At 70.1% G+C, this 43,762-nt stretch carries 44 protein-coding genes, 1 tRNA gene and 4 pseudogenes (1 of these 49 cut by a window edge); 23 read left to right on the top strand and 26 right to left on the bottom strand.

Translation table 11 applies throughout. The features are described 5' to 3' along the window. On the bottom strand, positions 1 to 413 hold a 413-nt coding region (locus AB0K37_RS00535; protein ID WP_363972552.1), incomplete at its 3' end, for an SDR family NAD(P)-dependent oxidoreductase. 198 nt (positions 414 to 611) lie between these two features. Then, entirely contained in the window at positions 612 to 1,457 is an 846-nt protein-coding gene (locus AB0K37_RS00530; RefSeq protein WP_363972549.1) for a helix-turn-helix transcriptional regulator, read from the bottom strand. A 121-nt stretch (positions 1,458 to 1,578) separates the two neighbouring features. On the opposite strand from AB0K37_RS00530, the gene AB0K37_RS00525 reads away from it, so the two are divergent. From AB0K37_RS00525 to AB0K37_RS00495, 7 genes are all read left to right on the top strand, one after another. Then, positions 1,579 to 2,424, top strand: a complete 846-nt coding sequence (locus AB0K37_RS00525; protein ID WP_363972546.1) for a helix-turn-helix transcriptional regulator — start codon at positions 1,579 to 1,581, stop codon at positions 2,422 to 2,424. A 111-nt stretch (positions 2,425 to 2,535) separates the two neighbouring features. Beyond that, entirely contained in the window at positions 2,536 to 3,942 is a 1,407-nt protein-coding gene (locus AB0K37_RS00520) for an amidohydrolase family protein (protein ID WP_363972543.1), read from the top strand. Positions 3,943 to 3,970: 28 nt separating this feature from the next. Beyond that, positions 3,971 to 4,351 (top strand): Atu4866 domain-containing protein, encoded by a 381-nt coding sequence (locus AB0K37_RS00515; RefSeq protein WP_363972540.1) that lies wholly within the window; start codon positions 3,971 to 3,973, stop codon positions 4,349 to 4,351. A 206-nt stretch (positions 4,352 to 4,557) separates the two neighbouring features. Further along, positions 4,558 to 4,947 (top strand): ATP-binding cassette domain-containing protein, encoded by a 390-nt coding sequence (locus tag AB0K37_RS00510; protein ID WP_363972537.1) that lies wholly within the window; start codon positions 4,558 to 4,560, stop codon positions 4,945 to 4,947. A 407-nt stretch (positions 4,948 to 5,354) separates the two neighbouring features. Then, positions 5,355 to 5,837, top strand: coding sequence for a hypothetical protein (locus AB0K37_RS00505; protein ID WP_363972534.1), 483 nt, complete (start codon positions 5,355 to 5,357; stop codon positions 5,835 to 5,837). A 210-nt stretch (positions 5,838 to 6,047) separates the two neighbouring features. After that, positions 6,048 to 7,505, top strand: a complete 1,458-nt coding sequence (locus AB0K37_RS00500) for an FAD-binding oxidoreductase (protein WP_363972531.1) — start codon at positions 6,048 to 6,050, stop codon at positions 7,503 to 7,505. 370 nt (positions 7,506 to 7,875) lie between these two features. Next, a complete protein-coding gene (locus tag AB0K37_RS00495; protein ID WP_363972529.1) occupies positions 7,876 to 8,298 on the top strand; it encodes a hypothetical protein in 423 nt (140 codons plus the stop codon). A 29-nt stretch (positions 8,299 to 8,327) separates the two neighbouring features. On the opposite strand, the pseudogene AB0K37_RS00490 reads toward AB0K37_RS00495, so the two are convergent. The 6 genes and pseudogenes from AB0K37_RS00490 to AB0K37_RS00465 form a co-directional block, all read right to left on the bottom strand. Next, positions 8,328 to 8,715 (bottom strand): annotated as a pseudogene (locus AB0K37_RS00490) (DUF4158 domain-containing protein); the annotation flags it as partial. Positions 8,716 to 8,835: 120 nt separating this feature from the next. Beyond that, positions 8,836 to 9,021, bottom strand: coding sequence for a hypothetical protein (locus AB0K37_RS00485; RefSeq protein ID WP_363972526.1), 186 nt, complete (start codon positions 9,019 to 9,021; stop codon positions 8,836 to 8,838). Between the two features lie 233 nt (positions 9,022 to 9,254). Next, a complete protein-coding gene (locus tag AB0K37_RS00480) occupies positions 9,255 to 9,635 on the bottom strand; it encodes a hypothetical protein (protein WP_363972523.1) in 381 nt (126 codons plus the stop codon). 1,001 nt (positions 9,636 to 10,636) lie between these two features. Continuing rightward, the gene (locus AB0K37_RS00475; protein ID WP_363972520.1) at positions 10,637 to 11,203 is read right to left on the bottom strand and encodes a hypothetical protein; all 567 of its coding nucleotides are present in this window, start codon (positions 11,201 to 11,203) and stop codon (positions 10,637 to 10,639) included. Positions 11,204 to 11,546: 343 nt separating this feature from the next. Beyond that, a pseudogene (locus AB0K37_RS00470) lies at positions 11,547 to 12,424 on the bottom strand (IS481 family transposase); the annotation flags it as partial. 580 nt (positions 12,425 to 13,004) lie between these two features. Then, a complete protein-coding gene (locus tag AB0K37_RS00465) occupies positions 13,005 to 13,340 on the bottom strand; it encodes a calmodulin (protein ID WP_363972518.1) in 336 nt (111 codons plus the stop codon). A 105-nt stretch (positions 13,341 to 13,445) separates the two neighbouring features. Here AB0K37_RS00465 and AB0K37_RS00460 point away from each other — a divergent pair. Then, positions 13,446 to 13,903 (top strand): annotated as a pseudogene (locus tag AB0K37_RS00460) (hypothetical protein); the annotation flags it as partial. Positions 13,904 to 13,972: 69 nt separating this feature from the next. Next, the gene (locus tag AB0K37_RS00455; protein ID WP_363972648.1) at positions 13,973 to 14,272 is read left to right on the top strand and encodes a hypothetical protein; all 300 of its coding nucleotides are present in this window, start codon (positions 13,973 to 13,975) and stop codon (positions 14,270 to 14,272) included. Positions 14,273 to 14,855: 583 nt separating this feature from the next. Here AB0K37_RS00455 and AB0K37_RS00450 read toward each other — a convergent pair. Next, positions 14,856 to 15,293 carry a hypothetical protein gene (locus AB0K37_RS00450; RefSeq protein ID WP_363972515.1) on the bottom strand — a complete coding sequence of 146 codons (438 nt, stop codon included), beginning with the start codon at positions 15,291 to 15,293 and terminating at the stop codon, positions 14,856 to 14,858. Between the two features lie 297 nt (positions 15,294 to 15,590). Between AB0K37_RS00450 and AB0K37_RS00445 the strand changes: the two genes are divergently transcribed. Continuing rightward, a complete protein-coding gene (locus tag AB0K37_RS00445) occupies positions 15,591 to 16,244 on the top strand; it encodes a DUF308 domain-containing protein (protein ID WP_363972512.1) in 654 nt (217 codons plus the stop codon). A 124-nt stretch (positions 16,245 to 16,368) separates the two neighbouring features. Here AB0K37_RS00445 and AB0K37_RS00440 read toward each other — a convergent pair whose 3' ends face one another. Further along, positions 16,369 to 17,202, bottom strand: a complete 834-nt coding sequence (locus tag AB0K37_RS00440) for a class II glutamine amidotransferase (RefSeq protein WP_363972509.1) — start codon at positions 17,200 to 17,202, stop codon at positions 16,369 to 16,371. A gap of 161 nt (positions 17,203 to 17,363) precedes the next feature. Continuing rightward, entirely contained in the window at positions 17,364 to 17,783 is a 420-nt protein-coding gene (locus tag AB0K37_RS00435; RefSeq protein ID WP_363972507.1) for a PLDc N-terminal domain-containing protein, read from the bottom strand. A gap of 307 nt (positions 17,784 to 18,090) precedes the next feature. On the opposite strand from AB0K37_RS00435, the gene AB0K37_RS00430 reads away from it, so the two are divergent. Continuing rightward, positions 18,091 to 19,494: a DUF2252 domain-containing protein gene (locus AB0K37_RS00430; RefSeq protein WP_363972504.1), complete on the top strand. Its 1,404-nt coding sequence runs from the start codon at positions 18,091 to 18,093 to the stop codon at positions 19,492 to 19,494. Between the two features lie 60 nt (positions 19,495 to 19,554). Beyond that, entirely contained in the window at positions 19,555 to 21,201 is a 1,647-nt protein-coding gene (locus tag AB0K37_RS00425; RefSeq protein ID WP_363972501.1) for an MFS transporter, read from the top strand. 112 nt (positions 21,202 to 21,313) lie between these two features. On the opposite strand, the gene AB0K37_RS00420 is transcribed toward AB0K37_RS00425, so the two are convergent. Both AB0K37_RS00420 and AB0K37_RS00415 read right to left on the bottom strand, forming a co-directional pair. Continuing rightward, positions 21,314 to 21,838, bottom strand: coding sequence for a hypothetical protein (locus AB0K37_RS00420; RefSeq protein ID WP_363972498.1), 525 nt, complete (start codon positions 21,836 to 21,838; stop codon positions 21,314 to 21,316). Positions 21,839 to 22,140: 302 nt separating this feature from the next. Beyond that, positions 22,141 to 23,082, bottom strand: coding sequence for a hypothetical protein (locus AB0K37_RS00415; protein WP_363972496.1), 942 nt, complete (start codon positions 23,080 to 23,082; stop codon positions 22,141 to 22,143). 148 nt (positions 23,083 to 23,230) lie between these two features. Between AB0K37_RS00415 and AB0K37_RS00410 the strand changes: the two genes are divergently transcribed. After that, positions 23,231 to 23,464, top strand: a complete 234-nt coding sequence (locus AB0K37_RS00410) for a hypothetical protein (RefSeq protein ID WP_363972494.1) — start codon at positions 23,231 to 23,233, stop codon at positions 23,462 to 23,464. 42 nt (positions 23,465 to 23,506) lie between these two features. Here AB0K37_RS00410 and AB0K37_RS00405 read toward each other — a convergent pair whose 3' ends face one another. Then, complete coding sequence (locus AB0K37_RS00405; protein ID WP_363972491.1) at positions 23,507 to 26,065, bottom strand: LuxR C-terminal-related transcriptional regulator; 2,559 nt, start codon at positions 26,063 to 26,065, stop codon at positions 23,507 to 23,509. Between the two features lie 779 nt (positions 26,066 to 26,844). Between AB0K37_RS00405 and AB0K37_RS00400 the strand changes: the two genes are divergently transcribed. Further along, positions 26,845 to 27,279: a hypothetical protein gene (locus AB0K37_RS00400; RefSeq protein ID WP_363972488.1), complete on the top strand. Its 435-nt coding sequence runs from the start codon at positions 26,845 to 26,847 to the stop codon at positions 27,277 to 27,279. Between the two features lie 314 nt (positions 27,280 to 27,593). Here the strand turns inward: AB0K37_RS00400 and AB0K37_RS00395 are convergent, their stop codons facing one another. After that, on the bottom strand, positions 27,594 to 28,949 hold the full coding sequence (locus AB0K37_RS00395) for a hypothetical protein (RefSeq protein ID WP_363972485.1): 1,356 nt from the start codon (positions 28,947 to 28,949) through the stop codon (positions 27,594 to 27,596). 479 nt (positions 28,950 to 29,428) lie between these two features. On the opposite strand from AB0K37_RS00395, the gene AB0K37_RS00390 reads away from it, so the two are divergent. The 3 genes from AB0K37_RS00390 (at position 29,429) to AB0K37_RS00380 (ending at position 30,527) form a co-directional block, all read left to right on the top strand. Continuing rightward, positions 29,429 to 29,722 (top strand): transposase, encoded by a 294-nt coding sequence (locus tag AB0K37_RS00390; protein WP_363972482.1) that lies wholly within the window; start codon positions 29,429 to 29,431, stop codon positions 29,720 to 29,722. A 241-nt stretch (positions 29,723 to 29,963) separates the two neighbouring features. Beyond that, a complete protein-coding gene (locus AB0K37_RS00385) occupies positions 29,964 to 30,248 on the top strand; it encodes a hypothetical protein (protein ID WP_363972479.1) in 285 nt (94 codons plus the stop codon). Positions 30,249 to 30,417: 169 nt separating this feature from the next. Further along, positions 30,418 to 30,527, top strand: a tRNA-Ser gene (locus AB0K37_RS00380). Positions 30,528 to 30,997: 470 nt separating this feature from the next. Here AB0K37_RS00380 and AB0K37_RS00375 read toward each other — a convergent pair. After that, entirely contained in the window at positions 30,998 to 31,138 is a 141-nt protein-coding gene (locus AB0K37_RS00375) for a hypothetical protein (protein ID WP_363972477.1), read from the bottom strand. A gap of 129 nt (positions 31,139 to 31,267) precedes the next feature. Then, positions 31,268 to 31,765, bottom strand: coding sequence for a MarR family winged helix-turn-helix transcriptional regulator (locus tag AB0K37_RS00370; RefSeq protein WP_363972474.1), 498 nt, complete (start codon positions 31,763 to 31,765; stop codon positions 31,268 to 31,270). A 108-nt stretch (positions 31,766 to 31,873) separates the two neighbouring features. Between AB0K37_RS00370 and AB0K37_RS00365 the strand changes: the two genes are divergently transcribed. Together AB0K37_RS00365 and AB0K37_RS00360 are read left to right on the top strand one after the other, a co-directional pair. Then, entirely contained in the window at positions 31,874 to 32,314 is a 441-nt protein-coding gene (locus AB0K37_RS00365; protein ID WP_363972471.1) for a hypothetical protein, read from the top strand. 72 nt (positions 32,315 to 32,386) lie between these two features. Next, the gene (locus tag AB0K37_RS00360; RefSeq protein WP_363972468.1) at positions 32,387 to 32,800 is read left to right on the top strand and encodes a nuclear transport factor 2 family protein; all 414 of its coding nucleotides are present in this window, start codon (positions 32,387 to 32,389) and stop codon (positions 32,798 to 32,800) included. Positions 32,801 to 33,309: 509 nt separating this feature from the next. Here AB0K37_RS00360 and AB0K37_RS00355 read toward each other — a convergent pair. Continuing rightward, on the bottom strand, positions 33,310 to 34,122 hold the full coding sequence (locus tag AB0K37_RS00355) for a transporter substrate-binding domain-containing protein (RefSeq protein ID WP_363972466.1): 813 nt from the start codon (positions 34,120 to 34,122) through the stop codon (positions 33,310 to 33,312). Positions 34,123 to 34,581: 459 nt separating this feature from the next. Here AB0K37_RS00355 and AB0K37_RS00350 point away from each other — a divergent pair, with 459 nt between their 5' ends. Then, positions 34,582 to 35,274: a hypothetical protein gene (locus AB0K37_RS00350; protein ID WP_363972654.1), complete on the top strand. Its 693-nt coding sequence runs from the start codon at positions 34,582 to 34,584 to the stop codon at positions 35,272 to 35,274. On the opposite strand, the gene AB0K37_RS00345 is transcribed toward AB0K37_RS00350, so the two are convergent. After that, positions 35,204 to 35,404 (bottom strand): hypothetical protein, encoded by a 201-nt coding sequence (locus AB0K37_RS00345; protein ID WP_363972463.1) that lies wholly within the window; start codon positions 35,402 to 35,404, stop codon positions 35,204 to 35,206. The two genes, AB0K37_RS00350 and AB0K37_RS00345, sit on opposite strands and share 71 nt — an antisense overlap. 70 nt (positions 35,405 to 35,474) lie before the next feature. Here AB0K37_RS00345 and AB0K37_RS00340 point away from each other — a divergent pair, with 70 nt between their 5' ends. Further along, entirely contained in the window at positions 35,475 to 35,756 is a 282-nt protein-coding gene (locus AB0K37_RS00340; RefSeq protein WP_363972460.1) for a dihydrofolate reductase family protein, read from the top strand. Between the two features lie 138 nt (positions 35,757 to 35,894). Here AB0K37_RS00340 and AB0K37_RS00335 read toward each other — a convergent pair. Both AB0K37_RS00335 and AB0K37_RS00330 read right to left on the bottom strand, forming a co-directional pair. Then, a pseudogene (locus AB0K37_RS00335) lies at positions 35,895 to 36,062 on the bottom strand (IS5/IS1182 family transposase); the annotation flags it as partial. A 303-nt stretch (positions 36,063 to 36,365) separates the two neighbouring features. After that, positions 36,366 to 36,758, bottom strand: a complete 393-nt coding sequence (locus tag AB0K37_RS00330) for a tautomerase family protein (protein ID WP_363972458.1) — start codon at positions 36,756 to 36,758, stop codon at positions 36,366 to 36,368. Between the two features lie 111 nt (positions 36,759 to 36,869). Between AB0K37_RS00330 and AB0K37_RS00325 the strand changes: the two genes are divergently transcribed. Beyond that, a complete protein-coding gene (locus AB0K37_RS00325; protein ID WP_363972455.1) occupies positions 36,870 to 37,724 on the top strand; it encodes a LysR substrate-binding domain-containing protein in 855 nt (284 codons plus the stop codon). Positions 37,725 to 38,658: 934 nt separating this feature from the next. Here AB0K37_RS00325 and AB0K37_RS00320 read toward each other — a convergent pair. Continuing rightward, a complete protein-coding gene (locus tag AB0K37_RS00320; RefSeq protein ID WP_363972452.1) occupies positions 38,659 to 38,952 on the bottom strand; it encodes a hypothetical protein in 294 nt (97 codons plus the stop codon). Positions 38,953 to 39,043: 91 nt separating this feature from the next. Continuing rightward, complete coding sequence (locus tag AB0K37_RS00315) at positions 39,044 to 39,166, bottom strand: hypothetical protein (RefSeq protein ID WP_363972449.1); 123 nt, start codon at positions 39,164 to 39,166, stop codon at positions 39,044 to 39,046. Positions 39,167 to 39,869: 703 nt separating this feature from the next. On the opposite strand from AB0K37_RS00315, the gene AB0K37_RS00310 reads away from it, so the two are divergent. Next, positions 39,870 to 40,229 (top strand): hypothetical protein, encoded by a 360-nt coding sequence (locus tag AB0K37_RS00310; RefSeq protein ID WP_363972446.1) that lies wholly within the window; start codon positions 39,870 to 39,872, stop codon positions 40,227 to 40,229. Between the two features lie 265 nt (positions 40,230 to 40,494). Here AB0K37_RS00310 and AB0K37_RS00305 read toward each other — a convergent pair whose 3' ends face one another. From AB0K37_RS00305 to AB0K37_RS00295, 3 genes are all read right to left on the bottom strand, one after another. After that, on the bottom strand, positions 40,495 to 41,145 hold the full coding sequence (locus AB0K37_RS00305) for a response regulator transcription factor (protein WP_363972443.1): 651 nt from the start codon (positions 41,143 to 41,145) through the stop codon (positions 40,495 to 40,497). Further along, positions 41,145 to 42,257, bottom strand: a complete 1,113-nt coding sequence (locus AB0K37_RS00300) for a histidine kinase (protein WP_363972440.1) — start codon at positions 42,255 to 42,257, stop codon at positions 41,145 to 41,147. The genes AB0K37_RS00305 and AB0K37_RS00300 overlap by 1 nt, the downstream gene beginning before the upstream one ends. A gap of 92 nt (positions 42,258 to 42,349) precedes the next feature. After that, positions 42,350 to 43,762: the 3' portion of a carboxylesterase family protein gene (locus AB0K37_RS00295; protein ID WP_363972437.1), read on the bottom strand. 102 nt of this gene lie beyond the right edge of the window; the window shows 1,413 of its 1,515 coding nt (coding positions 103-1,515); the start codon falls outside the window, past its right edge; the stop codon is at positions 42,350 to 42,352.

The following is a 43,762-nucleotide window of genomic DNA, read 5'->3' as shown; positions in this document are numbered from 1 at the left end:
TCGAACAGGGACCGCGCCTCGGCGTCGGTGATCTCTTCCACCGCCCCGAGCAGGCCGCGGCCGGCGTTGTTGACCAGCACGTCGATCAGGCCGAAGACATTGAGGTCGAACAGGGACCGCGCCTCGGCGTCGGTGATCTCTTCCACCGCCCCGAGCAGGCCGCGGCCGGCGTTGTTGACCAGCACGTCGATCCGGCCGAATCGGTCGACGGCGGCTTGGACGGCGACGGGCACGTCCTGGCCACGAGTGACGTCCAGGGCGACGGCGAGCACGTCGTCGGAGGCGGCCAGGTCGTCGGGGATCCGATCGGGGTTGCGGACGGCGACGACGACCTGGTCGCCGTGCCGCAGGGCGGTCCGTGCGATGTCCGCGCCCAGTCCGCGGGAGGCTCCGGTGATGAACCAAACAGCCATGATCAATCCTTCTCTGCGCATTTCACCTGTTCAGGCGGGGTCCCGCCTGCTGACGAGTTCGAGTCTGGGGGAGGTGAAGCGGCCGATGAAGGTCGCGCGTTTCCTGGGAGTGACCTTCCTAGGAAGAGGGGCAGACCGCTGGACGACGACGGGGCCGGCAGAGCGTGCGCTCTGCCGGCCCCGTCGCCTCGGAAGTGGTCACCCGGCGGTGACCTCGTGCGCTTGGGGGGTGGCGGTCCGTTCGGCCAGGCGCTGGAAGGCGGTGGCGGTCGGGCTGGCAGGCTCGGCCTGGTAGACGACGAGCTGCTGGTGCGGCGCGCCGTTGACGGTGAGGGCCGAGAACTGGATGTGCAGGTCGCCTACGCGCGGGTGCCGCAGGTGCTTGCCCTCCTGGGTCTTGGACTTCACGTCGTGGCGGCCCCACAGATCGGCGAACTCGGGGCTCTGGGCGGACAGGGCGGCGACCACCTCGGCGATCCGCGCATTGTCCGGATCATGGCCGTAGGCGGCTCGCAGTTCCGCCACGCAGGAGTGTGCGGCACGCTCCCACTCCTGGTAGAACTCCCGGCCGACCGGATCGCAGAACACCATGCGCGCGAGGTTGTCGGCGGGCGAGAATGCCTCGTGCAGGGCGCCGGCCATCGTGTTGCCCGCCAGGATGTCCAGAGCCGGTCCCAGCGCGAAGGCTGGAGAGTGTGCGAATCCGTCCATAAGCTGCAACAGCTGAGGGCTGACCTGCTCTTGGGCGGGTCGCCTGATGCGCAGCTCCCGCGGCTGGGCCAGGCGGCGCAGGTGATCGGAGGCCTCTTCGTCCAGCAGCAGCGCCCGCGCCACCGCCTCGATCACCTGGGGCGACGGGCTGGACTCGCGCCCCTGCTCCAGGCGGACGTAGTAGTCGCTGCTCATCCCCGCCAGCAGTGCGACCTCCTCCCGTCGCAGCCCTTTCACCCGGCGGCGTCCGTACTCCGGCAGGCCGACGTCCTGCGGCTTCAAACCCTCACGACGCGCTCTGAGGAACTCACCCAACGGCGTACTACTGCTCATACACCCAGTATGGGTTACAGGCGACCGATTGGGGCATTTCGGGTATTTCGGGCAATCCAGGGTGTGATGTACCCCCTCTGAGCCCCTCGGCGACGGCTTTCACCGCTCTAGCCTCGAAGGCGTGGACAGCGATGACTCTTCTCTCGGAGCCTTCCTGCGCCGGCGTCGGGACCTGCTGCGGCCCGACCCGCGGCCGGAAGAGCGGCGGCGGGTGCCCGGCGCGCGCCGCGACGAGATCGCCCGGGCGGCGGGCATCAGCACCGGCTACTACGCCCGGCTGGAGCAGGACCGCGCCACGCGGCCGTCCTGGCAGACCGTCGCGGCGCTGGCCCGGGCCCTGCGCCTGGACGACGAGGCCACCACACAGCTGTACCGGCTGGCCCGCCCGGCCGGCCGCCGCGGCCGTCCCGTCCGCCGGGAGCGGGTCTCGCCGGAGGTCCGGCGGCTCATGGACGGCTGGAGCGGCGTGGCCGCGATCGTCATCGACACCGCCCAGGACGTGCTGGCCCGCAATGCACCGGCCTCCGTCCTGCACGGGCGCTTCACCCGCGACGACAACCTCCTGCGCATGGTCTTCCTCGACCCGGTCGCGACCGAGCACTTCGGCGACTGGAACCAGGTGGCCGCCGACGTGGTGGCCGACCTACGCCGAGCGGTGCGCGAAGCCCCGGACGACCCCCGGCTGACCTCCCTGGTGGGCGAGCTGTCGATCCACAGCGCGCCGTTCCGCCGTCTGTGGGCCGCCCGCGAGGGCGCCGTGGTCGCCCGCCGCCATCTCCACCTGTTCCATCCCGAGGTCGGCGAGCTCCGCCTCACCGCCGAGGTCTTCCCCATCGCTCGGGCGCCCGGCCAGCGGCTCGTCACCTACCAGGCAGAGCCCGGCTCCCCCTCAGCCGAAGCCCTGGTCCTCCTCGGCACACTCGCCTCCCAGAGCGCCACTACGGCCGGGGCCGGGGAGCGTTCCTAGGTACCGCACTCCCAGGAAACCCGCGGCCTTCTTCCCTCGGCCCGCTCGTCGCAGACTCGTCACCACCGGCGAGAACAGCCCGCCGGAACCACCTGCGAAAAGAGCACCTCCATGGACCCCAGCGCCGCCCGCGCCCAGATCCTCGACCGGCTGCGCCGCCAGGCCGCTGACCCCGGCCGCCGCATTCTTCTCACCGGCGCCGCCGTCGTCACGATGGACCCCGAGCTCGGCATCCTGCCCAAGGCGGACCTGCTCATCCAAGGCGAGACCATCGCCGCCATCGCCCCCGACCTGGCCGCGCAGGGAGCAGCCGATGGCGCCGTGGTCATCGACGCGCGCGGCTTCATCCTCGCCCCCGGCTTCGTCGACACCCACCGGCACGCCTGGGAAGCCCAGCTGCGCCGGATCATGCCCGACGTCAACGACCTCGGCGCATACGTCACCTCCACCCTGGCCGGCATCGCCCCCGCCTACACCCCGCACGACGTGTACGTCGGCACCCGCCTGGCGGCGCTCACCGCCCTGGACAGCGGGATCACCACCCTGCTCGACTTCTCCCACAACTCGCGCACCCGCGCGCACTCCAACCGCGCGATCCAGGCCCTCATCGACACCGGCATCCGAGGCGTGCACGCCTCCATGCGCCCGCACTTCGGCGACTGGGACGGCCAGTGGCCCGACGACCTCGCCCGGCTCAAGGACACGTACTTCTCCACCGATGACCGGCTCCTCACTCTGCGCATGGCCGCCCTGGCCACCGACGAGATCGCCGGCCCCGACCTCGCCTACGGGACCGTCCTGGCCCGCACCGCCCGGGAGTTGGGCATCGGCGTCAGCGTCGACGCCGTCTTCGGCCGCGCCTCCTCCGCGGCCGTCCTGGAGTGGGAGAAGGCAGGGCTGCTCGGCCCCGACGTCTCCCTCATCCATTGCACCGGCCTGACTACCGACGCGTGGCGGGCCATGGGCGCCACCGGCGCCAACGTAGCGCTCGCCCCCACCTCCGACGCCCAGATCGGCCTGGAGACGGCGATCCCCGCGATCGACGAGGCCCTGGCCGCGGGCATCCGGCCCGGCCTCAGCATCGACGTCGAAGTCGCGCTCGCCAGCGACATGTTCACCCAGATGCGCGCCCTGCTCGCCATCCAGCGGATGCGCGCCGTCAACGCCGCCTACGGCACCGAAGCCCAGCCCCAGCGCGTCGGCGTCGCCGACGTCCTGGACTTCGCCACCGCCTCGGGTGCCCGCAGCATCGGTCTCGGCGACACCACCGGATCCCTCACCCCCGGCAAGCAGGCCGACCTCCTGCTCGTCGGCGCCGAAGACCTCAACACCATGCCGCTCAACGACCCGATCGGCACCCTCGTCCTGGGGGCCGACCCCCGCAACATCGACGCCGTCTTCGTCGCCGGACACCCCCGCAAATGGGCCGGCATCGTCCTGGACGTCGACGTGGCCGCCCTCGGCGACGACGTCCGTGCCTCACGCGACAAGGTCCTGCACGCCGCCGGCCGCGCCTGACCCGGCCCACCGCGAGAAGAGAGCCGCCATGCTTCGCTCCGCCATGATCGCGCCCGGCCTGCTCACAGTCCTCGCCACCGATGCCTGCCAGCGCCCTGGCCCCACCGCCATGAACACCACCACCACGACCACCGCCCCGGAGGCTTCCGTGACCGCTGAGACCATCACCACCGGACCGCACCCGCACGTCGGCATGTGGGTCACCGCCGACGGCCGCATCCGCCAGGAACTCCTGCCCACCGGCCGCTACGAGGAGAGCCGCGACGGCCGTGAACGCGCCTACACCGGCCGCTACACCGTCACCGGCGACCACATCGACTACTACGACGACCTCGGCTTCACCGCCACCGGCGACGTCCGCGGCGGCGTGCTCTACCACGAACACCTCGTTCTCTACCGTGAGCGCTGACCTCTTGTCCCGGAAACCCCGCCAGCGTGCCGCACCTGGAGGCCGCCGTTCCCGCGACGCCTACCCGAAAGAGAGAACTTTGACCCCGCAGCCGACCCCTGCCCTCACCTGCGATCTCCCTGAAGGACGTCACTCGCACCTACGGGCACGGCGACGCCGCACGTCCACGCCCTGAACGGGGTGAGCATCGACTTCGGCCCTGGCACGTGGACGCCGTCATGGGCCCGTCCGGATCGGGCAAGTCCACCCTGCTGCACTGCGCTGCAGGCCTGGAACGCGTCGACTCCGGCCGCGTCCTGGTGGAGGGGACCGACATCACCCACGCGAGCGACGCGGACCTCACCGGGCTGCGCCGCGGCCGCATCGGCTTCGTGTTCCAGAGCTACAACCTTCTCGGGTCCCTGACCGCCGAGGAGAACGTCGCACTACCGCTGAAGCTGGCCCGCGCGTCCTGGACGCCCGCCGACGTGCGGCGCGCCCTGGACGAGGTGGGCATGTCCGGAAGGACGGGGCATCACCTCCGCCAGCGTTCCGGAGGCCAGCAGCAGCGCGTGGCCATCGCCCGCGCCTTGGAGGCGTCGCCATGTGGAGCCTGAGCCGATCGACTCAGATGTATCGGATCCTTACCGCTGCTGGCTTGTGCCCCCCGAAAGCTCGGGCTGATCTGTGGAAACGTCGATCGGGCAACCGGGCGAATTGGATCGATCCGTACGGTCAGCGCCTGACGTAGTGATCTGCCGATCGATCACGACCACGAGCAAGACCGATGGCCGGCACACGGGTATGGGCCGGTCATGGTGGGCGCCGTAAGGTTCAGGTCTCGTCGAACCGGGGGAGCCAGGCGGCGGCGGTGACCAGGGAGCCAGGGGAGCCAGTTTCGGGAGCCACCGCAGTCAGGCTCCGATCGACTCAACGCAACGTAGTCAGGGCGTTCGTGCAGGTGAGGGGCTCCCCGTTCGACTCGGATCGACCTAGATCGACTTCTCTGCTTTGCTTCACGGAGTTGCCCCAGGACGTGATCGACCACTCCAAGGCGCTGCGCACCCCCGGGCTCGGCGAGCGGCTACTCCTGGAGGAGAACGCCGCCATCGAGTACGCCCTGCCCCACCCGTTCGCCATCAAGACAGGCCTCAGCCCAGAGGACCACGACGTCTACCGCGCGCCCTACACCGACCCCGCGTCGCGCCTTCCGCTGCTCCAGTGGCCTCGCGAGATTCCCTACGACCGCGAGCCGGCCGATGTGGCCGAGCGTATGGACGCCTACGGCGAGTGGCTCGCCGGCAGCCCTGAGGTGCCCAAACTTCTCCTCACGGTCGAGGAGGGTGTCGGTATCGCCTCCCCCGAGATCGGGGACTGGGCCCGCCAGAACATCGCCGCACTCGAGATCGAAGGGATCGGACCCGCCGGCCACCAGGCCCCCGAGGACCAGCCCCATGCCATCGGCCAGGCCATCGCCGGCTGGCTGACCCGCCATCACCTCATCTGAGCTGGCCCGGCGCAGCTGCAACGCCACCAGCGCGACCAGCAGCTCGTTAACATCCGCCGTATCTACGGCCCGGAGAAGGAAGCGCTGGGAGTCCTGGCCATCGAGATCGAACTGGTCACAGACCACCCCTCCTGAGCGCACACCCGGATCGGAACCACCATCCGCGCTATGCCGACGTCACCAGGCCCGCCAACGCGACTTTTCGTTCCGATGCTGGTCGACCCCGTTTCGGGCGGTGCGGATCGCGGGGTCGGTGACTTCGCCGGGCACATGGTGTCCGGTTCCTACAAGACCGCCGTCCATTGCGTGGATACGTTGACCTGCATGAACCTATCTTCAGACCAGATCTTTCGACCTGGTGAGCATGCGTATGACCAGGAGCGGGTGGGGCTCAACCGGGCTGTGGAATCGCGTCCGGCGTGCGTGGTCGGTGCCGCCGGTGAGCAGGACGTGGTCGCCGCCGTGCGGATGGCGGTGGCGCAGGGCCGGGCTGTCGGCGTGATGGCCACCGGCCACAGCCCGTCGGTGGCGGCGGACGGCGCCGTGCTGATCAACACCGGGCGGCTGAACGGTGTCGAGGTGAACCCGCAGGCCAGGTCCGCCTGGGTGGAGGCGGGGACGCGTTGGCGACAGGTCGTGGAGCGGGCCGCCCCGCACGGCCTGGCTCCGCTCAACGGATCCAGCCCCAACGTGGGCGCGGTCGGGTACACGACCGGCGGTGGCGCGGGCCTGCTCGGCCGCCGCTTCGGCTTCGCCGCCGATCACGTACGGCGGCTGCGCGTGGTCACCGCCGACGGCCGTCTGCGCGAGGCCGGCCCTGGCAGCGACCCCGATCTGTTCTGGGCGGTGCGCGGCGGCAAGGACAACTTCGGCGTCGTCGTCGGCATGGAGATCGAGCTGTTCCCGGTGTCGCGGCTGTACGGCGGCGGCCTCTACTTCCCCGCCGACGCCACCGGCGACGTCCTGCACGCCTACGCCGAATGGACCCGTTCGCTGCCGGAGCACATGGCCTCCTCGGTGCTGCTGGCACAGAACCCGGACCTGCCCGGCGTGCCGGCGCCGTTGCGCGGCAGGTTCGTCACCCATGTACGGATCGCCTTCAGCGGCGCCGAAGGCGGAGAGGATCTGGTGCGGCCGCTGCGGGAGATCGGTCCCACCTTGATGGACACGCTGCGGGACATGCCCTACGCCGAGGTCGGCACCATCCACCACGAGCCCACCGACGCCCCCTACGTGGCCTATGACCGCAACGTGCTCCTGCACGAGATCGGCAAGGACGCGGTCGACACGCTCCTGGCCCACGCAGGACCGGACGCGCAGCCGCCGTTCATCGCAGAGCTGCGGCATTTCGGCGGCGCCTACGCCCGCCCGCCCGAGACCCCCAACTGCGTCGGCGGCAGGGACGCGGCGTTCTCCCTCTTCACCGGCGTGACGCCCGCCCCCGGGAACCGGGAGGCGCGCGACCGGTTCCTGGCGGACCTGCGCCCCTGGAGCACCGGTGGCACCAACATCAACTTCGCCGGTGTGGAGGACACCGACCCGGCCATCGTCCGCACCGCCTACCGGCCCGCCGACTACACCCGCCTGACCGACCTCAAAGCCGTCTACGACCCCGGCAACGTCTTCCGGATCAACTTCAACATCCCCCCGAAAGAGGCGTCGACATGACGGCGCGGCCGTATCCGCGCGCGAGCGGTAGTGCTGGTCCAGCAGCGGGAAGTAGTTGTTGCCGTGGTGCGCCGACACCGCGTCGTGCGCGGCCGTCAACGCCTCCACCCCGCCCGCCTGCTCCAGCGTCTTGAGCACCAGCCGCCCGGCGTGCTCGGCGGCCTGCCGCTCATCGACCCGCGCCCCCGGCACCGCCGCCGCGCCCACTCCGTCCGGCACCGCTGTACCGGCGCCTGTCCCGGCGCCCGCTTCCCGGGCCGCCGCCAGCACCTCGCCGAACACTCCCAGCAGCCGCTCGGACTCTGCGCGGTGCGCCTCGCGCAGCGCTTTCAGGTGGTCGCGGCCCCTCCTGTGGATAGCCGCGATCCGCTTGCAGAACATCGTCACCACGTCGTCGCGGACCCCGGTCGCGACCGTGTGCACGAAACCGGCCAGCAACGTCAACTGCTTGTCGGCGCCGACCTTGCGCATGTCGGCGGCGTCGGTGACCCGTGCCTCCCCGGCGAAGTGCGCGACCTTCCCGGCCGGCACGTCCTGCAGCCACACCCCGGTCGGACCGATCGCATCCAGGTCGGCCAGCAGCGCCAAGCGCTGCTTGAACTTGCCCAGCGATGCCGCCTCGGCCACGTCCTTCAGCCGGTCGAACTCCCTACGCCGACTCACCGGATCCACCACCAGCAGCCGCGCCAGCCGCGCCCTGGCCGACCGGTCCAGCCGCCCGGCGACCATCGCGAAGAACCCGGTATTGACCTCCGCGCGGATCGAGGCGGCCATAGCGTCCAAGGTGGTGTAGCCCGGCAGCTCGCACCGTTCGCGGACCAGCTCCTCCAACGCCACGTTGATCAGGTCGGCCGGGTTGTTCTTGGACTGCACCGCCCGGCGGATCGCGGCCTCGGCCACCTGCCGGGCCCGGGCCGCCTCATAGGCCCCCCAGCCGCTTGCGCACCAGCGCGCGGTGTCGCTTGGCCGACGCCGAAGCCGCCTGCCGCAACGCCACCTCGTCGTCGGCCAGCCCGAGCACCTGACGCACATGACCCGCCGCCGCCGCTGGGACCTCGGCCAGCTTCGGGAAGTACCCCAGCCGCTGGTAGGACTTCAACCACACCACCAGCGCCAGCAGATGATGCTCATCATCCGTGCACGATCGCGCCCACTCCACCTCGGCCCCGGTCGGAGTGAACGACTCCGCCAATTCCCGCGCCGACAACACCCGCGCAAACTGCGGATACGCGGTCCGATCGATCGAGGTCACCCACAACCCCCGGGCCCGGGACCGCCGCCAACCCTGCCGCCGATCACCCTAACGATCAACCGTCAGGCCGTGATCCCTTTATGGCGTATTCCGGCTGTCCCCCTCGCGGGCGCCGCGGGCCAGGCCCTCCTCCGCCACGAACAGCTCCACGACGTCGCCGTGCTCCAGGTGCTCCCACCGGGCCCCGGCGAAGTGCCCGAGTGTGACCGATCCGGCCGGGACGCCGATCGTGCCGGTCGCGAGGGTGACCACAACTGGCGGCACGTCCGGATACCGCCGGATGATCGCGGCCCACACGTGTTCCAGGGCGGCGACCAGTGGCGCGGTAACGCTGCCGCCTGGAGCACGTCGCCGATCGCCTCAGCCGGGTCGACCGGGTCGCCGTCGGGCGGGATGTACAGTAGGTCGTTCAAGGTCAGCGTGTCGGAACCGACGTCGACACCGCGCTCCTCGGTCGCGGTGGCGCGCGGGTCCGCGCGTGTCGCAGCGGGATCAGATCAGGCGCTCGGGCGCGGCCGCGGACCGGCGAACGACTCCTCGCTGCTCAAGCGGGCATTCACCAGCTGGTTGCGATCCACCTCGATGACCACGAGCCCCACCGCTGGGCCGCCATGCTGGGATGCCTCGTCTTTGGCCGCTTCCAAGACATAGAAGTCGCCACCGCGCTCGGCGGGACGGCAGTCGTGCACTCTCAGTTCCGCGCCAAGCACGCTGACCACATGCTTGGCGGTGAGACGGTGAACCGCTGTGGGCTCCCAGAGATCGATGATCCCCCCAGGGGGATCGGCCGGTGGCATCGGCTTCTCCTTGAGATCACTGCGCGGGCGGGAATACGTCCACGAAAGCACGCATCTCAACCCGTAGAAATAGACGAACATCTAGGCATCGAGGGTCTTCACTGTACAAACATCCAAGTTCGGTGGTACCTGTGACCGCCGCCGGCAATCAGCCAGGCCCGGCCGACCGCGCGCCGCTAGACGCTAGAACGCCGCTCAGGAGCCCATGAGCCGCAGACTTGGACGTGCCCGCCCCGCGGACCGCAGAGGACAGGGCCAAAGATGACGGCCGGGAGACCGCGCGGTAGAGCCCCGTCTTTCCGGACGCGGAGGTCCTGGACGCCTCCCCAGCGGCCTGCGCAAGTTCTGCACTCGCACCTCCGAAACGATCAAGATCATTTTCGGTGATGCACTGACCCCTTGAACCCAAGATCGTTAGTTGGACAGGGGGGCGTGACTGGGATGTGACCGGGCTGATAGCGCAGCGGAGGAGCGTGGGCACATGTCCCAGGCGGATCCCGCCTCACACGGACACTCATTGCCACTCGCTCGTCTACGGAGGCTCCAATGGCGCAACGCCGGCTCGTCCCTGCACTTCTCACCGCGACCGCCGCTCTCGCTCTGGTGGGCGCCGGGCCGACTGCCTCGGCCACTTCGACCGCCAAAATCAACGCCGTCAGCCGGGTCCCCTGCAGCGAACCCCACGACGGTTCCTTCCTGTTCCATCCCTTCGGGCCGCTGGGAGGGGCGGAAACCTCCTGCTACCGTGGCGAAGGGATAACCAACGCCAACTTGCCGGGGGTCACCCGGTTCTGCTCCACGGGGCCGCTGTGGGTCTCCTTCGCCGGGCCCGGCAGCAACGTCTGGCACAACGTCCCTGCCCGCCAATGCCGCGAGTTTGCCTACGAATCTGTCGACGGCGACAGGGTCAAGATAGAGCGGTACCCGTAAGGGGCGAGGCGGCGATCATGTAAGACGGCTGGGCGGCGTGCTCCTCACGGGCCAAGTACGGTCGCCGACGTCGCCGAAGCTGTGACCATGTCTAGTCCCACGAGATGCTTGACGTTTTAGTCCCAGGACATGCTTGACGGGTGTTCTAGGTTTCATGGGGCGGCCTTGCGGGGCCGGTGTGCCTTGATGCTGCGGACGGGCTGGGTGGTGGTCCGGCGGACGGTCCGCACGTCGTCGCCGAGCTCGATGGCCAGGGTGGCTTCGGCGAAGTGGATGGTGCCCACTCGTCCGGCGTGCAGGCGGCCGAGGGCGATCTTCTGTCCGGCGACCATGACGACGCCGGTGTTGCTGGCCCGCTGCTGCACGGTCACCGGTTCGGTGCGAGGCCTGGGCGGTGGCCCGGCCCGCCGCAGCCCGCGCAGCGCCCGGACCTGCTCGGAGGTGAACGGGTTGGGTCTGGTGCGCAGCAGCTCACGGGAATCCAGGTCGAAGAACATCAGCGTGTCGGGTTCGATGCGGATGCCGACCCGGCGGCCCCGCAGGATCTCAGCGGCCAGCACCATTCGGCCGCCCAGGCCGACGTTGCCGTCCTTGTTCACGGTCCGGTCGACCTCGACGGCGTCCCCGTCCTCGGCGGGCGGCAGTGGTGGCGGTCCGGCCTTGCGGGCCCCGCGGGCGGCCAGCGCGGCCAGGTCCGCGGTCGACAGGTGCGAGCGCACCGACTTGATCCGCGTCCCGGCGCCGCAGCAGGTGGATGACGTCGGTGTCGGCCCAGAACGTCACCACGACACCGGCCTGGGCGGGGCCGAGCCAGAACTGACGACCGGCCACGAACATGTTCCCGCTGGCCGGCACGGTCCGCTCGAACTCCACCGCCCCGCCATCCCACACACCTTAAGGGATCGATTCGGCTTGGTCCGGCGAGGACGCATCTGCCGGTTCGAACGCTTCGGCCGGTTCGGGCTCACGGGCCGGGGGAACGGCGGCCAGGCGGACCGCGGCGGGAAACCGCAGCGGCAGCAACTCCTGCTCGCCCTGGGCGGTGCGGGTGTCGAACCGGTCGGCCGGACACGCCATGCCCAGAGCCTGATGCGGGCGGCGGGTGTTGTATTCGACCACCCAGCCCGCCACCGCGGCCCGGGCCGCGTCCAGTCATCGAACGGCACCGCGTCATCCAGCAGCTCGCGCCGCAGACTCTGGTGGAACCGCTCGACCTTGCCCGTCGTGGTCGGCGAGCGAGGCTGCGTCAACCGGTGCACGAGCCCGTTGTCGCGACAGATCCGGTCGAACAGCACCTCACCGCCATGCCCGAACCGGTCGGTGAACTGCTTGCCGTTGTCGGTCAGCACCTCACCTGGCACCCCGAACTCACGCAACGCCGCCGCGAACGCCAGACACACCGCCCGCCCCGTCGCCCGCGGCACCACCTCGGCGACCACACAGAACCGCGAATGGTCATCGACCCCGGTGACGACCTTGCACTCGGCCCCGCCGGCCAGGAACACCCCGCCGACGATGTCCATCTGCCACAACGCCATCGGCTCATCGCGCTCCCACCGGCGATACTCCTGACGCTTGCGGCGCCGCCGGCCCGGCTCGATCAGCCCATGCCGCACCAGCGCCCGATGCACCCCCATCCGCGAGGGCACCGGCACCACACCCAACCGGTCGATCTCGTGCACGATCCGCACCGGACCCCACCGCGGATGCTCCCGCCGCAGCTCACACACCACGGCCTCCACCTCCGCCGACATCTGACCCCGCGACGAGGCCGGACGCCGGGACCGGTCGGCCAACCCCGCCAGCCCCTCGGCCCGATACCGCTTCACCCAGGCATGCACACTTTGGCGCGACACCCCGAAACCGGCCGCGACCTCGACCACCGGCACACCCGCCAGCACCTGCAGCACCGCCCGATACCGCTGCTCCACCACCGACAACTCGACCAGGCCCAATCCCGGCCTCCTGACACGCGACGCCCGCAAACGAACACGCGACAGCCACGCCGAACAGGCACCCGTCAAGCATGTGCTGGGACAGAGGTGTCAAGCATGTCCCGGGACAGGACACCGAAGCTGTGACCAGCCGGATGAGAAGTTTCTCTACGTCTTCAAGGGCGCCCGCCGCGGCGGCCGCCAGGATGTCGACGGGTCCCGGGCGTGCGGCCTCTGCGGGCCGACCCGGGGCCCGTCGACGTCCACCAGGAGGCCGTTGCCGAAAGAGGCGCCGTCACTTCTGGCCGGACTTGCCCCCTGGGCCGCGTTCTTGTCGGCGGCCGACTGCACTCGTTGAGCGGCGCCGGTCTTCGCGGTCTTACTGCCGGGGGGTCGTGGCGGCCTTCGACACCATCCGACTTTTCGCGCCCTGGCCTGTCCCCCCCCGGCAGTCGAGCGCTACCGCCAGCACGAACCCGCCTCGACCCCGGCCCCTGACTCGTCACTGTTGAGCGAGCGGCCCCGGACCACCCGGTCCGGGGCCGCCTTCCTGCCTGCGCGCGTCGGGGCGACACGCGGTGCCGGGTCAGGACCTCGGCGCGGGGAGTTCGCGCACCAGCCTGGAGGACCACGGGCACCAGACGAGGCCGGGCAGGAACGCGCCGCCGGCCTCGTCCAGGTGGTCATCGACGTAGGGCATGGTGGCGTCGCAGACTTCGATCGCCACGTCGAAGAAGTCGATCGTGTCGGGGTTCAGGTGGTAGCTCCACCGCGGGTTGTAGGGGGTGCTGCGCGTGAGGATCCGCCCGACGACATGAGGCCGGTCGGCGGAGTCGCCGCTGAGCAGGTCGCGGGCGTGCTGGATCTTGGCGGGGTCGGTGAGCTTGATGACGAACTGTTCTCGGCTGACGTCGGTGAACACGAAGTCGGCCGACGCACAAACAACGGTCTGGCCGGGGGCGCACCGCCGGTAGGGTGCGGCACGGCCAGCCTTCGTTGGCGGCGCCGCGACCGATGACCGCGCCGTTTGTCGCCCCTGACCCACTGCCGCCGATGCCAGGGATCGCTCAACGCCCCAATCGCGGGGGTCGGGGCGTTCTTCAGCGCGCTGGAGCGGGCGCTGCTGGACGGTCGGGTCGACGTGGCGGTGCACTCGGCCAAGGACCTTGCGGCGGGTGGCCATCCGGACCTGGCGTTGGCGGTCACACCGCCGCGGGGCGACGTCCGCGACGCGCTGTCCGGCGCGACCCTGGAGACGCTCCCGACGGGGCACGGGTGGGCACCAGCGCGGCGCGCCGCGCGGCGCAACTGCGGGCGCTGCGGCCCGACGCGCGCATCGTCGCGATCCGCGGGAACGTCCCGCCGAGGCTGGCGTGTGCTCGTGCCCACGGCGGGCCCCTGGACGCGATGATGCTGGCCGCTGCGGGGCTGGACCGTCTCGGCCTGGCAGGCGCCGCCACCCAGCGGCTGCCCGCCGAGGACTTCCTGCCCAATCCCGGCCAGGGCGCGCTGGCGATCCAGGTTCGCAGGGACGACGGCGCCCTCCTGGCCGAGTTGTCGCAGGCCGGGGATGCCGTTACCGACGTCGCGGTCCGCGCGGAACGCGCGATGATGCACGCCTTGCGGGGCGGGTGCACCCTGCCGATCGGCGCCTGCGCCGAGCACACGTCCGCAGGCTTGCAGCTCACCGGAAGCGTCACCAGCCTCGACGGCCGCCACCAGGTCCGCGCCTCCCGAACCGCCGGGCCGCGTGAATCTCCTGAGATGCTCGGCGCTCGGCTCTCCGACCTGCTGCGTGCCCGTGGCGCCGATGCCATGCTGCCCCGAACACAGGAGTGGAAGGCGGGCCAGTGAGGCTCGACCATGCGACACTGTCCAGGCGGTCCACGCGGGAGCGGTCACAGAGCCCGCAGCAGCGGCACCGAGGCGAGCAGGTTCTCCCGGATGGAGATCACGGCGGCCAGCAGGTCGCTCCTGGGCGTCCCGATCAGCTTGTGATCTATGGTCGCCTCGCCGAACAGCGAGTCGAGGTCACTGTGGCAGCGTCTCTCTGGGGCGGAACGAGACCCGGGTCTTAGAGGTCGTAACAGAATCCGGCCAGGCCGGCGCCAACGACCACGGCACCAGACACCAGACCCCCCACTTTCCGCGACGGCCCCCCGAATGGGCGGTTTGACCTCACGGGTCTCCTGCCCATCCTGTGGTCCCTTATCTGGTCGTTCCGGTACCTTGGCCGCCCGGCCGGCGATCGCGCAGGCCCGCCGTGCTTCTCAGCGGGCTCCACCGGAATGGACGAGAAGACGTGCAGCACGTGGGACGAACCCAGTGCGGGAGCAGCGCGGGGCGGTGGCCGCACCGCTGACGGTCAGCCCGCATGCCGCACTTGCGTGGCAGCCGGCGTGCGTTGCGGCGTCGGCGGGCGTCCGGGCGAGCCGCCTCATCCCCAGGTGTCGACGGCGGCCTGCCGCGAGTACCTCGCCAGGCTCCAGATCACCGCGACGTCCAGAGCGATGATCACGATGGCCCACACCGGGTAGTACGGGAGGAAGATGAAGTTCGCGATGGCGCTCAGCACCGCCAAGGTCATGCCGACGGCGCGTGCCCAGGTCCGGCCGGTCAGTACGGCGACTCCTGCGGCGACCACGACGATCCCGAGGATCAGGTGGATCCAGCCCCAGGCCGTCACGTCCCATTTGAAGACGTAGTCGCCGCGGATCACGTACAGGTCGTCGTTGACGATCGCGGCAAGCCCCGTGATCGCCCCGAAGAGGCCCGCCATGATCATCATGCAGCCGGCGAAGACGGCGAAGCCGACGGTCCAGCCGCTCACCGGTGGGCGGTCCGCGTTGACCTGAGGGTGCACTCTCTGGGTCATCTCGACCCCTCCTCCATCGAACCAACAGATGCGCTCATGGTCTCTCCCAGCGGCGCCGCCCAGATCACCCCCGGCGGATGAGTTCACGGTGCCGCGCGAGCCGATCTCCGTGAGTCCCTCCAACGCCCTTCTCTTTCGCTCTGGCGTTCACCCGCCAAGGAGGATGCGGCCCGTGGCTCCGGCGCGGTGTGGTCGTGTCAGGGGCTACACCCGGCTTCGCCGACAGCATCTGCGGAGGCGGGTGAGCGAAGGGGGGACGTCATGACCTCAGTGCCGCCACGGGGAACGCTCGGACCCATGAGTCCGCAGACGTCCGGCAGGCTCTCCGTGCGGCTGGCGACCGGCGCCTGGGGCGTCGGCGTGGCCGCTGGGATTCTCTCGGTGCTGCTGGGCCTGGCCATCGTGACGTGGCCGGACGCCACCATCGGAGTCGTGGCCTTCCTCTTCGGTCTCAAGCTGGTCGTCCACGGTGGATACCGGATCGTGCAGGCCATCGCGGCGGATGAGGCGGGTGGAGGTGCGCGCGTCCTGTTCACCCTGCTGGGCGCGTTGTCCCTGACCTGCGGCGTGCTCGTCATGCGCGACCCGCTCCAGACCGTCCAGATCATAGCCCTGCTCTTCGGCCTGTTCTGGCTGGTGAGCGGCGTGGTCGGGCTCGTCGTCACGCTGACCGAGACGTCTGTGCCGGGTCGCGGCGGGGCGGCCCTCCTGGCGGGCCTGTGCGTCGTTGCAGGGCTCTTGCTGTTGCTGTGGCCAGGGATCACCCTGACCGCCCTGACCTGGCTGATCGGCCTGTGGCTCATCACCTGGGGGCTGCTCACTGCGGCCCTGGCCCTCTGGATCCGGCACGTCGACAGGGGGAAGAGCGGGCGGGAACCGATGACCGATTCCGCGGTCGGCCGCGGCTACACCGACTCGTCGAAGCACGCCGGTTCCGCCCGTCCCGACTGAGCACGCCCGTTCGCCCGTCCCGACTGAGTGAGGCTCCCGACGCGTCGGTCGAGCTCTTCGGGCAGGCCGGAGCGGCCGTGACGGGTCGGGCGAGCCCTGGCCGCCGTCCTTTGTCCTGATGAGCTCAACCGGGCCCTATCGGGGTCAGCGGGCGGATCTTGTGCCCGCCGGGACCGATGACCGCCCATGAGCTCTCAGGGACCTCCTTCCATGCCCCCGGGAGGTCACGCAGTGGCTCCGAGACGACGAACCGGGTTGCCGGCCCCAGCTCCCGGAGCACCTCCACCTCCGGATACAGCTTCTGGAGCTGCTCGACGTCGGTGGAGTAGTACAGGGACCTCGTGCGTCCCTCACTGGAGTAGCGGAAGATCCACAACGACTCGCCATTGCTCGTGGCCACGGTCATCTGGACCGGGCGAGGCACGCCGCGGCGTCGGCCGAGGTCCTCGACGAGGCCGACTGCACGGGCGACAGCACCCGGTGGGTCCTCGGCGAGCCCGTAGGTCAGCGCCAGGTAGAACAGGGCCTCCGAATCGGTCGATCCCTCGATCTCGGGATACAGCGACGGGTCCACCACCGACATCAGGTCCCGCTTGAGCTCGGCGAATCGGACGATTGCGCCGTTGTGCATCCACAGCCAACGGCCGTGGCGGAAGGGGTGGCAATTGCTGCGCTGCACCGGGGTGCCGGTGGAGGCGCGGATGTGCGCGAACAGCAGCGGAGTGCGGATCTGCCGGGCTATCTCGCGCAGGTTCGGGTCGTTCCAGGCCGGATTGATGTCCTTGAACACCGCCGGGATCGCGCCCAAGCCGTACCAGCCGATTCCGAAACCGTCCCCGTTGGTCGTCTCCACCCCGAGACGGGAGTGCAGGCTCTGGTCGATGAGGGAGTGGACCGGCCTGAACAGCAGGTTCTCGACGACCAGGGGATCCCCGACGTAGACCATCCATCTGCACATCGCTACCTCGAATCGATGGGACTTCGGCGGCGGGCCTGTGCGCCCGGCCGTTCCGCCGAAGGCGGATGTCGTCGCTCCACCCGATACCAAGATCCGAACCTCCGGCCGCGCAACACCTCGTCCACGTGCGTGCGGGGTCGAGGCGTGTACAGACGGCGGGATCAGGTGAGCACCCTGGTCTTCGCCTGCTGGTACTCCACCTCGCTGATGTCGCCGTGCTTCCTGAGCTCGGCCAGCCTGACCAGCTCGTCGGTGCTCGTTGTCCCGGAGGTCCCGGCGGTCTCGCGGACGTAGGCGCGGAACTGCTCATCGCGCTTCTGGATCGCTCGCAGGTCGCGTTCTCCCAGGTCCCGGCCGCGCGCGATCAGGTACACGAAGGCGCCGAGGAACGGCAGCACGATCACGAAGATCGACCATCCGGCCTTGCCCCAGCCGCTCAACCGGTCGTCGCGGAAGATGTCGGCGATGATCCTGAAGAGCAGCATCAAGAACAGCACCCACACGAAGAACCAGAGCATGGTCCAGAAGACGTTCAGCAGGGGGTAGTCCGTTGCGGCGATGGCGCTGGCGAGCTCGTTCATGTGGTCCTCCAGTCGTGGGCCCTGCGCATCCCATACGGCCCATGCTCCATGCCTCCGGCCTTTGTCCGGATCACCCGCAGCGGGTGGCTCCCGACGTGCGGCGCACTATTGGTCCGGCGGAAGTGCGGCCTCGGCGGTACGGCAGGCCTCCCCGGGGGCCGCGGCCCGTGAGGGTCGTCCTCGGCAGGTGACTCGGTCTCCCGGCCGGGCTCTGTCATCGGCCGGAAATCACCTCATGCGGGTGAAGCCTTCCGGCCGTGACCTCGACGACGATGCCCTCAGTACGTTCGACGAGAGGGTCTCGCCCATGAGCACCATTGGCACCGCCGCCCTGACGCCGGCCGAACGGGCGGCATGCGGGAAGCGGGCGCGCGCGAAGGTGCCCCGTTCGAGCCACGGACGGTTCGAGCCGGACGGCGGGCGGCCCGATCCGGTCGACATCCTGGAGTCGCAGTCCGCGGCCAGGATCCCCGAACTGGTGCCGATCCGCTACGGCCGCATGCTGCAGTCGCCGTTCCGCTTCTACCGGGGCGCCGCGGCGATCATGGCTTCCGATCTCGGCGCCGGACCCGGCACGGGGATCCCGGTGCAGCTGTGCGGTGACGCCCACATGTTGAACTTCCGGCTGCTCGCCTCCCCCGAGCGGCACCTGATGTTCGATATCAACGACTTCGACGAGACGCTTCCAGGCCCGTGGGAGTGGGACGTCAAGCGGCTCGCCACGAGCCTGGTCATCGCCGGCCGCGCCAACGGATTCTCGGCCCGGGATCGCGCCGCCGCCGTGCGGCGGTGCGTTCGGGGTTACCGGGAGCGGATGCGCGAGTTCGCCGCGATGCGCACCCTCGACGTCTGGTACGCACAGGACAACGCCGACGACCTGAGTTCGATCCGGGCGGAGCGGCTGAGCGACGGCGCCCGCCGGCGGTTCTCCGCTGCCGCCGCCCGCGCCCGGACCCGCACGAACCTGCAGGCCGTCGCGAAGCTCACCCGAATGGACGGGGGTGTGCGGCGGATCGCTCCCGAGCCGCCGCTGATCACTCCGGTCCGCGATCTGCTTCCCGGTGCCGAGGGCGACGGGCTGGCAGAGGTGCTGCGCCGACTGATCGAGGATTACGGCCGCAGCCTCTCCTCCGAGCGCCGGGCCCTGCTCGGGCGCTACCGGGTGGCCGACATGGCACGCAAGGTCGTCGGGGTCGGCAGCGTGGGCACCCGCTGCTGGATCGTCCTCCTGCTGGGACGGGACGACGACGATCCGCTGCTGCTCCAGGCCAAGGAAGCCTGCACGTCGGTACTGGCCCCGTACGCCGGGGCGAGCGACTACACCGACCAGGGGCAGCGAGTCGTCGCCGGGCAGCGGCTGATGCAGGCCGCGTCCGACATCTTCCTCGGCTGGGAGACCGTCGAAGGGATCGACGGCCGGCGCCGCGACTTCTACGTCCGTCAGCTGCGCGACTGGAAGGGCATCGCGCAGCCGGAGACCATGACACCCGAGATCATGGCGATCTTCGGCCGGCTCTGCGGCGCCTCGCTGGCCCGTGCGCACGCCCGTTCCGGAGACCCGATCGCCATCGGCGCCTATCTCGGCGGTGGCGACACCTTCGACCGGGCGCTGGCGGAGTTCGCCGAGGCCTACGCCGACCAGAACGAACGCGACCGCGAAGCCCTCGCCGACGCCACGCGCTCCGGCCGGGTCACCGCCGACACCGCCTGACGGCCGGCGCGATGGGCGGCGGGCGGAACGCCGCCGGGGCAGGACGCATCGGAGGGAACGATGGGACGATGGGGGCCGCTGGTCGTCCTGGCGACCGCGCAGTTCGTCATGGTCCTCGACCAGTCGGTCATGAACGTCTCGATCAGCACGCTGGTGGACGACTTCGACACGACGGTCCCGGCGATCCAGGCGGTCATCACCCTGTACTGCCTGGTGATGGCCATGTTCATGCTGACCGGAGCCAAGATCGGCGACATCGTCGGCCGGCGCCGCGCCTTCGTCACCGGCCTGGTCGTCTACGCCTGCGGATCAGCGTTGACCGCGGCGGCCCCGACCCTGGCCGTCCTCGCGGTCGGCTGGTCATTGCTGGAGGGCATCGGCGCCGCGCTGGTCCTGCCCGCGTTGGTCGCCCTGGTCGCCGACAACTACACGGGCCACGAGCGCAAGGCCGCCTACGCCATGATAGGCGGGGTCGCGGGCGCCGGGATCGCCGTCGGTCCGATCCTCGGCGGCTGGGCGACCACCGAGCTGACCTGGCGCGTGATCTTCGTCGGCGAAGTGGTCCTGGTCGTGGGTGTACTGCTGGCGGCGCGCCTGCTGACCGAGGACTCCCGCGGCCGTCCGGGCCCTCGCCTGGACCTCGTGGGCACTGCGCTGTCTGCCTGCGGTGTGGGAGCGATCGTGCTCGGCGCCCTGGAGTCGAGCACCTGGGGCTGGGTCCGGCCGAAGGACCCCCCGGTCGAGCCGTTGGGCCTGTCGCCGACCCTCCTCCTCATCGCGGTCGGCGGAACGCTCCTTTGGGGCTTCACCGCCTGGCAGCGGCACCGCGAGCGTGTAGACGGCGACCCCCTGCTCCACCTGGACCTGCTGCGGTCAGCGCCCATCCGGGCCGGCCTGATCGGGCTGTTCGCCCAGAACCTCATCCTGATGGGCGTCTTCTTCGTCATGCCGTTGTACCTGCAACTCGTCCTCGGCATGAACGCGTTGGAGACGGGCGTCAGGATGCTGCCCGTCTCCGTCATGATGTTCATCGCCTCCGCGGCCGGGTCCCGGTTGTCGTCCCGGTTCTCGGTTCGTGCGATCGTCCGGACCGGCCTGGTGGTCACCGGCGGCGCGGTCCTCGCGCTGATGGCGACCGTGCAGCCGGACCTGACCGGCCTGGCCTTCGCGATCTCGATGGGGACGCTGGGCGCCGGCATGGGACTCATGGTCTCCCAGCTGGGGAACCTGGTGCAGTCCTCGGTACACGGGTCCGGCCGGGGCGAGGCGGGCGGCCTGCAGTACACGGGCCAGCAGCTCGGCTCCTCGCTCGGCATCGCGCTCATCGGGGCGATCGTTCTGGCCGGACTGACGGGCGCGTTCGTGTCGAAGGTCGAGCAGGACGAGCGCATCAGCGCCCAGGTCGCCGAGCAGGTCGGCGTGGCCGTCGGCACCGGCGTCGACTTCGTCGCCACCGGCCAGATCGAAGCGGCCGCGCGGAAGGCGGGCCTCGACGACGCCACCGCCGAGGCAATCGTCGATGACTACGGGAAGGCGCAGATCCTGTCGCTGAAGGCGGGACTCCTGGCCACCGCGCTCCTGGTACTGGGCGCGCTGGCGTTCACCCGCGAACTGCCGCGCACGCCGCCCGCGCCCGGCGACCGGCCCCCTGGCACGGCCACCGCCGGGCAGAGGGAGAGGGAGCCGCCCGCTGGGCGAAGCCGGTGAGCGGTCACCTCCCAAACCGCACCGCCTGAGCACGAGATGGACGACACACCTTGAGCGGGCTGGTACCGCGTTACCGCACCGGTGTGGCGGCGAACGTCAGGTCGCCCGCCCGTCAGTGGGCGAGCGTCACCTTGAGCACGACGATGAGCACGCCGAGCAGCAGGTTGACCGCCCCTGACACAACGATCAGATAGATGGTGGCGTTGGCCCGCCTCCCAGCGGCCACGGTCCACCCGACCTGCCCTCCAAGGGCAACGAGCAGTGCGGTCCAGGAGGCCACCGAGTCGGACAGATCGGCCACCCAGCAGAGGGCGGCGGCCACCGCCGGCGGGATGGCCGCCTGGGCCAGCGGCCATTCGCGCCGGCCGACCGAGCTGAGCTCCGGCCAGTTCATGCGCAGGCCGTGCTGCCGGTCCCCGGCGAGGCCCGCGTACACGTGCGCCAGCCAGAACACCAGCCCGGTCGCGAGCAGCAGAACGACGAGCTCCAGGGCGGGCGCCGGTTCGCGCCGCGGGCTCGCGCCCACGATCACGGACGCGGCCAGCAAAGACCCGTACACCGCGCCCGCGTAGTCCGCGCGCTCACGTCCGCCGAGCTCGAAGGCAACTCGCTGCCCGTCCACTCGCCGCTCGTCCACTGGCATCCTCACAACACGATCGGAGTCTCCAGCATCGGCCCGCCCGGCCATCCGCGGCATCACCCGCCCTGGATGAGAGCCGCGCCTCCTTCCCACCCGGGGTGTACAGCACAGACCGCCGCGGAGGACGCGCCTGTCACCATGTCGGTTCGGCTCGCCGCTCCCGGTCGTATCGCGCCATGACGGTCATGACCTCGGCCACGTCGCGGCCGCTGCGGAGGAGGGCGGCCATGACCTGCATCGGCTGGGCGATGTGGTCGAAGAACTTCCGGCATCCCGCGCACAGGTAATCAAGTCCGAACTCACCATCCGGTGACTCGGCGAAGCGGTTGCCGGGACGGCATCCCCCCCAGGCGAACAGCACCGGGCAGCACCGGGCAGCATCGGCAGTACAGTGGCAGCCGCTCCCCTCGGGGGCGGGCCGCGTGAGGGGACCACGCGGCGGCGGTCCAGGCCGTCAGCGCCTGCTCGAAAGGGTGGACGAACTGCTGCCCGACATCCCGACGCACCCACTCGTCGAACACCGCCGCGAGGAAGGCCCCCCACTGCTCCGGGCGGACGGTCTGCTTCGAGACGGCGGCACGGCCTGCCCGGGAACGCCCAGCCCCGCGGACCTCGCCGACGCGTTCCAAGACCGGGATGAATTGAACGTGCCGCACCCCGACCTCGTCCCAGCAGTACCGGTACACCTGCATCGAATGGTCGGCGTTGCTACCGTGCACGGGGTACAGCAGGTTGCAGTCCACGCCGTGCCGTCGCAACAGCCGGGCGGTTCCGGCCGGCCGGCGGCCGACCGCGCAGCCCGTCTCGCGGCCGTTGGTATCGATGGTGCCCTCCGGGACCGGTCCGACCAGGACGTCCCGCTCAGCCAGGAATCGGCACCAGGCGTCATCCAGGCGGGCACCGGTCGTCCCCAGCGCGTGCTCGACTTTCGCCCCCGAGTCCGCGCATCGCTCGGCCAGCTCCACCGCGGCCTGGAAAGTGCCGAGGTCCACCGTCTCGGCGTCGTCGAGCCAGGTCACCGCGATCGTCCGCTGCCGCGCATCCCGGATCTTTCGCCACCGGTGCCGCCTGCAACCGGAGAGCGGCATCACCGGCCCATCGCCCGCGAGCCAGCGCTGCCCGAGATGCCCGTCACCGGTGCGATGACCTCTCAATTCCGATGACACCTGTTTCCCCCATTCGACCAGGCCAGCGTCGCGGCGTTCGTCTTCCGGTGACTCACCCGCGGCGGATGAACGCACTGACCGGCCGCAGCCAACTCACCCGCCCGGGAGGATGCGGCGTCTCCCGGATTGCAGGATCGTCGCTCCCAGGGGTGACCGATCAGCTCCCGCCCATGGCCGCGCCTGCGTATGCTGCGCCACGCCGGGCGGACGGAGAGGAGGCGATGTGGCCAAGCCGGGTGACGGCACGCGGCAGATGACGTGTGACTACGAGATCAGGATCAGCGGACGGCTCGGCGACTCGTTCCGGCTCGCCTTCGAGGACCTCAGCATCACCTTCCGGCCCGGTGAGACCGTGATGCGCGGCCGGGGGCTGGACCAGGCGGCCCTTTACGGAATCCTGGAACGGATCCAGGCGCTCGGGTTCGAGTTGATCGAAGTTCGCCGGGTGCCGGCGTAAGCCCGGGTCCCCTCATCACCGTGCGGTGGCCCCGGATCGAGGTCACAGCAGCCGGTACCGGTGCGCGCGGCGCACGGCCTCGCCCCGGCGTGTCACCGCAAGCTTGCGATAGATGCTCTTCAGGTGCGTCTTCACGGTGTTCACCGAGATGCACATTTCCTCGGCTATCTCGTCCGTCGTCAGCATCTGGGAGAGCAGTGTCAGCACTTCCCGTTCCCGTTCGCTCAGCGTGCCGACTACGGCTGGATCCGGGGCTTGGCCGGGTTCGGGGCCGGGCACCGGGCCGATGGGCTCGATGAGCCGCCGGTGCGGCCGCAGCAGTTCCGGGTCCTGCCGCAGCACGGGGAACAGCCAGTCGCGGGCGAGAGCGAAGGGCAGCCTGATCTTCTCGCGTTCGCCCAGCCGCAGCGCACGCTCAAGCGAACGGCGGCCCCGAGTACGATCGTCCTCGCCGTAGGCCAGACACGCGTCCAGCAGCCACGCCTCAAGCCGTACCGCGGCGGGTGCGGAGGACTCCGCCAGCACCGGGCGGACCGCGCGCGACGCCGCCCCCGGTCGCCGTTCGTGCAGGTGGGCGCGGGCGAGCGCGACCGCTCCCGCGGCGCCCCCAGCGTCCCTGGCGGCCTCCATCCCGTCCGCCACCCTGCCTTCCGCGACATGCGCCTCGGCCTCGGCCAGCCGGATCCGGCGCCGCAGCCATGGCCAGGCGACGTCCTCACCGATGCCGTCCAGCGCTTTCAGGGCCCGATCAGGCCGGCCGGCTGCCAAGTCCAGGCGCGCGGAGAGCAGATCGTGCAGGCTCGCGAGGAGACCACCCCGGGAGGAGTCGTCGGACACGCGAACTTTGTGCAGTTCGTCCCGCGCCTCCTCCAAGCGGGCGTCCTCCAGCGCCACCCAGGCGCAGGCGAGATGAACGACCGCGGCCCGGTGCCCGCCGGGACTGGTGGAGAGCTCGGGCAGCTGTCCCGCCCGGGTCGTCAGATGGGACGCCCACCGGAAGCCGCCCTTGAGCGCCTCCGCCAGCGCAAGGGCGCCCAGGCAGCGGCGACGCTGAAGATCTCCACCCTCTTCCGCGGCCGGCAGGGCGCGCCTGAACTGCTCTTCCGCGTGTCCTGGGCGCCCGGCGTGCAACTCCAAGAGCCCGTGCGCGTAGCGGACCAGCGCCTGCACTTCGCGCGGCCGCGTCCGCGGAAGGGCGGCCAGCATCCGGTCCAGGTCCTCGACCAGATCACGCAGTTCCTCGGGCCGCGCGGGGCATGCGGCCACCAGCCTGACCAGTCCGGCCGTCAGCCGTGCCGGGACCGCCCGGTCGTCCGGCAGGCCCGCCAGCAGGCGTTCGGCTCTGGCCAGGTGCTCGGCGCAGGCATCGTCATCGCCTCGGTCCAGGCACACCGCGGCGGCCACGAGCGCCGCTTCGGGCTCCCCCGTCGCCGCGCGGTCCGGGACGTCAGCGAGAAGCCCGGCGAACGACCGACCGTGCGACAGGCCGAGCAGGCGGCCGATCGCCAGCCCGTCGACCGTCAGCCGGGACGCGTAGGGCAGGTCCCCGGCCAGCACTGCCTGCCCGACGGCCTCCTCCAGCAGCCCCGCACGGCTGAACCATTCCGCCGCACGCCGATGAAGTGGAGCCACGTCCGCCGGATGCTCGTGACGAAGGGTGAGGTGCAGTGCCGTGCCGAGCACCGCGTGATAGCGGTACCACCCGTGCTCCAGAGGGACGATGAAGGCGTTTTCGCGGACCATGGCCGCAAAAAGCTCTCCCCCCTCCGGCCCGGCCAGTTCCACCGCCAGTTCCGCGTCGAAGCGCTCCGCGACACTAAGCCGGAGCAGCAGCCGGCGGACCGCCGCGGGCTGCGCGTCGAGCACCTCCGCGACGAGGTAGTCGACGACGGCGTGGCCGTCACCGGCGAACGCCGCCGCGAACCCGTCCGGATCCGGATACGCCTCCATCGTCATGGCGGCCAACCGCAGGCCCGCGGCCCATCCCTCGGTACGCTCGCACAAGGCGCCGACCGAGGCCGGCGTCACCCGCACCCCATGATGGGCGAGCAGCTCGCGCACCTCGCCCACGTCGAACGCCAGATCCCCGCCACGGATCTCGACCAGCTCACCGGTCAGCCGGTAGCGATGCAACGGCAGCGGCGGGTCGCTCCGGGACACCAGAACGAGCCGCAGCACCGGGCCCGCCGCCTTGAGGAGGCGAGGCACGTCACGGACGAGATCGGAGCCCGGCGGCGGATGAAAGTCGTCGAGCACCAGGACAACGGGAGCCGCACGGCCGGAGAGGGCGAACGCGAGCTGCGCGCAGAAGATCTCATGCCCTCCTACGGAACGCCGCGGGATGTCGGCCACGCCCGCCTGCTCCAGCGCCGCGACCACCAGATCCCAGAACACCTCCGGGCGATGATCCGTCTCGTCCAGGGAGATCCAGGCGACCGGCCCGGGTCTGCGGCCCGTCGCCGCCCAGGAGGCCGTCAGGATCGACTTGCCCGCACCGGGCGGCCCCGTCACGACCGTGAGCGGGCCCCGAGTCCCCTTCTCCAGCCGCTCCATCAGGCGGCTGCGGGTGATGACCCAGCTATGCCGGTCGGGAACCGACACCTTCGTCCTGGGGACAGGCGATGACACTCTCGGCCGCTCGCGACCGGGAGCCGTCCCCTGCGCCCGCGCCTTGTCCATGACGGCTCCTCCCACTCGCGAGAGGCTCACGCAAATACAAACGCGACAAATTTGTAAATAACGATAGCTAGCGGCAGCTTTGCCCTTATCTATGGAAAAACCATGAGTATGGAAAGAAAGCCGCGGAGCTCACCGCGCCGGGGAGATCCCCATCCGTTGGCCTCAGCGGCGGATCAGGGGTGACCGGAGCGCGGCCTCGGACATGAAGGTCAGTACCTCCTCGCTCGCCCGCGCCAGAGATCGGAGTGCCGTCGGCCCGTCGGTGCCGTCCATCGCGCGCCAGACGTCCGGTGCTGCGTCCAGGCCTGCTCCTTTCGTGTCCCGCGCCACTCGGGAGGCAGCACAAGCGGCCAACGGCGCAAGCTTTGGCACCTGGCCGCTCGTCAAGGCCGCAGGCGTTTGGCATCACCCAGAGGAGGTGATGCCAAAGGGGTAGCCGGCACGATGACATGAGCACGTGTCAGCTCCGAGCCCCCCGCAGGGCAGCAGTGGATGGCCGGCGTCTCCCTAACGTTCGGAGACCTGCGGTGCTGACGCTGCTGCTCGCCGCAGGGCCTCAGGAGCGTCACGCTGCTCGCGGCCGGTGCGCTGGCCCTTGACCATCACCGTGATCGCGCTCATGGGTCGTCCGCTCCGACCGGCAGTTCCGATCGGCGCGCCGTCGGCTGCTGCGGCGGGCGGAGTTGAATGTTCAGCTCGCGTTGAGCAACATCCTCAACCACGTCATCGCGATCGAACGGACACTGGCAGGGGAACCGGTGTTGACCTGGCCGAGCGTGTCGCTGTCACGCATCGTCCACGAGGGCGCCGTGCGCACCTGCCGACTGTTCGACCCGGCGGCCAGCAGCGAGGAGCGCATCGCCCGCATCGCGGCGGCGTGGCTGGACGCCGCACGCCAGCAGATGACGGCCGCTCACGCTCTCGACCCCAGTGTCGTGCCGGAATCGCAACAGGAATGGGAACGTGCGCAGCGCGCTGTCCGGGATGCCGGGCTGAGCATCCGCTACAACGACCGTGGGCGCCCGGTCGCAGCCGTCCTGGGCGAGGTGTCGGCGCCCTTCAAGGTGAACCTCACCGACGCCAGCCGCCTCACCCCAGGCTGCTCGCCGGCGTGGTATCGGATCTCGGGGTGCTGACGAAACTCCCTGACCAGCCAGGAGGATGGGTGTCCCGAGCCGTCGATTCCACGCTAAAGAAGATCATCTTCCACTCGTGATCCTCATCTGCGGGAGGGATGTCGGTCTCGTGATCGTCTGCGGTGTGCGTGGGCGCGCGGGATCAGGGCGCGTCGGTATGGAAGCGGCAGCGGTCCAGGCCCGACCACTCGCGGTCGACAGGTGACTGGTGGCGGGTCAGGCGCGCGGGACAGGGCCGACCGCAGACCGACGGAGGAAGGCCCGGGGTGGGACGTCCCCCGCCGGTCAGCGGCGGTTGTGGCCTGACGCGATGGCTACTGGTCGCCTCGCCACGGGAGAACGGTCATGACGGGCGGTGGGCCGGACCGGCCGCTGGGGGACGGGACGGCGTAGGTGTTGACGTAGCGGTCATTGGGCGTGCCGGCGGCCCAGGTGTCGCTGGTGCCTGCGAAAGTGGCGGCGAAGTAGCCGTCGCCGTAGGCGCGGACCTTGGCCGTGTAGCGGCCCTTGCTGTTGGTCTTCACCCACTTGACGTGGTACCAGGTCTTCTTGCCGCGGAACCGGAAGATGATGCGCACCTTCTGGCCGGGGAACGCGCCGAAACGGTTCTTGCTGCTGTAGTAGCGGCTCAGGGTCCCGGAGACGGTGATGTAGCGGTTCTTGCGGACCTTGGTCGAGGACGCCTTCAGCTTGGACATCTTGGTCGACCATCGCCATGTCTTGCGCACGGAACTGACGGAGGGGGCCGCGGTGGTGTCCCCGGCGAAGCGAGCCCGCCAGTAGCCGGAGTTGTTCACGTTGAACGAGGCGCTGAACTGTCCGTAGCTGGTCTTCATCCGGCGGACGGTCTGCCAGCCGGTGCGGCCGTTGGGGGAGTATTCGAGGAGCACCTGCTTGCCGTTCACGTCTCCGCCGGCGGAGGCCGCGTACAGGGTGCCCTGCGCCCGGAAACGCCCGTAGGCGTCCATGATCGCCGACAGCGAGGTCTTCGTGGCCGGGCGGACGCTGACCGCGGGGATGGCCGCAGTGGAGCCTTCGTAGAAACCGGCCGCCTGTGACCGCGCGACATAGGTCGCGGTGCAGGACGGCTTGATGGTGCTGCTGAACCGGCCTTCGGCGTCCGTGCTGGCCCGGAAGGTGTACATGGGGGTGGTGCAGCGGGACGGGTCGACGGCGGGGTCGATGACGACCGTCCGTCCGAACAGCGGCCTGCCCTGGTAGGTGACCTGACCGCTGAGGGTGAGGGGCTGGCCCTCGTCCAGGCCGGCTCGGCTCCCGATCAGGGTCGTCTGCGTCTTCCCATGGACGACCTGGACGGTCACCGTGTCGGAGTGGAGTCCGAGCGACGGCACATCGGCCCAGACGCTCACCGAGTCGCTCGCCCCGTTGGGCCTCAGCGTCGCGGTGAAGGTGCCGTCGGCGGCGGTGGTGGCGTCGTCGACCGAGCCCCATCCGGTGTTCGTGGACAGGTCGACCGGGATGCTCGCGGCGGGGGTTCCGTCCGCTGCGGCGACCTTCCCGGTGATCGTGGTCGTGGGGTTGTCGGGGTCGACGGAAGCGGCCTGGGCGGCGAGCGCGATGGACGCCGTCCCGTCGGCGAGGGCGGGAGCGGCCGTTAATGTGCCGAGGATGAGGACGGTCGTCATCCCGGTGGTGGCGATACGAAGCACGAGTGTCCCTTGGGTGGGCGCGGTGATCAGCGTTGATCAGGACGCCCGGCCCGGCGACCAGGTTGCCTCCCGAAACCCGATCGTGATCTTCATCGGGCTACGCCTGGCGGGGGGCTGCGCCACAGCCGCCCTCACCGACGACTGGGAGCAGGGCCGCCAGACCTGCATCGACGACACGGGCCACTGCGGAGGTTCTAGTATGCGATGGCTCAGATCGAGTGAGAAGCAGAGCCCGCCGTCGATCAGGCGCGTGAGCCATCCGGCGCCCGGACACCCACCGGCACATTGCCCCGCCCGCGGCCTGAGTCGCCAGCGTTCACGACGCCGACACACCACCACGAACCAGACCTAAGGGCCGAGCCGCTCCTGCGAGCGGCTGCCCCTTAGAGATCGTAACAGAATGTGCATATGATGCGACATGGTGTGATGTCGGGGGGTGGTGTGGGCGGGTGCGCAAGGGTGAGGAACCTCCGTGGATCGTGGCCGACAGCCTGTGGGAGCGGATCGAGCCGCTGCTGCCGAAGGTCGAGCGCCGCAAACACCACCCTGGGCGTAAGCGGTTGGACGCCCGCAAGGTGCTGTGCAGGATCTTGTTCGTGCTGCACACCGGGATCCCGTGGGAGTTCCGGCCCCAGGAGCTGGGGTTCGGTTCGGGCATGACGTGCTGGCGCCGACTTGCCGAATGGCGCCAGGCCGGAATGTGGGAGCGGCTGCACCGGCTGCTGCTGGAGGAACTGCACGCCGCGGGCAGCTGGACTGGTCCAGGGCGGTGATCGACAGCTCGCCCGTCCGCGCGCTTAGGGGCGGCCCAAACCGGTCAGAGCCCGGTCGACCGGGGCCAGCCAGGCTCTGAGCACCACGTGCTGACCGACGGGCGCGGCACGCCGCTCGCCCTAGGAACTGACGCTGGAATCAGACGACGGGATCCACCGGGTCGCCGGGAAGTTCAGCAACCCGGTCCCGGTCGCGGCCCGCGTCGCCACCCTCCTCGGACGGCACCTGGAGACCGCCCTCGTGCACGCCGTCGCGGACGGCCGCTGGACCTTCGTCGCGTGGCAGCGGCCCCACCTCGCCGTCGCCGGTTCACGCGCCATGTGGCCGGGATGGCGCGTGTACCGCGTCCCGCCGTCGGCCACACCGGAGTCACGGCTGATCGGTGGCGAGGGACCGCCCAGGGTCGGTCTCGTCGCCGGGCCGGTGCCCCTCGAGCGGACGCCGGCGGCAGCGCGGGAGCTCCTGGAACGGGCCGGCGTCGACCCCGCCGACCTTCCGCGGTTGCTTCTCGACCACGGACCTTGATTGGCTTCGGCTCGCTCAGCCTACGGGTAGGGGTCACCGTGGGTCACGTGTCTCCAGGGTGGCGGCTTCCGGAAGAGCACGGGCCCCTTTCCTGCAGTCGGGGAGCTGCGGGAGCCAATTTTGGGAGCCCCCGCAGTCAGGCCCCGATCGACTCAACGCGACGTAGTCAGGGCGTTTGTGCAGGTGAGAGGTTCCCCGTTCGACTCGGATCGACCCAGATCGACTTCTCTGCTTTGCTTCACACCGAAGAGGCCACTGGTTCGAACCCAGTATCGCCCACGTTTTGCCAGGTCAGAGGCTTGCTCGTATGAAGAGCAGGCCTCTTTGGCGTTGTCGCAGCTCCGAAGAGGTCACGGGTTCCGAACCGGCAGCGCGCAACCTCGCTCGCATGGGGCGGCTTCGTGGCTCCGGGGTCGGCCACCGGTGGCCCGGTGGGAGGAAATTGGGAGATCACCCTTCTCCCACCGCGAACGAGGCCACAAGAAGACCGTGTAACCGTCGTCACGGTGGGTGCTCTGACAAACGGTCGATTGCGCGAGGTCAGCGCGTCGTACGTCCGGCAAGGCGTTCTCGCAGGTCGCCGTTCGCAGAACTCCTCTCGCAACGTCGGCGTTCTGACAGACGGTTCTGAGACGGCCGTGACCTACGTGGACGCCCTACCTTGGGGCTCATCGCATGGACCCGAGCGGAGGGCCTTGGGGCTGGGGTCAGCTTCGGGAGTATGACGCCGGGACGGCCGAGCAACTCGGTCATGCACGGACTCCCTCGGTCGATCCAGACGGCGCTGCGGCGAGCCGCTCCGCGACGATCTCGGCCGCCACCTCGCTCGGCAGTCGATCCCCCTCGTCGGAGCGGCGCAGGATGTCGCGCACCGTGTCGGCGATTCGCACGATGTCGCCGCGGACCTCGTCGGCGGAGTGCTCCCAGATCTCGCCGCCGACCTGGACATCGAACTCGGCCCGCGGCCGTCACGACCCCGGCCCTCGCTCTTCTTCGCAGGCGGGCGAGCCCTGTTGGGGTCAGGGGCTTGGGGGCGCCTGCTGGGTGTGGTGGTCCAGTAGGCGGGTGAGTAGTTGCACGAACTGGTCGCGTTCGGCGGGGAGCAGCGGGGCGAGCAGCTCTTCGTGGAGGTCGTCCAGGACCCTGTCGAGGCGGCGCAGGTGTCGGCGGCCCTGGGCGGTGATCGTGATGACGTTGCGGCGGCGGTCGTCGGGGTCGGGCGCCCTCTCGACAAGGCCGCGCTCGGCCAGTTCGTTGAGGACGCCGACCATGTCGCTGCGGTAGATACCGGTGCGCCGGCTCAGCGTCGCCTGGCTGCCAGGGCCGTACTCCTGCAACGAGGCGAGCACGGCGTAGTGCCACTTGCGGGCGTCCGCGTGGGCCAGCCCCTCGGTTATCAGCCGGTCCGAGTGCCCGGACACCTGTGACAGCAGGCGACTGGCCCGTCGGCGCAGTCTGTCCGGCGTCTTGATCTCGCCCTCGTTGGGCATGTCCGCAGGTTCGGCTCTGCTGGTCATGAAACCGATCCTACCTGGTTGCGTTAGTCCGACTAACGATGTAACTTCGTTCACGACGCAAACGTTAGTCGCCCGAACGTTAGTTTCGGAAACGTGATGGAGGTCATCATGACGACCACGGCCCCGGCCTTCGGTACCGCGCTCATCGGCCAGACCGAGAAGGCGCTCAACGCGATCCTGGACCGGCAGCTGGCCGGGACGGGCATCACCGAGCCCCAGTGGGTGACCCTCACGATGACCGTGGTCGGCGGCGGGGCCATCGACCGAGCCGAGCTCATCCGCCGCGTCAGCGGCGCCACACAGTTCAGCCAGGCGTCCGTGACCGAACGCATCGCCGAACTGACCGCTGCAGGGTTCCTGCGCGACGGCGGCGACGGCCGCGTCCAGGTCACCGACGAAGGGCAGACGCGCTGGACGCAGGTCCGCGCCGCGATCGGCCCGATCACCCAGGGACTGTGGGGGGACCTGCCGGCCGAGGATCTGGCCGTCGCAGGCCGCGTCCTGGGCACCGTCCTGGACAGGGCCAAGGCGGTGCTGGCCGTCCCCTGAGCCCTGATTCCTCCAAACCCGCCAACCGGCACGAACACAACATCGCCGCCCTCTGGAACGAGAGAGGAAGTCATGTCCACCAATGATCTGATCGGCGACCGTATCGAGATCGCCGACCTGCTCACCCGCTTCGCGCTCCTGCTCGACGAGAAACGGTGGGAGGATGCGGACACCGTCTTCACCGACGACGTGGCGGTGCACTCGCCGCGCGGGGGCGAACTCTGCGGCATCGACAAAGTCGTCGGCTTCATGCGACGGAGTGAGGTCGAGGGGCAGCACGCCCAGCACACGACCACTGACCTTTTGGTGGACCTCGACGGCGACCAGGCAGCCGTCTCGGCGAACTCGACCGTGTACTACTACCGCGACGGTCAGGCACCCCACTTCACCGGCGGCCTGCGACAGCACTTCACCGCAGCCCGGACGCCGGCGGGCTGGCGCCTCCGCGAGGTGCGGATCACGCCCGCCTGGACACGCGAGAACTGATCTCTTCCGGGAGGTTGTGGACGCTGCGGGCGTGTGCGGCAACCCTGTCCCAGGGAAAGGCGTCCGATGGCGCCGGGGGCGTCGGCGCGCGACGAACCACCACGCGGGCGCGGTGGTAGTCGGCGACATGGGTTGCATGCGCGGCGACCAGCTCCGCGAGCCGGATCGCAGCGGCCGCCAGGCGGCAGGCCGCGTCTGCGACGCCGCGCGCCCACCGGTGTCCGGACATCAGCACGTCCCCATGCTGCCCGCGCCGCCTGAATCCTGGCCCCGATCGCCTCCTTCGCACATCGCGATGACGGATTCGCTGAGAACGCGGGCGGCGGCCGGATCGGATCGCCGTGCCCGCCCCCGGCGATCCGATCCGACAACTCCGCAGCGCAGCGGGCGGTCCGGTCAGCGGCGGTCCGGGGCCCGCCACGCCACTCCACAACCGGAGGCCTTCACCCTTCACGCACATTCACACCGTGTCGTCACACAACCTCAACCAACCTGCCTGGGCAGTACACCTAGACGCACCCCTCGAACTGCGGCACCTCGATGATCGACAGGTCAAGCCCGGTGCCGCCGAACCACCGATGCATCAACCTCGCCGCCGTCCCGTCCTGATACATGCGGGTGATCGCCCGGTTCAGCGCCTCGCACCCCTCGACGTCGCCGCGGCGGAGCCCGATGCCGGTGTTCTGCTCGCTGATCCGCGCGTTGACAAGCCGATACCCGCGGCCCTCCCGCCGGACGAGGCCGGCCAGGATGACGTCGTTCGTCGTGATCGCGTCCACCGTGCGCCCCTTGATCATGTTCATGCACTGGTCATAGCTCTTGGCGGGGACGGTCCTGGCGGTCATCCCGCGCACCGCCAGCAGCCGCTGGATGGGGTCGGCTCCCTCGACGGCGCAGAACCGGCGCCCGGTCAGGTCCCGGACGCCCTTGACGCCGCGCTCGTCCGCCCGGACCAGCACGTCCTGGTAGGACATGTAGTACGGCCCGGCGAACGCGATCTGCGTCTTGCGTTCGGGCGTGACCGACAGGGTCGCGAGGACGAGGTCGGCGCGCCCCGACGTCAGCGCCGTGATCCGCTCAGACGCCAGCACCTGGACGAACCGCACCTTCTTCCCGAGCCGGTCCGCCACGTACCGTGCGACATCGATGTCGAACCCCTCGAACCGGCCGTCCGGTCGCCGCAGCCCCAGCCCCGGCAGGTCCGGCCGCACCCCCACCACCAGGGTCGGCCCGTCCAGCAACGACTCGGAGCCTCCCGGCCCGCACGCTGTCAGCATCCCACCCGCCAGCACGCCCGCCGCCAGAACCCGCCCTACCGCCACCCGGACCTCCCGCACGTTTCCGACGAAATGACCATAGACCGGCTGAAGACGCTGGAGGCGGACGCCGGACTCATTCGCCGCGCGGGCCGAACTCCACGCAGCATTGACCGGAGTGGGCGGGCGAGCGTGGCCTTGATGCTGGACGCGCCCAGCCGGTGAACCCGGCGGCGGCGTCCTCGATCGCACGGGGATCCGCCAGGCCCGGGGTGGGTGAAGATGACGGGGGCGTTTCGCCGAGCGGCCCGATGTCCTCCGCCCGCACACGTGTCACGCAATCCCTTTCTGCTTCTTCGGCCGATGCCGACCGCCGCTAGTCCGGTACCGGAACGACCGTCCACGACCGCAGGTGCTCGGGCGCCCGGCGGCAGGCCATCGAGCGGGTCGGGACGCTCGACGGGTCGCTCGACGACGGGGCGGGCCAGGTCGCGGTGGACGAGCGCGACCGGCTCCGGAGGAGCCATGCTCAAGATGACGGACGAGGACGTCGAGTGGGGCGAGTCGCTCGGTGAGATCTTCTGTCTGACCTTCGTCAGAGGAGTGGAGGAGACCGAGGCGCTTGCCCGCCTGGGCGCCCTTCCCGACACGCTGGGGCGCCGCCCGCTGCGAGGTGGTCTGCTGACCGAGCTGCTGGGAGCGCCCGGCCGGAAAGTCCTGGCCGGTGGCTCGGTGTGCGGGCTCTGCGACGGCGGTGGCCGAGCTGATGTGGCCTGGCCGGTCGCCCTCCCACACCACGACCCGTATATAGCGGGCGTGGCCGCCTTGGCGTTTCGCTTCATTGAGCCGGTCGGCCAGGAGCGTGTCCGCCAGGTCCTGGTGGTCGCCGTCGAAGTGCGCGCTGCCCGTCGAGCCGCCGTGCTCTGCCGTCCAGTCCTCGCGGTCGTCGCTGATCTGGACGACGTGGGCGTAGAGGGCCGTCCCATGCTCCCCACCCGGTTTGAGGGGCTGGACGGCACCGGCCGGGAGCGCGGTCGCGAGGCTGTGGGCGTCGCGGCCGGAGATTCCGCATGTCTCGGCGATGTCGGTCCAGGAGACGCCGGCGGCCCGCAGCCCGTCGATGGTCGTGCGGAGCGCGGCCGGATATTCAGCCGGCAATGTCAGGTGTCTCTCCCGGCTCGACTGCCCGGCTGTGCAGCCTCGCTCCGTCGGGGTTGAACGTGCAGAGCACTTCGAGGACCTCGGGCCCGGGGTTGCCGAAGCCGTGTGGCACGCGCGTGTCGAACTCGACGGCGTCGCCTATGAGCTCGTCCTCGCCGATGAGGAGCCGCATCCGTCCGGCGATCACGTAGAACCAGTCTCAGCCCGGGTGGATCCATTGCCTGATCGGCTTCCCAGGCGCTGGTGGATGCACCTGTGTGAAGGCCCCCCACGCCCCGGAGCCGCTGGACAGCGGCATCGTTACGACGCCGTCCCGGACCCGCCGACGCGGGGATGCGACCGCGGCGATCAGGGAACTGAAGAAATCGTCATCGGGCGAGATCCAGGTGCACGGGAGCGCGACCCTGATCCGCTCACTGCTCGCCGCCAGCCTCGTCGACGAACTGACGCTGCTGGTCGTACCCGTGCTTCTCGGACAGGGCGTGCACGTGTACCGGCCGGCCGGACAACCGGAATACCACCCGGCGCGGCCGACATAGGCAGACCGGCGGTCCATGGGCTCCATCGCAGGCCGCCCGTGTCGGAGGAGGGGCCGTCCGGGCCTGCGCCGGGCGGCGCTGGAGCCTGCCGCTGGCCGACCGGGTGCTGCCATGGGCGGTCGCCGGGGCGGGTCAGCGAGGGGTCGACCGGGTGAGGCGGCGGGTCATCAAGGTGATCGCTGCCCAGGTCAGGTGGACTTCGGAACGCTGGGGGAGAAGTTCGTAGTCGCGGACGTTGCGGCGGGCGCGCACCAACCAGGACAGGGTGCGCTCGACCATCCAGCGGCGCGGGACGACCACGAACCCGGGGATGCCGGCGGGGCGTTCTTGAACAGGCACTCAGCGACTCCTGGGCGGTGGTCCAGTCCTGGCTGCCTCGGATGGGCCGACCAAGCTCCTGATCGTGCTCCCCAGTCCCTGGCCCGCCGTCGTCGCGGCCGTCGCAGGCGCGGCAGCCGGATTCGTGGTGGGCGCCATCGCGAGCCACGAGGACCTGTCGGTGACGCGCTGACGCCACCGCAAGGTGCGTATGAGACCCGCCTGGGCACCAAACTGTCCCCGATCGGCGAAGGCGCCATCACATGTCATCGGAAAAGCGAACCGTTCCCCTCAGCCCTGCTGCACCGCGTACTGCGCGATGCCATTGCCGAACGACCAGTTCTCCGGCAGTACCTCCACAAGATTGATGAACACGTCTTCGGGGCGCACGCCGGGGTTCGCCTGCAAGAGGTCGACGATGCGCAGGTAGAGCGCCTGCTTCTGGGCGAGGTCGCGCGTGTTGCTGGCGGTGATCCGGATGATGACCACCTCGTCGCTCCGTTCGACACCGTAGTAGGTGGGGCTGACGCTGAAGGTGCTGCTGTCGTGCTCGGTGATCGTCATGAAGCGGTCGTCTTCCGGCACGTCGAAGGTCTCACGCATGGCGTGGTAGACGCCGTCGAAGAGTGCTTGGTGGTACTCGGCGGACTTGCCGCGCCGCAACGACACTTGGACCAAGGGCATGGTCTGGCTCCGTTCCTCGGGACGGTTCGCAGCGTAGCCACCACTTGATCATTCATAAAAGTCATCTTAGGATATTTCAGTCATTAAGTATCCCAATGATTCGGTGTGACGATGAAGATGCTCGCCCTGGACGCTGTGCAGGCCTTCGTGCTGACCGCTGAGATGAAGAGCTTCACGCGCGCGGCGGAGGCGATGGACTCCACGCAGTCCGCCGTGAGCCTGAAGATCAAGCGGCTGGAGGACGCCTTGGGCCGCCGCCTGCTGGACCGTACGCCCCGCCTGGTCCGCCTGTCGCAAGACGGCGCCGCCTTCCTCGGCCCCGCACGTGAACTGCTGGCCGCCCACGCGGGCGCGCTGGGCTCGTTCGGCGTCCAGCGGCAACGCCTGTCGATCGGCATGAGCCACCACGTCGTCGGCGCCGAACTGCCCCACCTCCTGCGCCAGATGGGGCGAGCAGAGCCAGACCTGACGCTGGAGGTGAGAATCGCCAGCTCATGGGAGCTCCTTGACCTGTTCGACAGCGGTGCGCTGGACGCAGCCATCGTGCTGCGCCACGAGGGCCGCCGCACCGACGGTGAAGTCCTGATGGAGGAGCCCTTCGGCTGGATGGCCTCATCCGACTTCGAACACCGCTCCGGCGAGCCTCTGCGCCTCGCCCTGCAGGCCGAGTCATGCCATGTGCACGAGATGGCGGTGACCGCGCTGAACGAAGCGGGCATCGCCTGGCAAGAGGTGTTCGTGGGCGGCGGCATCGCGACCATCGGTGCGGCCGCGGCAGCAGGCTTGGCCGTGGCGGCGCTCAGCCCGCGCGTGGCCCCACCCGGCACCATGGACATGGGCGAATCACTCGGCCTCCCCCCGCTGCCCGCCCGTAGCGTCGTCCTGCAATCACGCCCGTCCGAGCCGGCCGCTCGCAGGGCGCTGCGCACCTTCGCCTCCGCCCTGCGCGCCACAGCGGGACACTGACCGCCACCATCACCGTGAGGGTGTGGGGATCAGGTCCTGCCCAATGCCGCGCCGCGGGTCATCGCGCCTGAGCGGGGTCGTGTGCCCGCTCAGGCGCCTACTCCGTGGGAGCGTCGGCCGGCTCCGACCCGCCTGAGCCGATGCCGCGCTGTTCCGTCAGAGTGCTCGTCCTGGGTGAGCGCAGCAACAGTCGAACGGCGGCTGACGGCGAGGGCCGGACCCCGGATTATTTTGATCTACAATGTAAAGGTATCGGCTGAGTAAGCAGCTTCGCCTCCGAAGAAAACTGTCCTCCTGGCGTCCCAGATCGCTAACCGGATCAGCTTCCGCGATTTCCTCCTGGTATCTGCGACGGCCGGCGCCGGGCTGGGCGGCCCCGCGCTTCCGCCATTGCGCCCACCGGGGGAGTGCCTTCCGGGCCGCGCTGTCGGGTGAGCCCGTTCACCGAAGCCGCTCTCGGGAAGGTCGCGTCCGGCGTCGGCGTTCGGACCGCCCCCATTGCTCCGAACGTCCAGCGGCTATTGAGCCTCCGCCGTGCCGGACGGAAATCGCTGGTCTACCTGACACCGCTGGGTGCCCATCGAGCAGCGTCGGCTCGGTGGGCTGTCGCGTGAGCCCTCTGGGCGGTCGGCCACGGTGGGTCACGGGCCATCGATGGAAGCAGCGCGCTGTTTATGGGAGAGCGCAGCGGGCCTGATCTTCCCTGAGCTGCGCTGTGGTGTGCCGAAGGAGGTCACTTGACCTGCGGTGATGTCGAGAAGTCGCTTGGGCCGGCCTTGATTGATCGTGTTCACACCGAAGAGGCCACTGGTTCGAACCCAGTATCGCCCACCCCGTTGTAGCAGGTCAGATTAGGTCTCGGAGATCATTCCGAGGCCTTTTTCGATCTTGAGGCCCCTCCGGGAGCCAAACGGGGGAGCAACCGCTCCCAGACTTACGCGGACTCGCTCTGACCGAAGACCGTGTTCATGGTCTCGGCGCCCTTGGTGATGACCGGCCTCAGCTGGTGCCGGTAGACCTTCTCGGTCACGGCCGTCCCGGCGTGCCCGACCAGGTCGGCGATCGTCTCCAGCGGCGCCCCCCTGTCACTCCTGCGCAGGGCGTCCGCCGCCTGTGCGGGCAGCTCGAGGGTGCGGCGGGACTTCTTGGTTTTGGTGTCGCCGTGGGTCCGCACGGAGCGCCACACGTACAGGGCGAACCTGTCGTGATCGAAGCCGGCTTCGCTCACCGACCGGAACCTCTCTTCCCCTCGTCCCAGGCGATGACATGCGCCCATTGCAGAGCGCGTGCCTCTTCGGTGCGGATGCCGACCATCAGGCTCAGCGCCACGTGTGTAGCGGGGACGACTCGGCCTCGTCCAGGACGGCGTTGGCCTGGGCGAGCGTGAGCGACTTGCTCGGCCGCCCGGCCCTCCCGCGAGGCGTCGTGACGAGTTCCGCCACGTTTCGCGCGATCTTGCCCCGGGCCTGCGCATGCCGGATCGAGCGCTTGAGGATCGAGTGGACTCCTTACAGGGGCCGCGTTGAAAGCTTGCCGGTGGGTCCGTCGAGCCTTCCTCTTGAGCCGCTTGCGCTTGCCGCTCGAAGCGAAGCCGAGCGAGATGGCACCCGTCCAGCCGTCACCTTCCTCGTAGATCGACCCTTCGTACTTACCGATCAGGATCTTTCCACTGCATTCCTCCTAGTTCGCGATCGCCTCTGGGCCCCCTAGGGCTGCCGCCCACGGACGGTGGAACCGCCTGCGGCGCCGTCTCCGAGCTCCTGCCCAAAACGGACCTCAAGGTCATTCCCGTCCCGGAACCCCCGGCCTGCAAGGCCGTACAGCGATCGATTCGTTTCGTAGACGGCCCGCGCTCGGTCCGCGCCTGCGGGCGGGTCTTCGAGCTCGGCAACACGGACACGACGCATCAGCGGTTCGTAGGCGCTGCGAAGCGATTTCAGGCGCGAGAAGTGGCCGCACTTACGGACGGGTTTTGGCCCCACCTGGTGCCAGCCCATGTGTGGACTACTGGTTAAGCGGCGTGGTCTCGCGCGTGGCAAGATCGGGATAACGTGGCGCCCCCTGGAGGAGATCGACACTGCTGATGGACCCAAGCTCCTTCGACCACCGCGCTGGCGTGGAAACGTTTCGTGAGAAGGAGGACGCGTGACAGTGGCGCGAGTACTGGTGATCGGTCTCGATCCCGCCAAGATCCAGGGTTGGGATCCGGAGCCGGTCCAGGCGGCGGTAGAACGCGGTCAGGCCCGTTTTGACGATCATGGTATCGAGGCCGACTTGTGCCTAGTGGCACTCGACGAGAACCCCGAAGGAGCGATCGTGGAGGCGCTGACTCGCAGCGCCTACGTCTGCGTGGTGATCGGGGGCGGCATCCGCAAGCACGAGCCGTTGCTCGAATTCTTCGAGAAGGTGGTCAACCTAGTCCGGCAGCACGCGCCCGACGCAGCCATCGCCTTCAACAGCAGCCCCGAGGATTCCGCTGACGCAGCTTTGCGGTGGCTGCGCTAGCCCCCCAGCAGGGCAGGTGTCTGGCGCGGCTCAGGCGGTCGAGGCCTGTTGTTGAGCTCGGGATCGGGGCCGTCCACGAACGAACTCATCGCACTACCCATGCGCATGAGGCCGGGGTCGTCCGATCAACAGACAGCCCGACCTGCCGGGTGCTGGGTTCGTGGCACCGGCCCGGCCGCTCAGCGGCAGCCGTGGCGGGTTCGTCTGGGCACGGCTCGACGCCTGCTGGTGGGGCGGTGCTCCGAGCGCGGTGAGACTGCGACGCTCACTCGGCATCGTGGACGAGCAGGGCGATCTGGACGCGGTTGTTCAGATCGAGCTTGCGCATGATGCGTGACACGTACGACTTGACGGTGGTGACGCTCATGTACAGCTCGGCGGCGGCTTCGGCGTTGGACAGCCCGCGGCCGACGGCCTCTGCCACCCGGCGCTCGCTGTCGGTGAGGAAGGCGAGCCGGGTGCGGGCGGCCGTGCGGGTCTGGTGGTCCCGGCCGGTGACATGGGTGATGAGCTTGCGGGTGACCGACGGGGAGAGCATGGGCTCGCCGGCGGCCACCCGGCGGATCGCCGTCACGATGTCGGTCGGTGGGGTGTCCTTGAGCAGGAACCCTCCGGCGCCCGCGCGCAGGGCGCGCAGAACGTGCTCGTCGGTGTCGAAGGTGGTCAGGACGATGACCTCGGGGGCGCCCTCGGCGGCGCGCAGCAGGCGGGTCGCCGTCAGGCCGTCGGTCCCCGGCATCCGGATGTCCATGAGGACGACGTCGGCACGGGTGGCGCGCACCGCGGCGGGCACCGCGGCACCGTCGGCGGCCTCGCCGGCGATCTCGATCCCCTCGACGCCGCCGAGCATGGTGGCCAGGCCCGCCCGCACCAGCCATTCGTCGTCGACCAGCAACACCCTGATCGGTTCCGGCATCACGCCTCCCATGGGAGCCACGCGCGCAGCAGATGGGCGTCCGACACCGGGCCATGCTCCAGCCGCCCGCCGGCCAGTGTGGCACGCTCGGACAGCCCGGTCAGGCCGGTGCCGGTCCCCGGGATCGCCGGGCTCCCGCGATCGGGGCCGGGCAGCGGCTGGCGGACCTGGACCTCCAGGCCGTGCCCGGCCTCGCCCCGCACGGTGACGGTGACCGGCATGCCCGGCGCGTGCTTGCGCGCGTTCGTCAATCCCTCCTGGACGACCCGGTAGGCGGTGCGTCCGGCCAGGGTGGGCACCGCATCCACGTTCCCGACGTCCATGTCCAATGTGACCTGTGCGCCCGCGCGCCGCGACTCCTCGACGAGCCCGGCCACGCCGGCGAGCGAGGGCGGCGGGGCGTCCGCGCCGTCGACCGGGTCCTCGCGCAGCAGCCCGATCACTTCGCGCAGGTCGACGAGCATCTGGTGGACGCCGCTGCGGATCACCCCGGCGGCGCGCGATATCTCCTCCGGTGAAGCGTCCGGGCGGAACTCCAGCGCGCCGGCGTGCACGCTGAGCAGGGACATGCGATGGGCGAGCACGTCGTGCATCTCGCGGGCGATCCGTACCCGTTCCAGCCGCCTGGCCTCGACCTCTCGGAGGTGCCGGTCGCTCTCGGCGCGGCGGGCCCGCTCGGCGAGGGAGGCCAGGAGCTGGCGTCGCGCGCGGATCGCCTGCCCCCAGCCGACCGTCGCGGCGGTCAGCAGGGCGATGATCGCAACGCTCGCCGCGTAAGGCAGCTCGGGAGGGGGATGCAGCGCCACGGCGATCATCCCGGTCAGCACGCCGAGCGCGCCGATCCCCGTCGCCACGGGCCAGGGCCGCCGCACGGCACCCGACAGCGTCGCCACGAACGCCGCGCCGCCCGCCGCCAGGGACACGGCCGAGACCGCCGTGACGACCAGCGCCAGCCCGACCGGCCGGCGGCGGCGCATCACCAAGGCCGAGCAGCAGGCGAGCCCGGCCGCCAGGTCGGCGTTGGCGAACGTGTCCGCTCCCCGCGCGTAACGAGGCCAGAGGTTCAGCGCGCCGATCACCACCGCGACGGTGACGGCGACGGCGTCGACCATGGGGGCCGGCACCGACCCTGCCGGCGTTTCGGCGGCCGGGCCACGATCCGGCTCGGCCCGACGCGCCCCATACGCCGACCATCGTGGAATCCTCATGTCCGTGACGCCCAGAAGCGGCATTGATGACCGGCGGCCATATCGGTCTGGGAGATCCCGCCGCGCGCGGAGTCCAGCGACTGGGTGGCCGGGAACCTCGGCCAGCGGGGCAGTCCCGCCCTGTTCGGATCGCCCTGGGCGGCGAACGCGGCCCAATACGTGATCATCGATTCGGACAGGTTCCGCTGCGCGGAGTCGAGCGGCACGGACGTGCCCTCGATGTCGAAGAGCAAGGGGAGCTCCGAGCCGTGAAAGGCGCCGGGCGGGTAGCCCTTGGGGAAGATGCCGAGGAAGTCTGGGACGTTCGGCTCGGCGAACTCGAAACTGAAGACGGGTACGTGCCGGGCCAGAAGCCGGTCGGCGGCGAGGGTCGGGCACACCCATCCGACATCGGTGCCGACAGCGGCCCACGCGAGCGCGGCCGGGGAACCCGACTGGCCGGAGTACGCCCGGGGCGGATACCGAACGTAGACGCGACGGGCCATGCGCTCTCCGAAGGACGTCGCCAGCAGAGCCCGGTAACGGGCGTCATCGATGGGCTTCGCCGCCTCGAAAAGGCTCCCGAACAGCCGGTGTTCGTCTCGGGTGTTGCCCTGCATCACCGGTACCCGGTGGAAGGCGCCGGTCCGCAGTGCCTTGACCGGGTCGGTGGGCAGCGCCCGGGTCCCGAACGCCGGCGTGACGAACTGGCCGTTCAACGCCAGGAGCTTCTCGGTGTCCGTCCGGCGCAGGCATGCCGGTCCGTCCGGGCCCGCGCAGCCCAGCCCCGCCGCGGCGGCGGCCCCCCGAGCCTGCACGGCCGTTCGGGGCGCCCAATAGGAGATGGCGTCGAGCCCAGGGGCCATCACGTTCTTGGGCCAGTTCTGCAAGCATGATCCGCTCTGGATGATCGCGCGGTGGAAGAGCCCGCCCGCCGGAGGCGAGACCAGTTGGGCGCAGACGCTCGCCCCGCCCGAGGACTCTCCCATCAGCGTGACGTTCCCCGGATCGCCGCCGAACGCCTGCGCGTTGGCCCGTACCCAGCGCAACGCGGCCCGCTGGTCGGCCAGAGCGTAGGTGCCCGATCCGGCCATCCGGGGATGGCCGAAGAACCCGAACACGCCGAGCCGGGAGTTGACGGTGACCACCACAACGTCGCCAGTGGCGGCCATGCGGCGGGCGTCGAAGTCGCTGCCCGAACCCGAGCTGAACGCTCCGCCGTGCAGGTACACCACGACCGGCCGGCGCTCAGAACGGTTCCGGCGGGGGCCGGTGACGTTGAGGTAGAGACAGTCCTCGGAGGAATGCGCCGCGACGCCACCGGTCTCGTCCAGCTGCGCGCATGCCGGCCCGGGCTTGCTCGCGTCCCGTACGGCCGTCCAGGGACGAGGACGGACCGGCGGGCGCCAGCGCCTGGACCCGGTCGGCGG

This window comes from Actinomadura sp. NPDC049753, from assembly GCF_040674655.1.
In the GTDB taxonomy this organism is placed as follows: Bacteria; Actinomycetota; Actinomycetes; order Streptosporangiales; family Streptosporangiaceae; genus Spirillospora; species Spirillospora verrucosospora.
This window is presented reverse-complemented; position numbering and strand designations above follow the sequence as displayed.

What these genes read in the sequence shown, in the direction of transcription:
- AB0K37_RS00530 (WP_363972549.1), bottom strand. Translation starts at nt 1,457, where the DNA reads ATGAGCAGTAGTACGCCGTTGGGTGAGTTCCTCAGAGCGCGTCGTGAG.
- AB0K37_RS00350 (WP_363972654.1), top strand. Translation starts at nt 34,582, where the DNA reads ATGCTCAAGATGACGGACGAGGACGTCGAGTGGGGCGAGTCGCTCGGT.
- AB0K37_RS00450 (WP_363972515.1), bottom strand. Translation starts at nt 15,293, where the DNA reads ATGACCCAGAGAGTGCACCCTCAGGTCAACGCGGACCGCCCACCGGTG.
- AB0K37_RS00435 (WP_363972507.1), bottom strand. Translation starts at nt 17,783, where the DNA reads ATGAACGAGCTCGCCAGCGCCATCGCCGCAACGGACTACCCCCTGCTG.
- AB0K37_RS00425 (WP_363972501.1), top strand. Translation starts at nt 19,555, where the DNA reads ATGGGACGATGGGGGCCGCTGGTCGTCCTGGCGACCGCGCAGTTCGTC.
- AB0K37_RS00330 (WP_363972458.1), bottom strand. Translation starts at nt 36,758, where the DNA reads ATGCCCTTGGTCCAAGTGTCGTTGCGGCGCGGCAAGTCCGCCGAGTAC.
- AB0K37_RS00500 (WP_363972531.1), top strand. Translation starts at nt 6,048, where the DNA reads ATGCTGGTCGACCCCGTTTCGGGCGGTGCGGATCGCGGGGTCGGTGAC.
- AB0K37_RS00480 (WP_363972523.1), bottom strand. Translation starts at nt 9,635, where the DNA reads ATGTTCGTCTATTTCTACGGGTTGAGATGCGTGCTTTCGTGGACGTAT.
- AB0K37_RS00520 (WP_363972543.1), top strand. Translation starts at nt 2,536, where the DNA reads ATGGACCCCAGCGCCGCCCGCGCCCAGATCCTCGACCGGCTGCGCCGC.
- AB0K37_RS00300 (WP_363972440.1), bottom strand. Translation starts at nt 42,257, where the DNA reads ATGGTCGACGCCGTCGCCGTCACCGTCGCGGTGGTGATCGGCGCGCTG.
- AB0K37_RS00445 (WP_363972512.1), top strand. Translation starts at nt 15,591, where the DNA reads ATGAGTCCGCAGACGTCCGGCAGGCTCTCCGTGCGGCTGGCGACCGGC.
- AB0K37_RS00365 (WP_363972471.1), top strand. Translation starts at nt 31,874, where the DNA reads ATGACGACCACGGCCCCGGCCTTCGGTACCGCGCTCATCGGCCAGACC.
- AB0K37_RS00370 (WP_363972474.1), bottom strand. Translation starts at nt 31,765, where the DNA reads ATGACCAGCAGAGCCGAACCTGCGGACATGCCCAACGAGGGCGAGATC.
- AB0K37_RS00430 (WP_363972504.1), top strand. Translation starts at nt 18,091, where the DNA reads ATGAGCACCATTGGCACCGCCGCCCTGACGCCGGCCGAACGGGCGGCA.
- AB0K37_RS00360 (WP_363972468.1), top strand. Translation starts at nt 32,387, where the DNA reads ATGTCCACCAATGATCTGATCGGCGACCGTATCGAGATCGCCGACCTG.
- AB0K37_RS00440 (WP_363972509.1), bottom strand. Translation starts at nt 17,202, where the DNA reads ATGTGCAGATGGATGGTCTACGTCGGGGATCCCCTGGTCGTCGAGAAC.
- AB0K37_RS00305 (WP_363972443.1), bottom strand. Translation starts at nt 41,145, where the DNA reads ATGCCGGAACCGATCAGGGTGTTGCTGGTCGACGACGAATGGCTGGTG.
- AB0K37_RS00515 (WP_363972540.1), top strand. Translation starts at nt 3,971, where the DNA reads ATGCTTCGCTCCGCCATGATCGCGCCCGGCCTGCTCACAGTCCTCGCC.
- AB0K37_RS00325 (WP_363972455.1), top strand. Translation starts at nt 36,870, where the DNA reads ATGAAGATGCTCGCCCTGGACGCTGTGCAGGCCTTCGTGCTGACCGCT.